55 protein-coding genes (2 of these 55 only partly in view) are annotated in these 56251 nt (G+C 59.6%); 22 read left to right on the top strand and 33 right to left on the bottom strand.

Features of this window, described 5'->3' with window-relative positions:
• On the top strand, nt 1-495 hold the final stretch of the coding sequence (gene polA, locus N6G83_RS46025) for a DNA polymerase I (protein WP_141971878.1). The gene continues 2304 nt to the left of window position 1, outside the view; the window shows 495 of its 2799 coding nt (coding positions 2305-2799); the start codon falls outside the window, past its left edge; its stop codon occupies nt 493-495.
• Nucleotides 496-1013: 518 nt separating this feature from the next.
• On the opposite strand, the gene yihA is transcribed toward polA, so the two are convergent.
• Complete coding sequence (gene yihA, locus N6G83_RS46020; protein WP_141971880.1) at nt 1014-1658, bottom strand: ribosome biogenesis GTP-binding protein YihA/YsxC; 645 nt, start codon at nt 1656-1658, stop codon at nt 1014-1016.
• A 734-nt stretch (nt 1659-2392) separates the two neighbouring features.
• On the opposite strand from yihA, the gene yihI reads away from it, so the two are divergent.
• Both yihI and hemN read left to right on the top strand, forming a co-directional pair.
• Nucleotides 2393-2932: a Der GTPase-activating protein YihI gene (gene yihI / locus N6G83_RS46015; protein WP_071890410.1), complete on the top strand. Its 540-nt coding sequence runs from the start codon at nt 2393-2395 to the stop codon at nt 2930-2932.
• 182 nt (nt 2933-3114) lie between these two features.
• Nucleotides 3115-4488 (top strand): oxygen-independent coproporphyrinogen III oxidase, encoded by a 1374-nt coding sequence (gene hemN, locus N6G83_RS46010; protein WP_049209085.1) that lies wholly within the window; start codon nt 3115-3117, stop codon nt 4486-4488.
• A gap of 34 nt (nt 4489-4522) precedes the next feature.
• On the opposite strand, the gene N6G83_RS46005 is transcribed toward hemN, so the two are convergent.
• From N6G83_RS46005 to glnA, 4 genes are all read right to left on the bottom strand, one after another.
• Nucleotides 4523-4645, bottom strand: a complete 123-nt coding sequence (locus N6G83_RS46005; RefSeq protein ID WP_015379453.1) for a YshB family small membrane protein — start codon at nt 4643-4645, stop codon at nt 4523-4525.
• A 113-nt stretch (nt 4646-4758) separates the two neighbouring features.
• The gene (gene glnG, locus N6G83_RS46000; RefSeq protein ID WP_025304716.1) at nt 4759-6171 is read right to left on the bottom strand and encodes a nitrogen regulation protein NR(I); all 1413 of its coding nucleotides are present in this window, start codon (nt 6169-6171) and stop codon (nt 4759-4761) included.
• A gap of 8 nt (nt 6172-6179) precedes the next feature.
• A complete protein-coding gene (glnL, locus tag N6G83_RS45995) occupies nt 6180-7229 on the bottom strand; it encodes a nitrogen regulation protein NR(II) (RefSeq protein ID WP_004931246.1) in 1050 nt (349 codons plus the stop codon).
• A 193-nt stretch (nt 7230-7422) separates the two neighbouring features.
• Nucleotides 7423-8832, bottom strand: coding sequence for a glutamate--ammonia ligase (glnA, locus tag N6G83_RS45990; RefSeq protein WP_025304715.1), 1410 nt, complete (start codon nt 8830-8832; stop codon nt 7423-7425).
• Nucleotides 8833-9202: 370 nt separating this feature from the next.
• Here glnA and typA point away from each other — a divergent pair, with 370 nt between their 5' ends.
• The 5 genes from typA (at nt 9203) to fabY (ending at nt 14130) form a co-directional block, all read left to right on the top strand.
• On the top strand, nt 9203-11026 hold the full coding sequence (gene typA / locus N6G83_RS45985) for a ribosome-dependent GTPase TypA (RefSeq protein ID WP_004931243.1): 1824 nt from the start codon (nt 9203-9205) through the stop codon (nt 11024-11026).
• A gap of 165 nt (nt 11027-11191) precedes the next feature.
• Nucleotides 11192-11782 (top strand): glucose-1-phosphatase, encoded by a 591-nt coding sequence (gene yihX / locus N6G83_RS45980; protein WP_025304714.1) that lies wholly within the window; start codon nt 11192-11194, stop codon nt 11780-11782.
• Nucleotides 11783-11833: 51 nt separating this feature from the next.
• Nucleotides 11834-12727 carry a virulence factor BrkB family protein gene (locus tag N6G83_RS45975; protein WP_025304713.1) on the top strand — a complete coding sequence of 298 codons (894 nt, stop codon included), beginning with the start codon at nt 11834-11836 and terminating at the stop codon, nt 12725-12727.
• Entirely contained in the window at nt 12724-13161 is a 438-nt protein-coding gene (gene dtd, locus N6G83_RS45970; protein WP_025304712.1) for a D-aminoacyl-tRNA deacylase, read from the top strand. Before N6G83_RS45975 ends, dtd begins: the two co-directional genes overlap by 4 nt.
• A 21-nt stretch (nt 13162-13182) precedes the next feature.
• The gene (gene fabY, locus N6G83_RS45965) at nt 13183-14130 is read left to right on the top strand and encodes a fatty acid biosynthesis protein FabY (RefSeq protein ID WP_025304711.1); all 948 of its coding nucleotides are present in this window, start codon (nt 13183-13185) and stop codon (nt 14128-14130) included.
• Nucleotides 14131-14168: 38 nt separating this feature from the next.
• Here fabY and N6G83_RS45960 read toward each other — a convergent pair whose 3' ends face one another.
• Together N6G83_RS45960 and N6G83_RS45955 are read right to left on the bottom strand one after the other, a co-directional pair.
• Nucleotides 14169-15830 carry an AsmA family protein gene (locus N6G83_RS45960; RefSeq protein WP_260516226.1) on the bottom strand — a complete coding sequence of 554 codons (1662 nt, stop codon included), beginning with the start codon at nt 15828-15830 and terminating at the stop codon, nt 14169-14171.
• A 128-nt stretch (nt 15831-15958) separates the two neighbouring features.
• Nucleotides 15959-17359 (bottom strand): nucleobase:cation symporter-2 family protein, encoded by a 1401-nt coding sequence (locus tag N6G83_RS45955; protein WP_060448517.1) that lies wholly within the window; start codon nt 17357-17359, stop codon nt 15959-15961.
• 240 nt (nt 17360-17599) lie between these two features.
• Here N6G83_RS45955 and gltS point away from each other — a divergent pair, with 240 nt between their 5' ends.
• Nucleotides 17600-18811, top strand: coding sequence for a sodium/glutamate symporter (gene gltS, locus N6G83_RS45950; RefSeq protein ID WP_025304708.1), 1212 nt, complete (start codon nt 17600-17602; stop codon nt 18809-18811).
• Between the two features lie 42 nt (nt 18812-18853).
• Here the strand turns inward: gltS and recG are convergent, their stop codons facing one another.
• The 6 genes from recG to N6G83_RS45920 all read right to left on the bottom strand — a co-directional run bounded on the left by recG (nt 18854) and on the right by N6G83_RS45920 (nt 25545).
• Complete coding sequence (gene recG / locus N6G83_RS45945) at nt 18854-20935, bottom strand: ATP-dependent DNA helicase RecG (RefSeq protein WP_043141057.1); 2082 nt, start codon at nt 20933-20935, stop codon at nt 18854-18856.
• On the bottom strand, nt 20932-21627 hold the full coding sequence (gene trmH / locus N6G83_RS45940; RefSeq protein ID WP_033639122.1) for a tRNA (guanosine(18)-2'-O)-methyltransferase TrmH: 696 nt from the start codon (nt 21625-21627) through the stop codon (nt 20932-20934). Before trmH ends, recG begins: the two co-directional genes overlap by 4 nt.
• A 5-nt stretch (nt 21628-21632) precedes the next feature.
• The gene (gene spoT / locus N6G83_RS45935; protein ID WP_015379445.1) at nt 21633-23744 is read right to left on the bottom strand and encodes a bifunctional GTP diphosphokinase/guanosine-3',5'-bis pyrophosphate 3'-pyrophosphohydrolase; all 2112 of its coding nucleotides are present in this window, start codon (nt 23742-23744) and stop codon (nt 21633-21635) included.
• An 18-nt stretch (nt 23745-23762) separates the two neighbouring features.
• On the bottom strand, nt 23763-24038 hold the full coding sequence (rpoZ, locus tag N6G83_RS45930) for a DNA-directed RNA polymerase subunit omega (protein WP_004931221.1): 276 nt from the start codon (nt 24036-24038) through the stop codon (nt 23763-23765).
• Nucleotides 24039-24092: 54 nt separating this feature from the next.
• Nucleotides 24093-24716 carry a guanylate kinase gene (gene gmk / locus N6G83_RS45925; RefSeq protein ID WP_033636481.1) on the bottom strand — a complete coding sequence of 208 codons (624 nt, stop codon included), beginning with the start codon at nt 24714-24716 and terminating at the stop codon, nt 24093-24095.
• 211 nt (nt 24717-24927) lie between these two features.
• Nucleotides 24928-25545 carry a trimeric intracellular cation channel family protein gene (locus N6G83_RS45920; protein WP_025304704.1) on the bottom strand — a complete coding sequence of 206 codons (618 nt, stop codon included), beginning with the start codon at nt 25543-25545 and terminating at the stop codon, nt 24928-24930.
• 253 nt (nt 25546-25798) lie between these two features.
• Between N6G83_RS45920 and N6G83_RS45915 the strand changes: the two genes are divergently transcribed.
• Complete coding sequence (locus N6G83_RS45915; RefSeq protein WP_049205349.1) at nt 25799-26233, top strand: DUF3574 domain-containing protein; 435 nt, start codon at nt 25799-25801, stop codon at nt 26231-26233.
• Between the two features lie 34 nt (nt 26234-26267).
• Here N6G83_RS45915 and N6G83_RS45910 read toward each other — a convergent pair whose 3' ends face one another.
• Nucleotides 26268-27452, bottom strand: a complete 1185-nt coding sequence (locus N6G83_RS45910) for a NupC/NupG family nucleoside CNT transporter (protein WP_004931212.1) — start codon at nt 27450-27452, stop codon at nt 26268-26270.
• A 361-nt stretch (nt 27453-27813) separates the two neighbouring features.
• Between N6G83_RS45910 and N6G83_RS45905 the strand changes: the two genes are divergently transcribed.
• Nucleotides 27814-28203 carry a hypothetical protein gene (locus tag N6G83_RS45905; protein ID WP_260516225.1) on the top strand — a complete coding sequence of 130 codons (390 nt, stop codon included), beginning with the start codon at nt 27814-27816 and terminating at the stop codon, nt 28201-28203.
• Between the two features lie 55 nt (nt 28204-28258).
• Here N6G83_RS45905 and N6G83_RS45900 read toward each other — a convergent pair whose 3' ends face one another.
• Nucleotides 28259-29122, bottom strand: coding sequence for a YicC/YloC family endoribonuclease (locus N6G83_RS45900; protein WP_015379441.1), 864 nt, complete (start codon nt 29120-29122; stop codon nt 28259-28261).
• Nucleotides 29123-29248: 126 nt separating this feature from the next.
• Here N6G83_RS45900 and rph point away from each other — a divergent pair, with 126 nt between their 5' ends.
• Both rph and pyrE read left to right on the top strand, forming a co-directional pair.
• Nucleotides 29249-29965, top strand: a complete 717-nt coding sequence (gene rph / locus N6G83_RS45895) for a ribonuclease PH (protein ID WP_025160305.1) — start codon at nt 29249-29251, stop codon at nt 29963-29965.
• Nucleotides 29966-30061: 96 nt separating this feature from the next.
• On the top strand, nt 30062-30703 hold the full coding sequence (gene pyrE, locus N6G83_RS45890) for an orotate phosphoribosyltransferase (protein ID WP_004931204.1): 642 nt from the start codon (nt 30062-30064) through the stop codon (nt 30701-30703).
• A 31-nt stretch (nt 30704-30734) separates the two neighbouring features.
• Here the strand turns inward: pyrE and slmA are convergent, their stop codons facing one another.
• The 3 genes from slmA to coaBC form a co-directional block, all read right to left on the bottom strand.
• A complete protein-coding gene (gene slmA, locus N6G83_RS45885; protein ID WP_025304700.1) occupies nt 30735-31331 on the bottom strand; it encodes a nucleoid occlusion factor SlmA in 597 nt (198 codons plus the stop codon).
• Nucleotides 31332-31582: 251 nt separating this feature from the next.
• On the bottom strand, nt 31583-32041 hold the full coding sequence (gene dut / locus N6G83_RS45880) for a dUTP diphosphatase (protein ID WP_016929680.1): 459 nt from the start codon (nt 32039-32041) through the stop codon (nt 31583-31585).
• Nucleotides 32019-33236, bottom strand: coding sequence for a bifunctional phosphopantothenoylcysteine decarboxylase/phosphopantothenate--cysteine ligase CoaBC (coaBC, locus tag N6G83_RS45875; protein ID WP_038630299.1), 1218 nt, complete (start codon nt 33234-33236; stop codon nt 32019-32021). Before coaBC ends, dut begins: the two co-directional genes overlap by 23 nt.
• 183 nt (nt 33237-33419) lie before the next feature.
• Between coaBC and radC the strand changes: the two genes are divergently transcribed.
• From radC to mutM, 4 genes are all read left to right on the top strand, one after another.
• Entirely contained in the window at nt 33420-34103 is a 684-nt protein-coding gene (radC, locus tag N6G83_RS45870; RefSeq protein WP_025304698.1) for a RadC family protein, read from the top strand.
• A gap of 262 nt (nt 34104-34365) precedes the next feature.
• A complete protein-coding gene (rpmB, locus tag N6G83_RS45865) occupies nt 34366-34602 on the top strand; it encodes a 50S ribosomal protein L28 (protein WP_004931195.1) in 237 nt (78 codons plus the stop codon).
• Between the two features lie 11 nt (nt 34603-34613).
• Nucleotides 34614-34781 (top strand): 50S ribosomal protein L33, encoded by a 168-nt coding sequence (gene rpmG, locus N6G83_RS45860; protein ID WP_002442576.1) that lies wholly within the window; start codon nt 34614-34616, stop codon nt 34779-34781.
• A gap of 81 nt (nt 34782-34862) precedes the next feature.
• Entirely contained in the window at nt 34863-35678 is an 816-nt protein-coding gene (gene mutM, locus N6G83_RS45855) for a bifunctional DNA-formamidopyrimidine glycosylase/DNA-(apurinic or apyrimidinic site) lyase (RefSeq protein WP_025304697.1), read from the top strand.
• Between the two features lie 3 nt (nt 35679-35681).
• On the opposite strand, the gene coaD is transcribed toward mutM, so the two are convergent.
• The 3 genes from coaD to waaA are packed head-to-tail and all read right to left on the bottom strand — an operon-like array spanning nt 35682 to nt 38222.
• The gene (gene coaD, locus N6G83_RS45850; RefSeq protein WP_033631353.1) at nt 35682-36167 is read right to left on the bottom strand and encodes a pantetheine-phosphate adenylyltransferase; all 486 of its coding nucleotides are present in this window, start codon (nt 36165-36167) and stop codon (nt 35682-35684) included.
• Nucleotides 36168-36170: 3 nt separating this feature from the next.
• The gene (locus tag N6G83_RS45845) at nt 36171-36944 is read right to left on the bottom strand and encodes a glycosyltransferase family 2 protein (protein ID WP_025304696.1); all 774 of its coding nucleotides are present in this window, start codon (nt 36942-36944) and stop codon (nt 36171-36173) included.
• Nucleotides 36945-38222: a lipid IV(A) 3-deoxy-D-manno-octulosonic acid transferase gene (gene waaA, locus N6G83_RS45840; protein WP_164100107.1), complete on the bottom strand. Its 1278-nt coding sequence runs from the start codon at nt 38220-38222 to the stop codon at nt 36945-36947. It lies immediately after the preceding gene.
• 125 nt (nt 38223-38347) lie between these two features.
• On the opposite strand from waaA, the gene N6G83_RS45835 reads away from it, so the two are divergent.
• On the top strand, nt 38348-39361 hold the full coding sequence (locus tag N6G83_RS45835) for a glycosyltransferase family 9 protein (protein ID WP_043141040.1): 1014 nt from the start codon (nt 38348-38350) through the stop codon (nt 39359-39361).
• Between the two features lie 40 nt (nt 39362-39401).
• On the opposite strand, the gene N6G83_RS45830 is transcribed toward N6G83_RS45835, so the two are convergent.
• From N6G83_RS45830 to rfaQ, 3 genes are read right to left on the bottom strand one after another with little or no spacing between them, the layout of a single operon-like run.
• Nucleotides 39402-40502, bottom strand: coding sequence for a glycosyltransferase (locus N6G83_RS45830; protein ID WP_197771136.1), 1101 nt, complete (start codon nt 40500-40502; stop codon nt 39402-39404).
• Between the two features lie 2 nt (nt 40503-40504).
• On the bottom strand, nt 40505-41632 hold the full coding sequence (locus N6G83_RS45825; protein ID WP_197771137.1) for a glycosyltransferase family 4 protein: 1128 nt from the start codon (nt 41630-41632) through the stop codon (nt 40505-40507).
• The gene (gene rfaQ / locus N6G83_RS45820) at nt 41629-42711 is read right to left on the bottom strand and encodes a putative lipopolysaccharide heptosyltransferase III (RefSeq protein WP_043141032.1); all 1083 of its coding nucleotides are present in this window, start codon (nt 42709-42711) and stop codon (nt 41629-41631) included. The genes N6G83_RS45825 and rfaQ overlap by 4 nt, the downstream gene beginning before the upstream one ends.
• 210 nt (nt 42712-42921) lie before the next feature.
• Here rfaQ and N6G83_RS45815 point away from each other — a divergent pair, with 210 nt between their 5' ends.
• Both N6G83_RS45815 and N6G83_RS45810 read left to right on the top strand, forming a co-directional pair.
• The gene (locus N6G83_RS45815; protein ID WP_197765295.1) at nt 42922-43878 is read left to right on the top strand and encodes a polysaccharide deacetylase family protein; all 957 of its coding nucleotides are present in this window, start codon (nt 42922-42924) and stop codon (nt 43876-43878) included.
• Between the two features lie 8 nt (nt 43879-43886).
• A complete protein-coding gene (locus N6G83_RS45810; RefSeq protein ID WP_025304689.1) occupies nt 43887-44981 on the top strand; it encodes a glycosyltransferase family 9 protein in 1095 nt (364 codons plus the stop codon).
• 36 nt (nt 44982-45017) lie between these two features.
• Here the strand turns inward: N6G83_RS45810 and N6G83_RS45805 are convergent, their stop codons facing one another.
• The 6 genes from N6G83_RS45805 to rfaD are packed head-to-tail and all read right to left on the bottom strand — an operon-like array spanning nt 45018 to nt 51391.
• Nucleotides 45018-45995: a glycosyltransferase family 2 protein gene (locus N6G83_RS45805; protein WP_025304688.1), complete on the bottom strand. Its 978-nt coding sequence runs from the start codon at nt 45993-45995 to the stop codon at nt 45018-45020.
• Nucleotides 45992-47233: an O-antigen ligase family protein gene (locus N6G83_RS45800; RefSeq protein WP_043141024.1), complete on the bottom strand. Its 1242-nt coding sequence runs from the start codon at nt 47231-47233 to the stop codon at nt 45992-45994. The genes N6G83_RS45805 and N6G83_RS45800 overlap by 4 nt, the downstream gene beginning before the upstream one ends.
• 28 nt (nt 47234-47261) lie before the next feature.
• Nucleotides 47262-48428 (bottom strand): glycosyltransferase, encoded by a 1167-nt coding sequence (locus tag N6G83_RS45795; RefSeq protein ID WP_049209106.1) that lies wholly within the window; start codon nt 48426-48428, stop codon nt 47262-47264.
• Complete coding sequence (gene rfaC / locus N6G83_RS45790) at nt 48425-49390, bottom strand: lipopolysaccharide heptosyltransferase RfaC (protein ID WP_197771130.1); 966 nt, start codon at nt 49388-49390, stop codon at nt 48425-48427. The genes N6G83_RS45795 and rfaC overlap by 4 nt, the downstream gene beginning before the upstream one ends.
• A gap of 2 nt (nt 49391-49392) precedes the next feature.
• Nucleotides 49393-50439 carry an ADP-heptose--LPS heptosyltransferase RfaF gene (gene rfaF / locus N6G83_RS45785; RefSeq protein ID WP_025304684.1) on the bottom strand — a complete coding sequence of 349 codons (1047 nt, stop codon included), beginning with the start codon at nt 50437-50439 and terminating at the stop codon, nt 49393-49395.
• Between the two features lie 22 nt (nt 50440-50461).
• Nucleotides 50462-51391, bottom strand: a complete 930-nt coding sequence (gene rfaD, locus N6G83_RS45780) for an ADP-glyceromanno-heptose 6-epimerase (RefSeq protein ID WP_025304683.1) — start codon at nt 51389-51391, stop codon at nt 50462-50464.
• 239 nt (nt 51392-51630) lie between these two features.
• Between rfaD and kbl the strand changes: the two genes are divergently transcribed.
• Together kbl and tdh are read left to right on the top strand one after the other, a co-directional pair.
• A complete protein-coding gene (kbl, locus tag N6G83_RS45775) occupies nt 51631-52827 on the top strand; it encodes a glycine C-acetyltransferase (protein ID WP_004931154.1) in 1197 nt (398 codons plus the stop codon).
• Nucleotides 52828-52836: 9 nt separating this feature from the next.
• Nucleotides 52837-53862, top strand: a complete 1026-nt coding sequence (gene tdh / locus N6G83_RS45770) for an L-threonine 3-dehydrogenase (protein ID WP_025304682.1) — start codon at nt 52837-52839, stop codon at nt 53860-53862.
• Nucleotides 53863-53902: 40 nt separating this feature from the next.
• On the opposite strand, the gene N6G83_RS45765 is transcribed toward tdh, so the two are convergent.
• The 3 genes in view from N6G83_RS45765 to gpmM are tightly spaced (at most 9 nt apart) and all read right to left on the bottom strand, a layout consistent with a single transcriptional unit that may run on beyond the window.
• Nucleotides 53903-54856 carry a divergent polysaccharide deacetylase family protein gene (locus N6G83_RS45765; RefSeq protein WP_049299570.1) on the bottom strand — a complete coding sequence of 318 codons (954 nt, stop codon included), beginning with the start codon at nt 54854-54856 and terminating at the stop codon, nt 53903-53905.
• 2 nt (nt 54857-54858) lie between these two features.
• Nucleotides 54859-56193, bottom strand: coding sequence for a murein hydrolase activator EnvC (gene envC, locus N6G83_RS45760; protein ID WP_025304680.1), 1335 nt, complete (start codon nt 56191-56193; stop codon nt 54859-54861).
• Between the two features lie 9 nt (nt 56194-56202).
• A protein-coding gene (gene gpmM, locus N6G83_RS45755) for a 2,3-bisphosphoglycerate-independent phosphoglycerate mutase (protein ID WP_197771131.1) crosses the window boundary here: on the bottom strand, nt 56203-56251 show its 3' portion. The gene runs 1496 nt beyond the window's last position; the window shows 49 of its 1545 coding nt (coding positions 1497-1545); its start codon lies off the right edge, out of view — the gene reads right to left on this strand; its stop codon occupies nt 56203-56205.

Below are 56251 nucleotides of genomic sequence, written 5' to 3'. Positions count from 1 at the left end.
TACGGCATGAGCGCCTTTGGCCTGGCCCGTCAGCTGGGGATCCCGCGTGGGGAAGCCCAGCGCTATATGGATCTGTACTTCGAGCGTTACCCGGGCGTGCTGGACTACATGGAGCGTACCCGCCAGCAGGCTTCCGAACAGGGCTATGTCAGCACGCTGGATGGGCGCCGCCTGTACCTGCCGGACGTCCGCTCCAGCAACGCCATGCGCCGTAAGGCGGCCGAGCGTGCCGCCATCAACGCCCCGATGCAGGGCACGGCGGCCGATATTATCAAGCGTGCGATGATCGAGGTCGACGCCTGGTTGCAAGGGCAGGAGACGCCGTTGGTGCGCGCGATCATGCAGGTGCACGATGAATTGGTGTTTGAGGTGCATGAGTCGGTGATCGAAGAAGCCAGCCAACGTATCCGCCAATTGATGGAGGGCAGCATGACGCTGGCGGTGCCGCTGAAGGTCGATGTGGGCGTCGGCATGAACTGGGATGAGGCGCACTGATCGCCGGTTTATCGCCGGATGTGCTAACTGGCGAGAACCTAAGCACTTTTCGTAATTAAGCTACAAGATGCGGCGATAGTTTCCCCAACTTCGCCGTTCTTGCGCCGCAAATTGTGTAAGTAAACTACAAAAAATTCTTTTGCCCTGCGAAAAAATGATGTAGAGTTACAGGCGTAGGGTACAGAGGTAAGATGTTCTATCTTTCAGACCTTTTACTTCACGTAATCGGATTTGGCTGAATATTTAGCCGCCCCAGTCAGTATTGACTGGGGCGTTTTTTATTGTAAAAACAGCAGCAAACCATACGTTTTTCCTATCGCTCCGCACCGCTTTTCGTTCCTGCTTCCATCCTTTCGACTCGCGTAATCCGGCGAGATAAGCCCCGCCTTGGCGATAAGTTTTTATGATGGCTTTATTTCAAAACTGTAATTAGATAACAAAAAATCCCGCCTTTGGCTGAACTGCGGGCATAAAAAAGCCGATGCGGTGAGGCATCGGCTCCGGCGTTCAGCCTGGGCTTATTCGCCGGTTTCGTCTTCCGGCAGCACTTCCGGTGGGATCTCGTTAAACCAGGTATCCAGCTTCTGGCGCAGCTTGTCGACGCCGATCTTCTTCAGCGACGAGAAGGCTTCAACTTGGATATCCCCCATAAACGGCAGCACCGCTTCACGCACCATATTGAGCTGCGCCTTGCGTGCGCCGGAGGCCAGCTTGTCGGCCTTGGTCAGCAATAACAGGACCGGCGTGCCGACGTCGACTGCCCACTGGATCATCTGCTGGTCGAGATCTTTCAGCGGATGGCGGATATCCATCAGCACCACCAGGCCTTTCAGGCTGTTGCGCATCTGCAGGTATTCGCCCAGCGCGCGCTGCCATTTGCGCTTCATCTCTTCCGGCACTTCGGCGTAGCCGTAACCCGGCAGGTCGACCAGGCGGATGCCGTCTTCCACTTCGAACAGGTTGATCAGCTGGGTGCGCCCCGGTGTCTTACTGGTGCGCGCCAGGCTTTTTTGGTTGGTCAGGGTGTTCAGCGCGCTGGATTTCCCGGCGTTGGAACGGCCGGCAAAGGCGACTTCAATTCCTGCATCCCCCGGCAGATGGCGAATATCGGGTGCGCTGGTGACGAAATGGGTCACATGATAGTTGTAATTCTTGCTGGTCAAAATTTTTCGTCTCCGTGAGGATGGCTAACTGGTTGGCGATTATAACTGCATCAGCGGTAAAAATGGCGTGTTTCTCGGTTTTTAACCGGCGGGACGCGATAAAACGGCAGTTATGCCGCGCGTGCATTGTGAGACATTTGCCATTCGAATCGCGGGTAATGTCGCTTTATTCGAAAGTAATATTTCTTTTTTTATTTTAAAAACAACATGTTGTTTTTTCGTTGTAGGGAAATGTTGTCCAAATCGGCGTCAGGTGCCTTGAGCCTTCGCAACAATAACGTAAAGTAGTCGTTAACGCAGGGTTGCGCAGGATTAGGGAACATCCGGGAAGGATGACAAATCTCAGGGAACGCACAGGGCGTGCAATGAGTGCCAGGATGAACGCAAAAGGAAGTGACCCTTTCGCACCGGAATAGGCGGCAGGCACATCGGATGGTGAAGTATCGGCAATTTGGATGCCCGCAGGAAGCGCGCTCGGGAAGAGCGGATGCGAATGGATTGCGCCATGGACGATTTTTCTTTCAGGATGAAGGACGTAGTGGCAGGGAATGCGGTTATAGCAGAGGGAAAAACCGGGATGTTGCATGTACGCAAGGAGCGCGTAACAGGAATACCCTTCGCGAGAAGGTGCGAAATAGGCGGCAGGTTTAACCTGCCGCCTTTTTTCTTTGTCCGCTTTCTGCTAGATTCCGCCGCAATTCTATACTGAATCTACATACCTAAGAGCACACGCTATGAACCAGCCATCAAAAGCACCTCGCGGCAGCGCGGCGAAGTCAAAAACGAAAAAGAAAAGCCGTATGGAGCTCGATCAGGAAGCGCGCGAGCGCAAACGCCTGAAAAAGCGCCGCGGCCTCGCTTCCGGTTCGCGCACCCAGGTCGAGTCCGGCAGCCAGAAAAACAAATCGGCGGCGGCAGCCAAAGATCCGCGTATCGGCAGTAAAGTGCCGGTTGCGCTGGTGGTCGACGAGACCAAAGTGAAGGCTAAACCGCAGCCGAAGCCGAAGGCCGAAGCGAAACCGCGCCTGTCGCCGGAAGAAGAGCTGGCGAAGCTGGAAAATGACGAACGCCTGAACGCGCTGCTGGATCGCATCGACGACGGCGAAACGCTGAACGCGGAAGAGCAAGCGTATGTCGACAAGACGCTGGATCGCATCGATGTGCTGATGGACGTGTTGGGTATCGAACTGGGTGAAGACGACGACGAAGAAGAAGAGAAGCAGGAAGATATTCTGAAGCTGCTGAAAGGCGGCAATCCGAAAGACGCCTTTTAACGCGCCATGTGGCTAATCCCGACAATAGCCCTACTCTTGATGTGTTATCTGCTGTGGTTATTCGGTAAACTATGGCGGCTGTCTAAGCGCAAAGCGCGTTTTCGCAGTGCTTCCGTGGCCAGACAGCGCAGACAACCGCCTCTCTCCCGGCCCGGTAGAAAAAGATATCGGAAGGAGTGAGCATGTCAGAGCAGACGATTGTCTGGGATTTGGCCCTGATCCAAAAATATAACTACTCAGGGCCGCGTTATACCTCATACCCCACGGCGCTGGAGTTTAACCAGTGCTACGACGAAGCGGCGTTTCAACGCGCCGCTGCGCGCTATCCTGAGCGACCGCTGTCGCTGTACGTGCATATCCCCTTCTGCCATAAGCTGTGCTACTTCTGCGGCTGCAACAAGCTGGTGACGCGCCAGACGCACAAGGCCGACGAATATCTGAACGTTTTGGCGCAAGAGATCGCCAGCCGTGCGCCGCTGTTCGCCGGCCGTAAAGTCGGCCAGATGCACTGGGGCGGCGGTACGCCAACCTACCTGGACAAAGCGCAAATCAGCCGGCTGGTGGCGTTGCTGCGCGAACACTTTGATTTCCTGCCCGATGCGGAGATGTCGATCGAGGTCGATCCGCGCGAGATAGAGCTGGATGTGCTCGATCATTTACGCGCTGAAGGCTTTAACCGTCTGAGCATGGGGGTACAGGATTTCAACAAGCAGGTGCAGCAGCTGGTCAACCGCGAGCAGGACGAAGCCTTTATTTTCGCCCTGATCGAGCGGGCCAAAGCGCTGGGCTTCCGCTCAACCAATATCGATCTGATCTACGGCCTGCCGAAACAGACGCCGGAAAGCTTCGCTTTCACGCTGCAGCGGGTGGCTGAGCTGAATCCCGATCGCCTCAGCGTGTTCAACTACGCGCATATGCCCAACTTGTTCGCCGCCCAGCGCAAAATCAAAGACGCCGATCTGCCGGGCGCGCAGCAGAAGTTGGATATCCTCCAGCAGAGCATCGCGTTCCTGACCGACGCCGGCTATCAGTTCATCGGCATGGATCACTTTGCCCGCCCGGACGACGAGCTGGCGATCGCCCAACGCGAAGGCAAGCTGCACCGCAATTTCCAGGGCTACACCACTCAGGGCGACAGCGATCTGCTGGGGCTGGGCGTGTCGGCCATCAGCATGCTCGGCGACAGCTATGCGCAGAACCAGAAAGAGCTGAAGCGTTACTATGACAGCGTGCAGGCGCAGGGCAACGCGCTGTGGCGCGGGCTGGCGCTGACGGACGACGATTGCCTGCGGCGCGATCTGATCAAAACGCTGATCTGTAACTTCCGATTGGCGTATCAGCCGCTTGAACGGCAATACGGCATCGATTTCACCGCTTACTTCGCCGAAGACCTGCAGCTGCTGGCGCCGTTTGAACGCGATGGGCTGGTGGAGCGCGACGAGCAAGGCATTCGCGTCACGCCGCGCGGGCGCTTGCTGATCCGCAATATCTGCATGTGCTTCGACCGCTATCTGCGTCAACAGGCGCGCAGCCAGCAGTTCTCTCGGGTGATCTGAGGATGAAAAAACAGCCGCTGATGCGGCTGTTTTTTTAACTGAAGAAGTTAATCAGCGCGGCGCACAACACCGCGGCGACCGCCGCCTGCGGGGTGTGGCTGGCAGCAGAGCCCAGCTCCGCGCCCTGAGAAATGAACACGATGAATGAGTCCAGCATCGTCAACCTCCAGAGTGTGCGACACGATCATACTGCGCCCGCTCCGGCTGTAAAGCCTGAGGTTGGCGTTTTTTTGTGCGCCGGACTGCGTTTTTCATCATCCACCCACGCTCCTATTCCATGCCCAGCTCTTTGAGCTTGCGGGTCAGAGTATTACGCCCCCAGCCCAGCAGGCGTGCGGCTTCCTGTTTGTGCCCCTGGGTGTGGCGTAGGGCGGTGGTGAGCAGCGTACGCTCCATCTCCGGCTGCGCTTCCGACAGCAGGTTTTGATGACCGGAACGCAGCGCGCGATCGGCCCACTGAGCCAGCAGCGTGGCCCAGCTGTCCGGCAGGCTGTGGCTGGGGCTCTCCGGCGCGGCGGTTTCGAACAGTTCGCTCGGCAGATCCTGAATCAGCACCTCTTGCCCGGCGGCCATCACCGTCAGCCAGCGGCAGGTATTCTCCAGCTGGCGCACGTTGCCCGGCCAGGGCAGGCGGGTCAGCGCGGTTTCGGTTTCCGGATGCAGGTTCTTGGCCTCGACGCCTAACTCTTTGGCGGCGATCTGCAGGAAGTGGCGCGCCAGCCGCGGGATGTCTTCCCGGCGCTCGCGCAGCGGCGGCAGGTGTACGCGGATCACGTTCAGGCGATGGAACAGGTCTTCGCGGAACTTGCCTTCCTGTACCCGCAGCTCCAGGTTTTGGTGCGTGGCGGCGATAATGCGCACGTCGACCTTCACCGGCGCATAGCCGCCGACCCGGTAGAACTGGCCGTCCGCCAGCACCCGCAGCAGGCGCGTTTGCACGTCGAGCGGCATATCGCCGATCTCGTCGAGGAACAGCGTGCCGCCGTCGGCCTGTTCAAAGCGTCCCTGACGGATTTGGTTCGCACCGGTGAAGGCGCCTTTCTCGTGGCCAAACAGCTCCGACTCGATCAGGTCTTTGGGGATGGCAGCCATGTTCAGGGCGATGAACGGCGACTTGGCGCGCGGGCTGTGGCGGTGCAGCGCATGCGCCACCAGCTCTTTGCCGGTGCCGGATTCGCCGTTGATCAGCACGCTGATCGACGAACGCGAGAGCCGGCCGATGATGCGAAATACGTCCTGCATCGCCGGCGCTTCGCCGATGATGTCCGCCGCCGGATCGCTGGCCGGCTGGCTGCGCACCGGCTGCTGCTGCTCCTGATAATGGCTGATGGCGCGCTCGACCAGCGCCACTGCTTCGTCGATGTCGAACGGCTTCGGCAGGTAGTCGAAGGCCCCTTGCTGATAGGCGCTGACGGCGGCGTCCAAATCCGAATGCGCGGTCATGATGATCACCGGCAGCATTGGATGGCGCTGTTTGATCTGTTTGAGCAGCGCCAGACCGTCTATACCCGGCATGCGGATGTCGGATAGCAGCACGTCGGGGGTTTGCGTGGCCAAGGCTTCCAGCACGTCATTGCCGCCTTCGAAGGTGGCGCAGCTCAGGCCCGCGCCGGTGAGCGCGCGCTCAAGCACCCAGCGGATGGAGCTATCGTCATCGACGATCCAGACTATCCCTCGTTGCATAGCAAACCTCACTGACGAATGGGCAGGTAGACCGAGAATTCGGTATGACCTGGCCAACTGTTGAATTCAATTTTTCCGCAATGCTGATCGATCAGATTGCGGGCGATGGATAATCCCAGGCCGGTACCGCCTTCACGGCCGCTGACCATCGGGTAGAACAGCGTGTCCTGCAGCTGCGCCGGCACGCCGGGGCCGTCGTCTTCGACGTCGATACGTGCCGCCAGGCGGTAGCGGGTACCGTGCAACGTAATCTGAAACGCGGTGCGGGTGCGCAGCGTGATGGTGCCGCCCGCCTCGCCCAGCGCCTGCAGCGCATTGCGGGTGATGTTCAGCAGCACCTGTTCTATCTGATCCGGGTCATGAGCCATTTCCGGCAGACTCGGATCGTAGTCGCGCACCAGCGTGACGTTATCCGGCATTTCCAGGGACACCAGTTGGCAGACGCGCTCCGCGACCTGATGAATGCTCTGGGTAATATGCTGGCCGGGCCGCTGCGGCCCGAGCAGACGATCCACCAGATTACGCAGCCGATCGGCCTGCTCAATGATCACCTTGGTGTATTCGGTCAGCGCCGGATCGGGCAGCGCTTTGGCCAGCAGCTGCGCTGCGCCGCGCAGGCCGCCCAGCGGGTTTTTAATTTCGTGCGCCAAACCGCGCACCAGATCGCGGGCTGCCACCTGTTGGGCATGTTGCAGCTGTTCCTGGCTCAGGCGGCGCTGATTGTCCATCGGCGCCAGCTCGACCAGGATATAGCCTTCCGGCAGCGCCTGAGCGGTCAGGGAAAGGATATGCGCGCGGCCGTCGACCACCAGGGTCACTTCGTTGTCCGTGAAGCCCTGCCCGGCGCGCAGGCTTTCACGCATCAGAGAGACGTTCAGCGAAAAATAACCGAGCAAATCGGGCAGCGGCGTGCCGAACAGCTTGCGGGAGCTTTGCGCCAGCAGCTGCTGTGCCGCCGGGTTGGCGTAGTGAACCGCCAGAGAGTCATCCAACAGCAGGATGCTGTTGATGAGTGAATTGAGGATCTGCCCAGCATCGGGCAGCTTGCCAGTTGCCATACAGCAGACTCCTGCACCTTTTTAGTGCATCTATCCTACTCCATCCGGGATCGGCGCGGTATGGAATAGTTTTGCAGAAAATACGGTGGAGAAAAAAACCCATCCGAAGATGGGCTGAAAGTTTCCACGGCAACAAAAAAGCGATAACAAAAATATGGGCGCCGTCCGCCTGCGCAGACGGCGCGGGTAGGGCTTAGACGCTGTAGTACAGTTCGAACTCAACCGGGTGTGGCGTCATACGAACGCGGTCCATCTCTTCTTTGCGCAGTTCGATGTAGGCATCGATCGCATCGTCGGTGAACACGCCGCCGCGGGTCAGGAACTCGCGGTCTTCGTTCAGTGCGGCCATCGCCTCGTCCAGCGAGCCGGCCACTTTTGGGATCTCGGCTTCTTCTTCCGGCGGCAGGTCGTACAGGTTTTTGTCCATGGCGTCGCCAGGGTGGATCTTGTTGATGATGCCGTCCAGGCCGGCCATCAGCAGTGCGGCGAAGCACAGGTATGGGTTAGCCGCCGGATCCGGGAAGCGGGCTTCGATGCGGCGCGCTTTCGGGCTGGCGACCACCGGGATACGGATGGACGCGGAGCGGTTACGGGCGGAGTAGGCCAGCATCACCGGCGCTTCGTAGCCCGGTACCAGACGCTTGTACGAGTTGGTGGTCGGGTTGGCCAGCGCGTTGATCGCCTTGGCGTGCTTGATGATGCCGCCGATGTAGAACAGCGCGGTTTCAGACAGGCCGCCGTATTTGTCGCCGGCGAACAGGTTGGTGCCGTTCTTGGACAGCGACATGTGGCAGTGCATGCCGGAACCGTTGTCGCCGAACATAGGCTTCGGCATGAAGGTCGCGGTTTTACCGAAGGCGTGTGCCACGTTATGCACCACGTATTTGTAGATCTGAATTTCGTCGGCTTTTTTGGTCATGGTGTTGAAGCGGGTTGCCACTTCGTTCTGACCGGCGGTCGCCACTTCGTGGTGGTGCGCTTCAACCACCAGGCCCATCTCTTCCATGGTCAAACACATGGTGGAACGCAGATCCTGCGAAGAGTCGACCGGTGGAACCGGGAAGTAACCGCCTTTCACCGCCGGACGGTGGCCTTTGTTGCCGCCGTCGTATTTTGTGCCGGAGTTCCAGGCGCCTTCGATGTCGTCGATGGCCACGTGGGAACCGCGGATGCTGCTGCCGAAGCGAATGTCGTCGAACAGGAAGAATTCAGGCTCTGGCCCGAACAGGACGGTGTCCGCGATGCCGGAGGAGCGCAGGAAATCTTCGGCGCGTTTGGAGATGGAACGCGGGTCGCGATCGTAGCCTTGCATGGTGCCCGGCTCGAGAATGTCGCAGCGAATGATCAGCGTTGGTTCTTCGAAGAACGGATCCAGAACCGCCGTGCTGGCATCCGGCATCAGTACCATGTCAGATTCGTTGATGCCCTTCCAACCACCGATAGAGGAGCCGTCAAACATTTTGCCTTCTTCGAAGAAGTCGGCGTTTACCTGATGAGCCGGGATAGTCACGTGCTGTTCCTTACCCTTGGTGTCAGTGAAACGCAGGTCTACGAATTTCACTTCATGCTCATTCAGCATCGTCAAAACGTGTTCAGCGGACATACTTAACTCTCCCGGTTTATCATTGTCGTCGTCGTGGAACGAATCTGTGGAACTGGCTTTTTTTCGCCTTGAAAAGACTAAAGCGAAAAGCGTGCCAACTTTTTAAAAAGGCGTTCATCGCCTTTCTGCGCGGGTTTTACCCAGCCACAGTATGCACCATCAGCGATAAATTGCACCGCCATGGTGCAATTGGGGTGAGCGTGGGCACCGAAATGGTGCAAAAGTGCAACGATTGCGGCTTTTTGCACCGTGAAAGGGATCACAAACTGACCGGTACGCGGTTGTTTATAAGAGATGGTTGTGATCTTGTTTAGTCCCTCGCTTAATACGTGTACAATAGCGCGCTATTTCTAATGCCCGAGGCAAAGCTGTGATCGAAAATTTGCGTAACATCGCCATTATTGCCCACGTTGACCATGGTAAAACCACCCTGGTTGACAAGCTGCTGCAACAATCCGGTACTTTCGGAGAGCGTGCGGAAGCCACCGAACGCGTAATGGACTCCAACGATTTGGAGAAAGAGCGTGGGATTACCATCCTCGCAAAAAACACCGCCATTAATTGGAATGGTTACCGTATCAACATCGTGGATACCCCAGGACACGCCGACTTCGGCGGTGAGGTAGAGCGCGTGATGTCGATGGTTGACTCGGTGCTGCTGGTTGTGGATGCAATGGATGGCCCTATGCCGCAAACCCGCTTCGTGACCAAGAAGGCCTTCGCCAACGGTCTGAAGCCGATCGTGGTCATCAACAAGGTTGACCGCCCTGGCGCGCGCCCTGACTGGGTTGTGGATCAGGTGTTCGACCTGTTCGTGAACCTCGACGCGACCGACGAGCAGCTCGACTTCCCGATCATCTACGCTTCTGCGCTGAACGGCATCGCCGGCGTCGATCACACCGACATGGCGGAAGACATGACCCCGCTGTATCAGGCGATCGTCGACCATGTGTCTGCGCCGCAGGTTGAGCTGGAAGCGCCATTCCAGATGCAGATCTCCCAGTTGGACTACAACAACTACCTGGGCGTTATCGGCATCGGCCGCATCAAGCGCGGTAAAGTGAAGCCGAACCAGCAGGTCACCATCATCGACAGCGAAGGTAAAACTCGCAACGGTAAAGTGGGTAAAGTGCTGGGTCACCTGGGTCTGGAGCGTATCGACAGCACCCTGGCGGAAGCGGGCGATATCATCGCCATCACCGGCCTGGGCGAGCTGAACATCTCTGACACCATCTGCGACACCAATGCCGTAGAAGCGCTGCCGGCGCTGTCCGTCGACGAACCGACCGTCACCATGTTCTTCAACGTCAACACCTCGCCGTTCTGCGGTAAAGAAGGTAAGTACGTGACGTCGCGTCAGATCCTTGACCGTCTGAACAAAGAGCTGGTGCACAACGTAGCGCTGCGCGTTGAAGAAACCGACGATGCGGACGCCTTCCGCGTCTCCGGCCGTGGTGAACTGCACCTGTCGGTGCTGATCGAAAACATGCGCCGTGAAGGTTTCGAGCTGGCGGTTTCCCGTCCGAAAGTTATCTTCCGCGAAATCGATGGCCGCAAGCAGGAGCCATTCGAGAACGTAACGCTGGATATCGAAGAGCAGCATCAGGGTTCCGTGATGCAGGCGATGGGCGAGCGTAAAGCTGACCTGAAAAACATGGATCCGGACGGTAAGGGCCGCGTACGTCTCGACTACGTGATCCCAAGCCGCGGTCTGATCGGCTTCCGTAACGAATTCATGACCATGACTTCGGGTACCGGTCTGCTGTACTCCACCTTCAGCCACTACGACGACGTGCGTCCGGGCGAAGTGGGCCAGCGTCAGAACGGCGTGCTGATTTCCAACGGCCAGGGCAAAGCGGTCGCGTTCGCGCTGTTCGGCCTGCAGGATCGCGGCAAGCTGTTCCTGGGCCACGGTGCGGAAGTGTATGAAGGCCAGATCATCGGTATTCACTCACGTTCCAACGACCTGACCGTAAACTGCCTGACCGGTAAGAAGCTGACCAACATGCGTGCTTCCGGTACTGACGAAGCGACTACCCTGGTTCCGGCCATCAAAATGACCCTGGAGCAAGCTCTGGAGTTCATCGATGACGACGAACTGGTAGAAGTGACGCCAACCTCGATCCGTATCCGTAAGCGTCACCTGACGGAAAACGATCGTAAGCGTGCCAGCCGCGGTCCTAAAGACGCTTAATCGCTGATTGAGTGTCTCATGCTTAGGGCGCGGTTCTCGCGCCCTGAGTTTTTTCCTCTGTTGTTCCCCGTTTGTGCGGCGCGCTATGCGCTTTTCCGTTCGCTCCCTGTTCAGCTGTTCCTTTTCCCGCTACAGTGAAATCTCACCGGCCCATAGGAGAGGACTATGCTGTATATCTTTGATTTAGGTAATGTGATCGTCGATATCGATTTCAAGCGTGTGCTGGGCGTGTGGAGCAATTTGAGCGGCACGCCGTTGGCGGTGCTGTCCGATCGTTTCACCATGGGTGAGGTGTTCCAGCAGCATGAACGCGGTGAAATCAGCGATGAAGACTTCGCCGGCAAACTGTGCGATGAAATGGGCATCGCGCTCAGCTTTGAGCAGTTCGCCACCGGTTGGCAGGCGGTATTCGTCGCGCTGCGCCCGGAGGTGATCGACATCATGCAGCGCCTGCGCAACGAAGGTCACCGGGTGGTGGTGCTGTCGAACACCAACCGTTTGCACTGCAATTACTGGCCGCAGCATTACCCTGAAGTGGCTGCCGCCGCCGATCATCTCTATTTGTCGCAAGATCTCGGCATGCGCAAACCGGAAGCCAACATCTACCAGCATGTGCTGGCCGCGGAAAACACCGCTGCCGCCGACGCGGTGTTCTTTGACGATCACCCGGCGAACGTCCTCGCCGCGCAGGCGCTGGGGATCAAGACGGTGCACGTCACCGATCGCGACGTGGTGCCGGCCTATTTTGCTCAATGAGCACAGGGCGCGTTAAGCTTAAGGCGTATCAACGGACATCAAGGAGTGACCATGTCGTTTTTCCGCCGCAAGAAGCTACCCTCTGCGATTAAGCCAAGCGTCACCTTCGGACGGCTGCTGTACCAACGCATCGACCACGATGGCCTGACGATGTTGGCGGGCCATCTCGCCTACGTTTCCCTGCTGTCGCTGGTGCCGCTGGTCACCGTGGTGTTCGCCCTGTTCGCCGCTTTCCCGATGTTTTCCGACATCAGCGAACAGCTGAAGAGCTTTATCTTTTCCAATTTCGTGCCGGCCGCCGGCAATGTGATCCAGAACTACCTGGAACAGTTCGTCGCCAATTCCAACAAGATGACCGCCGTCGGCACCTGCGGGCTGATCGTTACCGCGCTGCTGTTGATTTCCTCGGTGGACAGCGTGCTGAACACTATCTGGCGCAGCAAGAACAAGCGGCCGATCGTCTTCTCCTTTGCCGTGTACTGGATGGTGCTGACGCTGGGGCCGCTGCTGGTGGGCGCCAGCATGGCCATCAGTTCTTACCTGCTGTCGCTCAACTGGTTGGCGCAGACCGGCGTCAATGGCCTGGTGGATCAGGTGCTGCGCATCTTCCCGCTGATTTTGTCCTGCATCTCCTTCTGGCTGCTGTATTGCATCGTGCCGACGGTGCGCGTGCCGCCCAAAGATGCACTGATTGGCGCGGTGGTGGCCGGATTGCTGTTCGAACTGGGCAAGAAGGGATTCGCGCTGTACGTCACCATGTTCCCCTCCTATCAGCTGATTTACGGCGTGCTGGCGGTGATCCCGATTTTATTCCTGTGGGTCTATTGGAGCTGGTGTATCGTGTTACTCGGTGCGGAAATCACCGTGACCATCGGCGAATACCGCGACTACCGTCGGCAGAAGGCGGAGCAACAGGAACAAAAACCAGAAGGGCAGCAGGAATGATTGCGTTGATTCAACGGGTGTTAAACGCCAGCGTCACGGTGGGTGGCGAGACAGTAGGCAAGATTGGCCCCGGTTTGTTAGTGTTATTGGGCGTGGAGCAGGGCGATAACGAGCAAAAAGCGCAGCGCCTGTGCGAACGCGTGTTGGGATACCGCATTTTCGGCGACGAAAACGACAAGATGAATCTCAACGTCCAGCAGGCCGGGGGCAGCGTGCTGGTCGTTTCGCAGTTCACCCTGGCGGCGGACACCCAGAAGGGCATGCGGCCCAGCTTTTCGCGCGGCGCCGCGCCGCAGGAAGCCGATCGGTTGTATCAATATTTTGTAGGCCAATGCCGTGAACGCGGCGTAGAGACCCAGACCGGCGAGTTCGCCGCCGACATGCAGGTGGCGCTAGTCAACGATGGTCCGGTGACATTCTGGCTACAGGTCTAAGCATTCGGAGAACAGGCGTCTATGTATCACCTACGAGTACCCGTAACAGAGCAAGAACTGAAGGAGTATTACCAGTTTCGCTGGGAAATGCTGCGTAAGCCGCTGCACCAGCCGGTGGGTTCGGAAAAGGATGCCTATGACGCCATGGCCCATCACCAAATGGTGGTGGACGAGGCCGGTAAAATTGTCGCCATCGGGCGGCTGTATATCAATGCTGACAACGAGGCGGCGATCCGTTTTCTAGCGGTAGACCCGACGTTGCAGGATAAAGGGTTGGGAACGCTGGTGGCGATAACGCTGGAGTCCGTCGCGCGGCAGGAAGGCGTGAAGCGGGTGGTGTGCAGCGCCCGTGAAGACGCGGTGGATTTCTTCGCCAAGCTGGGCTTCGTCAATCAGGGCGAGATCACCGCGCCGCAGACCACCCCGATCCGTCACTTTTTAATGATCAAACCGGTGGCGACGCTGGACGATATCCTGCATCGCCCTGATTGGTGCGGCCAATTGCAGCAGGCCTGGTATGAACACATTCCGCTGAGCGAAAAGATGGGCGTGCGCATCAGCCAATACACCGGCCAGCGCTTCGTCACCACCATGCCGGAGATCGGCAACCAGAATCCGCACCACACGCTGTTCGCCGGCAGCCTGTTCTCGCTGGCGACGCTGACCGCCTGGGGGCTGATTTGGCTGCTGCTGCGCGAGCGCCATCTCGGCGGCACCATCATTCTGGCGGACGCGCACATTCGCTACAGCAAACCGATTACCGGCAGGCCGCGTGCGGTGGCGGATCTGGGCTCGCTGAGCGGCGATTTGGCGCGTCTGGCGCGCGGCCGCCGCGCGCGCGTGCACGCCGAAGTGCATCTGTTCGGCGACGAGGATAAGGGCGCGGTATTCGAAGGCACCTACATGGTGTTGCCGGCTGAGCCGGATGTGCCGCTGGATCAGGGTGGCTCTGAAGCGCTGGAAGAGTAGGGTGGCGGCCCTGCCCTGAGGGCGGGCCGCGCAGTGCATTACGGCAGTTGTTGGTTCACCGCTTGGCCGTCGCCGGCGGTGGCCTGCAGATTGCCTTTCAATGAGGCCTTGAACGGCCCGTCGCTGTTCAGCAGCCCTTTCAACTGCAGCTCAAGGTTGCCGTCGCCCGTCAGCGGCACCGGCTGCCATCCCCATTGCTGCAAGGTATTGATCGGTACCGAACGGCCGTGCAGCGTCAGCTGGAACGGCTTGCCCGGCAGCTGATCGACGGTCGCTTTGGCCTCCAGCAACCCATTGGGCATAAAGGCGCTGAGCTCGGTGACGGTGATCTGGTTGGCGTCGGCGTTCAGCGCCAGCGAAGGGCGCCGCACGTCGATTTTGTTGAAGGTGGCCTCGCTGCCGTTCAGGTTTAGCGAACCGGACCAAATGCCCAACTGGTGGTCGCGCGCCAGCAGCAGGTTGCTGCCGTAACCGTCCAGCGCGGTGATCTGGAATGGGAATGCCGGGTTGATATCGATGATCAGATTGCGGTTGGTGGTCAGCTTGGTGACGTACACCTCCGCCAGCCAGCCCGGCAGCGGTTTCAGCCACAGCTCGCGCCAGTCTATCGGCAGGGTGTACTCTAGCGCCGCCATGGCCACTTCATCCAGCTGCAGGCGTTTGCCGGCGCGCAGCCAGTTGCCGGAGGTGCGCAGCAGCCCGCCTTCCCAGCGGGTGGTGAATTGCTGAATGGCGATGCCGGCGGAAGAGAGCCGCAGGGTGGCGATCGGATCGATCAGGTGGAAACCGCCGTTGATCACGTCGCTGGCGTTGAAGTTGAGCGAGCCGTCTTCGCTGCGCCAGTCGCCTTTTTCGACGCTGACGTTTTGCAGCGACAAATCGAGATCGTTAACCGCCCATGCCTTGCCTTCCAGGCGCGCGTCGATAAGATCGAAACGCTTGAGGGTGACCGGCGGCAGAGCGGTGAAGCGCCGCATGAATTCCGCCAACGTCAACGGGGTCTGCAGGCGCACGCCGCTCAGCCGCAGGCGCTCCACCCGCCAGCTGCCGTCGGCGGCGCGGCTGGCCACGCCGGTCAGGTCGCCCTGCGCCAGATCGGCGCCGAAGTTGTTCAACAGCAGTTGGCCCTGCTTTTGCTCCCCCTGCACCAACACCTTCGAGGCGGGGATGCCGTTCAGCGTCATCGAACCGGCGCTGAACTGAAACTGGTTGTTGTCCCCCAGCAGATGGCCGGCCAGCGGGCGCCACGGCGTGATGCCGGCAGTGACCTGCTGCGCGTTGAGCTGCCACTCGTTATCGTTGGACTGCAGCGCCATGTTGCTCAACTGCAGCACGTCGGCCTGTACAGGCAACGCCGCCGCCTGTGGCTGCACGTTCAGCGTGCCGTCGCGCAGCGTGACGCTGTGAAAATAGCGCGGCTCGGTGATTTGGCGCAGGCTGAGGCCGAGATCGACGCGTTTGGCAACCAGCGCCTGCGGCTGGCCGCTGCGCGCCAGCTGCACGTCTTCCAGACCGATCTGGTCCGGTTGGCTCCACGAATGGGTGATTTTTCCTATCGACAGGCGGTATTCGCTGTTGTCGCTGATCCAGGCACTCAGGCGGCCTGCCGCCCAGCGGGTTTGCCCGACCAGGTACAGCACCACCACCGCCAGCACGATCAGCAGCAGCAACGTCAGCAACAGCTTTCCGATAAATTTCATCGTCTACATCCGCATCGGTCAAAAAAGATACCCTGTTTATGCCGCAATTGGCCGGGCATCTCAAGGGCAATGGTCTGATAGACAATAAAAAACGGCCGCAAGCGGCCGTTTGAACGCCAATGGGCGGGTTACTTTTTCTCGTGTTCCTGCGGGAACACCAGGTTCAGCACGATGGCGGTAATGCCGCCGGCGGCGATGCCGGAAGAGAGCAGGGTTTTCAGCCAGTCCGGCGCGAACTGCAGGATCAGCGGCTGCTGGGAGACGCCCATGCCGACGGCCAGCGACAGCGCCATGATCATGATGGCGCGGCGGTTCAGGCGCTCGCGCGACACGATGCGCACGCCGGAGGCGGCGATGGTGCCGAACATCACGATGGTCGCGCCGCCCAGTACCGGCTCGGGGATGTGCTGCACGAAGCCGGCCACCGCCGGGAACAGCCCCAGCGCGATCAGCATCAGCGCCACCACAAAGCCGACATAGCGGCTGGCGACGCCGGTCAGCTGGATCACGCCGTTGTTCTGGCCGAAGCAGGAGTTGGGGAAGGTGTTGAACACCGCCGACAGCATCGAGTTCAGGCCGTTGGCCAGTACGCCCCCTTTTAGACGCTTCATGTACAGCGGCCCGCTGACCGGCTGTTCGGAGACGTCAGAGGTGGCGGTGATGTCGCCGATGGTTTCCAGCGAGGTGACCATAAAGATCAGCATCAGCGGCAGCAGCAGGTTCCAGTCGAAGCCCAGGCCGTAATAGAGCGGCGTGGGAATAGTGATCGCCGCCGTGGGTGCCGCCGGAGCGTCGGCGGGCAGCATGTCCATCGCCCAGGCCAACAGATAGCCGACCGCCATGGCGATCACCAATGAAGCGACGCGCAGGTAAGGGTTGCGCTGGCGGTTCAGCAGGATGATGATCGCCAGCACCGCGCCGGCCAGCAGCAGGTTTTTCGGTGAGCCGAAGCTGTGATCGTTCATCGCGGCATAACCGCCGCCGATCGAGGTCAAACCGACCTGAATCAGCGACAGGCCAATGATCATCACCACGATGCCGGAAACCAGCGGGGTGATGATGCGGCGTGCCAGATGCAGCACGCGCGACAGCAAAATTTCGGTGCAAGAAGCGACCATCAGGGTGCCGAACAGCGCGGCCATCATGGTCGGCACGTCGGCGCCGCCGTTTTTCAGCGCCAGACCGCCCATGATCAGCGGCGAAACGAAGTTGAAGCTGGTGCCCTGAATCGACAGTAGACCGGAACCCACCGGCCCCCAGGTTTTGATTTGCAGAATGGAAGCCAGGCCGGAGGCGAACAGCGACATGCTGATGATGTGCTGGGTATCCTGCGCCGGCAGGCCCAGCGCCTGGCAGATCAGCAGCGCCGGAGTGATCACCGCAACGAACATCGCCAGAAGATGCTGGCCGGCGGCAAACAGCGTTTGCGGCAGCGGCGGGCGGTCTTCGAGGCGATAAATCAGTTCGCTGGCGCGGGATTCTGAGGCGGCTTGGCGTGTGGCATCAAGCTCGGAGGATGACATGCTCATGGTGTGGCGTTTCCAGATACGGCAAAGCAGGCATTTTAATGCGCCGCCCCGCAAAAGCAAACGGTTGCGCCTAAATATTATATTGTCAACTTTCCTGTTTATGTCGCATTTTCATTCATTTTTTCTTGTCATCTTAGCGTTTTTTACTTCTAATCCTGGACTCATCAAGTTTAAAAACTCAGTGGTTTTCTATAACTTATTATTTTTATTTGGATCTTTTCCCTTACATGGAGTACCTGGATGTTTCATCTTGATACTTATGGCACGTTAGTCGCCGCGACGCTGGTTTTGCTCCTCGGGGGCAAGTGCGTCAGAAGCATTCCTCTGCTGCGAAAATATACCATTCCTGCCCCCGTCGCCGGCGGTTTGCTGGTGGCCCTTCTGTTGTTAGCCCTGAAAAAGTTCGCCAACTGGGAAATCAGCTTTGACATGTCGCTGAAGGATCCGCTGATGCTGGCCTTTTTCGCCACTATCGGGCTGAACGCCAACCTGGCGCGGTTGCGCGCCGGCGGCAAGGCGCTGATGGTATTCCTGTTCGTGGTGCTGGGGCTGCTGTTGGTGCAGAACGCCATCGGCATCGGCATGGCGAAAATGCTGGGGTTGGATCCGTTGATGGGCCTGATCGCCGGGTCGATCACCCTGTCGGGCGGCCACGGCACCGGGGCGGCCTGGAGCAAGCTGTTCATCGAGCGCTACGGCTTTGAAAACGCGACGGAAGTCGCCATGGCCTGTGCCACCTTCGGCCTGGTGCTGGGCGGCCTGATCGGCGGCCCGGTGGCGCGCTATCTGGTCAAACACTCCTCTACGCCGGAAGGCACGCCGGAAGACAGCGTGCAGCCGAGCGGTTTCGAGAAGCCGGAAAGCGGCCGCCTGATCACCTCGCTGGTGATGATCGAAACCATCGCCATGATCGCCATCTGTCTGAGCCTGGGGCAGCTGATTGCCGGCCTGCTGAACGGCACGGTGTTTGAGCTGCCTAACTTCGTTTGCGTGCTGTTCGTCGGGGTGATCCTCAGCAACACGCTGGCCTTCACCGGTTTCTATACCGTGTTCGAGCGGGCGGTATCGGTGCTGGGTAACGTCAGCCTGTCGCTGTTCCTGGCGATGGCGTTGATGAGCCTGCGCCTGTGGGAGCTGGCTTCGCTGGCGTTACCGATGCTGGCGATCCTGGCGGTGCAGACGCTGGTGATGGCGCTGTACGCGATCTTTGTTACCTACCGGGTGATGGGCAAGAACTACGACGCGGCGGTGCTGGCCGCCGGCCACTGCGGTTTCGGCATGGGCGCCACGCCGACGGCGATCGCCAACATGCAGGCGATCACCGATCGCTTCGGCCCGTCGCACCTGGCATTTCTGGTGGTGCCGATGGTGGGAGCGTTCTTTATCGATATCGCCAACGCCATCGTTATCAAGCTGTATCTGCTGCTGCCGGTGTTCCCGGCGGTGGGGTGATATCGCGAGTCATCATGAGAAGGGCGCCTGCGGCGCCCTTTTTTATGCGTTGGAGTAGCGCGCCTTCTCCGGCAGCCAGCGTTCGATCAGCGCCTGGGCGTGTTCCGGGTAGTGCTGATGGAGATGGCGGGCGACGCGTTGCACTTCGGGGATCATCGCCTGGTCGCGCAACAGGTCTGCCACCTTGAATTCGGCGCTGCCGGTCTGGCGGGTGCCGAGCAGCTCGCCCGGGCCGCGGATCTCCAGATCGCGCTGGGCGATGACAAAACCGTCGTTGCTGTCGCGCAGCACCTGCAGGCGCGTCTGCGCGGTTTTGCTCAGCGGCGTTTTGTACAGCAGCACGCAGTGTGAGGCCACGGCGCCGCGCCCTACGCGGCCGCGCAACTGGTGCAGCTGCGCCAGGCCCAGCCGTTCCGGGTTTTCGATGATCATCAGGCTGGCGTTGGGCACGTCGACGCCGACCTCGATCACCGTGGTGGCGACCAACAGCTGCAGCTCGCCCTGTTTAAACGCCTGCATCACCGCCTGCTTTTCCTGCGCTTTCATGCGGCCGTGCACCAGCGCCACCTTCAGCTCCGGCAGCGCGGCTTTCAATTCTTCCCAGGTGGCTTCCGCCGCCTGCGCTTCCAGCAGCTCGGACTCTTCGATCAGCGTACATACCCAGTAAGCCTGCCGTCCTTCTTCCAGACAGGCGCTTTTCACCCGTTGAATGATGTCGGCGCGGCGGGTATCGGGAATGGCGACGGTGGTCACCGGCGTGCGGCCCGGCGGCAGCTCGTCGATGACCGAGGTATCGAGATCGGCATAGGCGGTCATCGCCAGCGTGCGCGGGATCGGCGTGGCGGTCATGATCAGCTGATGGGCGTGGAAGCCTTGCTCTTCGCCTTTCTCCCACAGCGCCAGCCGCTGATGCACCCCGAAGCGGTGCTGCTCATCGATAATCACCAGCGCCAGGCCGTTGAACTGCACCTGCTCCTGGAAGATGGCGTGGGTACCGACCACCATCGATACCTGGCCGCTGGCGATGGCTTCCTGCTGCGCGATGCGCGCCTTGCCTTTCTGTTTGCCCGCCAGCCAGCCGACCTGCAGCCCCAGCGGTTCGAACCACTGGCGGAAGTTGTTGGCATGCTGTTCGGCCAGCAGCTCGGTCGGCGCCATCAGCGCCACCTGCTTGCCGTGCGCGATGGCGCGCAGCGCCGCCAGCGCCGCCACCAGCGTTTTGCCGGAACCGACGTCGCCCTGTACCAGCCGCATCATCGGGAAGTCTTTTTGCATGTCGGCTTCGATGTCGGCCACCACGCGCGTTTGCGCGCCGGTCGGCGAGAACGGCAGCTGTGCGAGAAAACGGTTTTTCAGCCGATCGTCCGGCAGCAGCGGTTGCGCCTGATAACTCTGCGCGCCGGCGCGCACCGCCAGCATGCTGAGGTTATGCGCCAGCAGCTCTTCGAGGATCAGGCGTTTTTGCGCCGGGTGTTTGCCCAGTTCCAGATCCGCCAGCTGAATGTCCGGCGGCGGGCGATGCAGGGTGTGTAGCGCCTGCGGCAGGCTCATCAGGCCGCCGCTCAGCTCCGGCGGCAGCAGTTCGGCGATGGCGCAGGTATCCAGCAGCGCCAGCGCCTGGTCGGTCAGCTTGCGCAGCGTGGCCTGCCGCACCCCCTCGGTGGTGGGGTAGACCGGCGTCAGCGACTCCTGCAGCTCGACCTCGCTGGCTTCGCCCTGAATACGGTATTCCGGATGAATGATCTCCGCGCCGTGGTTGCCGCGTTTGATCTCGCCGTAGGCGGTCACGCGGCGGCCGGTGGCCAGGCTGTTCTTCATTGCGGCGTTGAAGTTGAAGAAGCGCATGGTGAGGATGCCGGTGCCGTCGCTGATCTGGCAGGTCAGCATGCGGCGGCGGCCGAAGCTGATGTCGCTGCGCAGCACTTCCCCTTCTACCGTGGCGTAGATGCCCGGCAGCAGATCGTTGATCGGATAGAGGCGGGTGCGGTCTTCGTAGCGCAGCGGCAGGTGCAGCAGCAGATCCTGAATGGTCTCGAGGCCAAGCTTGGCCAGTTTGCCCGCCTGGCTGGCGCCAACCCCGGAAAGCGTGGTGAGTGGGACAGCATCCAGCAGGCGGCCTTTCATTTGCGCACCGTCGCCTGCATGGCCGCCCACCATTCGGCGCTGGCGACCACCTGACCCTGTTCGTCGATCTGCGGACGCGGCAGCCCCTTGCGTTTGGCCACGTTGGCCAGCACCGGATAGCCGCCTTCGAACAGCAGACGCTGCTGCTCTTCTTCGTCCAGCATGCTGTTGTCGCGGCGGTACAGGCCGGCGTTTTGCCGCTGGCGCTGCGCCTCATACAGGATCAGCGCCGAAGCCACGGAGACGTTGAGCGATTGCACCATGCCGATCATCGGAATGACGATGTCTTGATCGGCGAGCGCCAGCGCTTCTTCGGTGATGCCGGTTTTTTCCTGGCCGAGCAGCACGCAGGTTGGCCGGGTGTAGTCCACCTCGCGGAAATCGACCGCGCGCGCAGACAGGTTGGTGGCCAGAATTTGCATGCCCTGCGCTTTCAGGTGACCGACCGCGTCGCCGATGGTGGGATGGGTTTTAACGCTGACCCAGCTGTTGCTGCCGGCGGCGGAGGAAACCAGGGTGCGCATGCGGGTGGTGGGCCACACGGCGTGGACCTGATGCACGCCGACGGCGTCGGCGGTGCGGATAATGGCGGAGACGTTATGCGGCTTGTGCACTTGCTCCAGGCAGACCGTCAAATCCGGCTGCCGGGTCGCGAGCATTTCACAAATCCGCGCATAGCGTTCAGGACTCATAAGCGCTAGTTTCGGTTGCGGTTAACTTTGATCACATCCGGCATGATACGGATTTTACGCATAATGTTTGCCAAATGGATGCGATCGCGGGTGGTCAAGCGGATAAAGGCGCTATAAACCCGACCGTCTTTCTCTTCGGTGTTCAGGCTCTGAATATTGGACTCGGCCGCGTTGATCGCTGCCGTCAGGTTGGCCAGCGCGCCCTGGTGGTTAAACATATCCACCTTGATCTCGGCGATGAACTCCTGCTCGGTCTCTTTATCCCACTCGACCGCCATGAACTTCTCAGGCTCTTTCTGATAGCCGCGAATATTGCGGCAGGATTCATGGTGGATCACCAGCCCTTTGCCCGGGCTGACGTGAGCGATAATCGGGTCGCCCGGAATCGGACGGCAGCACTTGGCGAAGGTGATCAACACGCCGTCGGCGCCCTTGATGGCCAGGTTACGCACGCCGGAGGTGGTGCCCAGGCTGGACTGATCGCCCTGCAGATTCTTCGCCACCACCACGCTCATGGCGTTGCCGAGGCCGATTTCCGCCAGCAGATCGTCCAGCGTCGCCAGCTTCATGCGGTCCAGCTCGTGCTGAATGTTTTCCTGCGGGATTTCGGCCAGCTTGCGGCTGCCGCCCAACGCATGGTTGAGCAGTCGGCGGCCGAGGCCGACGGAGTCGTCGCGCTTGAGGTTCTTCAACATCTGGCGAATTTTGGCGCGCGCTTTCGAGCTGACCACGAAGTTCAGCCAGGCGGCGTTGGGCCGCGCGCCCGGTGCGGTGATGATCTCGACGGTCTGGCCGCTGGTCAGCGACTGTGACAGCGGGTACGGCTGACGATCGACGCGCGCGCCGACGCAGGCATGGCCGATATCGGTATGCACCGCATAGGCGAAGTCGACCGGCGTGGCGCCGGCGGGCAGCTCGACGATGCGGCCTTCCGGGGTGAAAACGTAAATCTCATCCGGGAACAGATCGGATTTGACGCTCTCGATAAATTCAAACGAACTGCCAGCGCTTTGCTGCAGCTCCAGCAGGCTTTGCATCCAGCGTTGGGCGCGGATCTGCGCCGTGGTGCCGGTTTCGCCCTGTTCTCTTTCCTTGTAAGCCCAGTGCGCGGCCACCCCCATCTCAGCCATCTGGTCCATGTCTTCGGTGCGGATCTGCACTTCGACCGGTACGCCGTGCGGGCCGATCAGCGAGGTATGCAGCGATTGATAGCCGTTGGCCTTGGGAATGGCGATGTAATCTTTCACCCGCCCTGGGCGCGGTTTATACAGGCTGTGCACCTGGCCGAGTACGCGGTAGCAGGTATCGACCTCTTTCACGATCACCCGGAACGCGTAGATATCCATGATGGAATGGAAACGCTGTTCTTTCAGGTGCATCTTGAGGTAGATGGAGTAGAGGTGTTTTTCCCTTCCGCTGACGCGGCAGGCGATGCCGGCCTCGGTCAGCCGCCCTTCGATCTCGGAGAGGATTTTTTGAATCATCTCTTTGCGGTTGCCGCGCGCGGCTTTCACCACTTCCTTGATCACGCGATAACGGTTTGGGTACAGCGCCTCGAAGCCCAGCTCTTCCAGCTCGGTTTTCAGGTGATGAATACCCAGACGGTGGGCGAGAGGGCTGTAGATTTCCAGGGTTTCACGCGCGATGCGCCGGCGTTTGTCGGGGCGCAGCGAACCGAGGGTGCGCATGTTGTGCGTACGGTCGGCCAGCTTGATCAGCACGACGCGGATATCTTGCACCATCGCCATGATCATCTTGCGGAAGTTTTCCGCCTGCGCTTCTTTCTTGTCCTGGAACTTCAGCTTGTCGAGCTTGGAGACGCCCTCAACCAGTTCGGCGACGCTCTTGCCGAACAGCTGTTCCATATCTTGATAGGTGGCTGGGGTATCTTCGATGACGTCGTGCAGCAACGCCGCCATCAGCGTCTCGTGATCGAGACGCATTTCCGCCAGGATGCAGGCCACGGCGACCGGGTGAGTAATGTAGGGCTCACCGCTGGAGCGTGTCTGGCCCTCGTGCGCGTCGCGCGCGACGAGGTATGCCTGTTTGAGGCGCTTAATCTGCTCCTCGGGCAGGTAACGTTGAATCAGCAGATTCAGGCTTTCAAACAGGTACAAGGCGGACTCGCAGTCTAATTAACGACGACCTTCAGCAATCGCGGTAACCGCTTGAATCTCTGCGGCTTCCTGCTCTTGCTGTTCCTGGCGCTCACGCACGTCGAGGATCTGGCTGGTGATCAGGCCTTCTTCGATTTCGCGCAGGGCGATAACGGTGTACTTGTCGTTCTCTTCCGGAACCAGTGCATCTTTGCCGCCGGTCTGGATCTGACGCGCCCGACGAGCAGCGACCAACACCAGGTCAAAACGGTTACCAATTTTCTCTACAGCGTCTTGAACAGTTACGCGTGCCATATTTGTGCTACTCCACAGGTGACGAAAAGACTGGGCATGATACTGAAACTGCCTTCAGTCTGCCAATAGTTTGCTGATTAAAGCGTCATGCCGCAGCAACTGGCGGCCCAAACGCAGGCGTTCGGCGCGAATGATGGTCTTCAGATCGGACAGCGCCAGATCGAAATCATCGTTCACGATCAGGTAATCGTACTCCGCGTAATGCGTCATTTCCGCCACGGCCTGAGCCATGCGTTTGGCGATCACCTCTTCGGAATCCTGCCCGCGCCCGCGCAGGCGGCGGCCCAGTTCTTCCTTCGACGGCGGCAGAATGAAGATGCTGCGCGCCTGCGGCATTTTGGCGCGGATTTGCTGCGCGCCCTGCCAGTCGATATCCAGAAACACATCCACGCCGGTCGACAAGACTTGTTCGATGGCGGCGCGCGAAGTGCCGTAATAGTTGCCGAACACTTCGGCGTGCTCAAGAAACGCGTCCTGCTCGATCATCCGGCGGAATTCGTCTTTCGAGACGAAGAAATAATGCTCGCCGTGATTTTCACCCGGGCGACTGTCGCGCGTGGTGTGCGAAACCGAAACCTGCGTGTCGTACAGCGGTTGCGTCTTTAACAAAGCCTGAATCAGACTTGATTTACCTGCGCCACTGGGAGCAGAGACAATATAAAGCGTGCCTTGAGCCATGATGATGTTCGTTGATAACGGTTGATATGCCAAAAACAGCGGATGTGTATTTTCTCCGCACAGTATACACGGCTAACGCGCCGGGTGCAGCGTTAGCTCGCATTTTGCCCGCGGCTTTGCGTGGAAAAAGCGTCGAAAGGGTGAATTTGCGCGTCGAAGGGCGACATTTTTGCAGTTTTGGCCTCGGCGGCGGCGCGTTGCCGCCCCGAGATCAGTGATCCGGATGCTGGTAGTTGAACACCGGCAGGCCGAGGCGGAAGCGCAGGGCGATAAGACGCGCGCTCAGGCCGGCGACCAAGGTGAGGATCACCACCAGATTGTGCGGCAGGCTGAGGTGCTGCAGGCCGATATACAGCCAGGCGGCGCTGAAGGAGATGCCGGCGTAGATCTCCTTCTGGAAAACCAGCGGGATGCGGTTGCAGAACATATCGCGCAGCACCCCGCCGAAGACGCCGGTGATCACCGCGGCGATGGCGGCGATAATGGCGCTGTGCCCCATATCCAGGGCCACCTGCGCGCCGATGATGGAGAAGACGATCAGGCCGACGGCGTCGAGCACCAGGAACAGGCGGCGCAGATGGCGCATCAGAGGAGCCACCCAGGTGGTGACGATCGCCGCTATCGCGACGATGACGATGTATTCCGGGTGTTTGACCCAGCCCAACGGAAAATGCCCGAGCAACATATCGCGCACCGACCCGCCGCCGATTGCGGTGACAGAGGCGATGATGATCACGCCGAACATGTCCATTTGACGGCGGCCGGCGGCCAGCGCGCCGGTCATGGCTTCGGCGGTGATGCCGATGATATAAAGGATGCTCAGTAACATAAGGGGTTCACAGCGTACTTGCCTCAGAATGATGGCCGGCAGGGTAATCGCCGCCGAGGACGCGCGCCACTGAGTTTTTTTCACTGATGGCGTTTCGGATTAATTTAGCTAATCCAAACTCCGTTTTTATTGCCGATAACCAGCCTTTTTTAACATCTTGCTGTTAATAAAAGCATTAGAAATTTCGCGCTGGTTTCCATCGCTGACTATGCTTTTTGCAGCTAATCCTTCAACCGAGAAACCGAGACTGCAGATGAAAAACCCCCCGAAACTGGCCGCCGGCGCCGTGGTGGCCGCCCTGTTGCTGAGCGGCTGCGTGGCGCCAGGCCACCAGGCTGTGTCACCCATCCCGGCTTGCCGTACCGGCGATCCGATGATGCAAACAACGCTCTACTTCGGCCTGAACCGCCCTGCGGGGCCGGCGATCACTGCCGCCGAGTGGCAAACCTTCGTTGATAGCCAGGTGACGCCGCGTTTTAAAGACGGGCTGACGGTCTTTGATGCCAAAGGACAGTGGCTGGGTCACGACGGCAAGCTGGCGCGCGAGAACAGCAAGGCGCTGCTGCTGATTCATGCGCCGGACAAAGAGAGCGAGGCGAATATCGAGGCGCTGCGCAGCGGCTATAAGCAGCAGTTCGCGCAGGATTCGGTAATGCGGGTGGATGCGCCGGTGTGCGTGGCGTTTTAAAACGAACTCCCGGCCCTGCGGCCGGGAGTGGGGATTACAGCACCAGGCCGGCGATGGCCGCCGACAACAGGCTCACCAGCGTCGAGCCGTAAACCAGCTTCAGGCCAAAACGGGAAACCACGTTGCCTTGCTGCTCGTTCAGCCCTTTGATGGCGCCGGCGACGATGCCGATGGAGGCGAAGTTGGCGAACGACACCAGGAACACCGACAGAATGCCCAGCCCGCGCGGCGACAGCTCCGCCGCGATCTTCTTCAGTTCAATCATCGCCACGAATTCGTTGGCTACCAGTTTGGTCGCCATGATGCTGCCCGCCTTCAGGGCCTCTTCCGCCGGGATGCCGATCAGCCAGGCCAGCGGATAGAACACGTAGCCGAGGATCTGCTGGAAGCTGATGCCGAGCACCGCAGAGAACAGCGCATTGACGGCGGAGATCAGCGCGATAAAGCCGATCAGCATCGCCGCGATGATCATCGCAATCTTGAAGCCGGCCAGAATGTACTCGCCCAACATTTCGAAGAAGCTCTGATCTTCATGCAGTTTGTTCAGCTTCAGCTCCGGCTCGTCTTCAACCTGATATGGGTTGATGATCGACAGGATGATGAAGGTGCTGAACATATTAAGGATCAACGCCGCCACCACGTACTGCGCGTCGATCATCGACATGTAGGCGCCGACGATGGAGAGCGAAACCGTCGACATGGCGGTCGCGGCCATGGTGTACATGCGGCGCGGCGAGATATCGCCGATGATGCCTTTATAGGCGATAAAGTTCTCCGACTGCCCCAGCACCAGCGTGCTGACGGCGTTGAACGATTCCAGCTTGCCCATGCCGTTGACCTTGGACAGCAGGGTGCCGACCAGGCGGATGATCAGCGGCAGGATGCGGAAATGCTGCAAAATGCCGATCAGGGCGGAAATAAAGATGATAGGGCACAAAACGCCGAGGAAGATGAACGCCAGACCATCCTTGCTCATGCCGCCGAACACGAACTCCGATCCTTGGGCTGCGTAGGCGAGCAGGGTGTCGAAGAAGCCGGCGACGTGTTTGATCACGCTGAGCCCGCTGGCGGAGTGCAGGAAGAAATAGGCCAGCGCGCCTTCGATCACCAACAGCTGGATGATATAGCGCAGGCGGATTTTCTTGCGATTATTGCTGACCAGCAGCGCCAGGGCGATGATCACCACCAGGGCCATAATAAATTGCAGAATTTGTGGCATAAACGGTCCGTACGGTTCACGGGCAGGAAAAAAACACATTTAGCCACAGCATCGCCATCCTTTCATTACCTTGCGTGATAATTAGAACAAAATACTTATGGCATGCGGGATATCTTGCCGATTGTCATCCGCACGCGCTGCTCGGCAGTTTTTCATAAGCCCCCGGTGAGCCGGTTCCCCAGGGGTCTGCCGGCTCGCAACTTGATGCAATCACCGTCACTTATGTGCAAACGCCTGGAATCTGGCTCGCAACTGGCGCTTTTTCATGGCCTAAAGCATGGTTTTCTCGAGGGAGGCAGAGAAAAATGCCTGAACAAGGCGCCGTGACCGGCGCGCATTTTCTCGGGCAAGGAGGCGAACGATGAATACCGGCACGTTACTCAGGGCGCTGGCCAACGGCGTTAATCCCGACACCGGCGAGCTGTTGAAACCGGCTTCAGCGGCCTGCACACCGGAGGCTATCCGCCTGCTGTTCGCGTTGGCCAACGAGTTCGACGGTGAAGCCGAACTGCAGAAAAAAGCCCGGTTGACGCCGGAGGAGAAACGGCAGAAGAATCTGGTCGAGGGCCGACCTGCCAATGCCTACTTCCCCTGGCCGGAAGAGGAAAAACTGCGGCTGCGCGAGAGCCATGCGGCCGGGGCGACGCTGGAAGCGCTGAGCGATGAGTTCGAGCGCTCAACCTGGAGCATTGCGGTGCAGCTGCAGAAAATGGGGTTGATCGGTGAGGAGCTGGTGGCCGCCTATCGCTGATTTGCAGCCATAAAAAAGCCCGCGTGGCGCGGGCTTGATGACATAAGGGGCAGGATCACTCGATATTCTGGATCTGCTCGCGCATTTGCTCGATCAGCACTTTCAGCTCGATGGCGGAAGCAGTGACGTCGGCATTGATCGACTTGGAGGCCAGGGTGTTCGATTCGCGGTTGAACTCCTGCATCATAAAGTCGAGGCGGCGGCCGACGGCTTCTTTCTTTTTCAGGATGTTGTGCGTCTCTTTCACGTGCGCTTCCAGACGGTCCAGCTCTTCGGCGACGTCGATACGCTGCGCCATCAGCACCAGCTCTTGCTCCAGGCGGGTGTTTTCCAGCTGTACCTGCGCCTCTTCCAGCTTGCTGACCAGGCGCTCGCGCTGCCATTGCAGGATGTTCGGCATCTGGGCGCGCACTTTGACCACTTCGGCGCTGACGCCGTCGAGGCGTTGTTCGATCAGCGTCTTCAGCGCGGCGCCTTCGCTCTCGCGTGCGACGATAAAGTCATCCAGCGCGCCGTCCAGCGCTTGCATCAGCTCGGCGCTGATGGCGTCCAGATCCTGCTCCTGCGCGGACATCACGCCCGGCCAGCGCAGCACGTCGATCGGGTTGATTTCTCCTTCGTCGCTCTGCATTTTCACCCAGTTGGCGGCTTCGACCAGCTGTTTGGCCAGTTTTTCGTTCAGGATCAGCGAGCTTTGCGCGCTTGGATCCAGTTCGAAACGCAGGTTGCATTCGACTTTGCCGCGGGTCAGGCGGCCACGGATACGTTCACGGATCACCGGCTCCAGGCTGCGGAATTGCTCCGGCAGACGGATGTAGGTTTCTAAGTAGCGCTGGTTAACGGAACGCAGCTCCCAGGCTGCGCTGCCCCATTCACCCTTGATTTCACGCCGGGCGTAGGCGGTCATGCTGCGGATCATTGATGCGTACCCGTAATAGGAAAAGATGGGGCGATTATAGCGTCGCGACTGCGGGCAGGATAGGCATTACGTCACGAAGCCCGTATAATGCGCAGCCAATAGTTGATTTGAAGCCGGAGAGAGCCCATGCGTCCTGCAGGCAGAGCACCACAGCAAGTTCGCCCCCTGACACTGACCCGTCACTATACCAAACACGCTGAAGGCTCAGTGCTGGTTGAGTTTGGCGATACCAAAGTCTTGTGCACCGCCACGGTAGAAGAGGGCGTTCCGCGCTTCCTGAAAGGCCAGGGGCAAGGTTGGATCACCGCCGAGTACGGCATGCTGCCGCGCTCCACCCACAGCCGCAACGCACGTGAAGCCGCCAAAGGCAAACAAGGTGGCCGCACGCTGGAGATCCAGCGCCTGATCGCGCGCTCGCTGCGCGCCGCGGTGGATCTGAAAAAGCTCGGTGAATTCACCATCACCCTCGACTGCGACGTACTGCAGGCCGACGGCGGTACCCGCACCGCCTCCATCTCCGGCGCCTGCGTGGCGCTGGCCGATGCGCTGAACACCCTGGTGGCCAACGGCAAGCTGAAAGCCAACCCGATGAAGGGCATGGTAGCGGCGGTTTCCGTCGGCATCGTCAACGGCGAAGCGCTGTGCGATCTGGAGTATGTGGAAGATTCCGCGGCGGAAACCGACATGAACGTGGTGATGATGGAAGACGGCCGCATGATTGAAGTGCAGGGCACCGCCGAAGGCGAGCCGTTCAGCCACGATGAGCTGTTGGCGCTATTGGCGCTGGCCCGAGGGGGCATCGAAACCATCTTCCAGGCGCAGAAAGCGGCGCTGGCGGACTGATTTTTTAAGGCGACTGAGAAGTCGCCTTTTTTATGCCCGACGATCGGGCGGCAGTAATGACAAGACCCAAGCAGATTCAGACGAGGAGAAGCAGTAATGAAAGCCTATCAGCGCCAGTTTATCGAGTTCGCGCTTAACAAGCAGGTATTGAAATTCGGCGAGTTCACCCTGAAATCCGGCCGCACCAGCCCGTATTTCTTCAACGCCGGCCTGTTTAATACCGGGCGCGATCTTGCGCTGTTGGGGCGCTTCTACGCCGAAGCCCTGATGGACTCCGGCATCGATTTCGATCTGCTGTTTGGCCCGGCCTATAAAGGCATTCCTATCGCCACCACCACGGCGGTTGCGCTGGCGGAACACCATGAGCGCGACGTGCCTTACTGCTTTAACCGCAAGGAAGCCAAGACCCACGGCGAGGGTGGTTCGCTGGTCGGCAGCCCGCTGCAGGGGCGTGTGATGCTGGTGGATGATGTGATCACCGCCGGCACCGCGATCCGCGAATCGATGGAAATCATCGGCGCCAGCGGCGCTTCGCTGGCGGGGGTGCTGATCTCCCTCGACCGTCAGGAACGCGGCCGCGCGGATATCTCCGCCATTCAGGAAGTGGAACGCGACTATCACTGCAAGGTGATTTCGATCGTGACGCTGAAGGACCTGATCGCTTATCTGGAAGAGAAACCGGAAATGGCGGACCACCTGGCGGCGGTGCGCGCTTACCGCGAGCAGTACGGGGTATAAATAAAAACGCCGGGCATGCCCGGCGTTTTCGTTATTGCAGCTGTGCCGCCAATAGCGGCCAGCGGGCGTCGAATTCCTGCGTTGGACGATAGCGGAATTCCGAACGCACATAGCGCGACAACATGCCTTCGCAGAAGGCCAGCAGCTGGCTGGCCAACAGCGTTTCATCGACGATGAAGCCTTTGCCTTCGCGCAATTTGCGCTCTTTCAGCACCTGACGCAGCTGCGCCTCGATGCGTTCGAACAGCTGGTTGATGCGGCCCTGCAGGCGATCCTGTTCAAACATCAGCGCGTGGCCGGTCATGATGCGCGTCAGCCCCGGGTTGCGTTCCGCAAAGCCCAGAATCAGCAGTAAAATCAGGCGCAGACGATTAAACGTCTCTTTCTCGTCCTGCAAGATCAGGTTGATGCGGGTGATTAGGCTGTCTTCGATAAACTCGATCAGACTGTCGAACATCCGTGTCTTGCTGGGGAAATGCCGGTACAGCGCAGCTTCAGAAACACCCACGTTCGCGGCGAGCTTGGCGGTGGTAATGCGCTGGCTGCCGTCGCTGGATTCCAGCATCTGGGCTAACGCCTGCAATATTTCCTCGCGCCGATTCCTTTTCGTATTTTCTTTTTCTGCCATGTCTGATTAGACCCTTGCTAAAACTTAACTGACGGAAACCCGGGCACCGGCCGCTGCAGAGCAGGCTCTGTGCGGCTTATGTGATAGCTTTTTTACGATGCTGGGGTCAGCGGCCTTAACGGCCTTTTTCCGCGCTGCCTGGTGTGCGCTGCAATTGTCGCGGTAAAACCTTGCCGCAGAGACATCCTTCTCCCCGGAAAGGCAAGGTTCAGGCGACGTTTCCCTGCCGGCCATCGTGCATTGGGTGGCGCTTAGTGGCGCCCCGAGTGGCCGAAGCCGCCTTCGCCGCGCTCGCTACTGTCGAACTCTTCCACCAGGTTGAATTCGGCCTGCACCACCGGCACGAAGACCATCTGCGCGATGCGTTCGCCCGGCTCGATGGTGAAGTGCTTCTGGCCGCGGTTCCAAACGGACACCATCAGCTGGCCCTGGTAATCGGAGTCGATCAGGCCGACCAGGTTGCCCAGCACGACGCCGTGCTTATGGCCCAGGCCGGAGCGCGGCAGGATCACTGCCGCCAGGCCGGCGTCGGCGATGTGGATCGCGAGGCCGGTGGGCAGCAGCGTGGTTTCACCCGGCGCCAGCTCTACCGCGCTGTCCAGGCAGGCGCGCAGGTCGAGACCGGCGGAGCCCGGCGTGGCGTAGGTCGGTAGCGGGAAATCCTGACCGATACGCGGGTCGAGGATCTTAACGTCGATTTTTTTCATCATAACGGCTGACTATCTCGTCTATTAAACGTTGGCCAAGGAGTGCCTTGTCGCTCAGCGCCAGGCGCTTTTCTCCATCCTGCCAAAAAAGGTGCAGGGCATTGGTGTCGCTGTTGAACCCGTGCTCTGCAAGCGATACATCGTTAGCGCAAATCAAATCCAGCTTCTTACGCGCCAGTTTTTGCCGCGCGTATTCTTCCACATTCTGGGTTTCGGCGGCAAACCCCACGACAAACGGTCGATTTTTGGTCATCGCGGCCACGCCGGCGACGATATCGGGGTTTTTTACCATCTTGAGGACGATTTCATCACCCTGTTTTTTTATTTTTTCATCGGCGATCTGCTCGGGGCGGTAGTCGGCCACGGCGGCGCAGGAGATGAAAATCTGCTGCTGCGCCGCGCGCTGTTGCACCGCCTGCTCCATCTCCAGCGCGCTGGTGACGTCCACTCGGGTGACCGATGGCGGCGTCGGCAGGCTGACCGGCCCGGCGATCAGCGTCACCTGCGCGCCGCGGGCGGCGGCGGCGCGGGCGATGGCGAAGCCCATTTTGCCGGAGCTGTGATTGCTGATGAAACGTACCGGATCCAGCGCTTCACGCGTTGGGCCGGCGGTGATCATAACCTGCAAATGTTGCAGATCCTGCGGGGCGGAGAAATGCGCGTTCGCCAGGTCGACGATGTCCAGCGGATCCAGCATGCGGCCCGGGCCGACGTCGCCGCAGGCCTGGCTGCCGCTGTCCGGCCCCCAGAGCAGCATGCCGCGCGTCTGCAGCGTTTGCAGGTTGGCCTGCGTGGCGGCGGCGCGATACATCTGCTGGTTCATGGCGGGGGCGGCGGCGATAGGGGCGTCGGTCGCCAGGCAGACGGTAGTCAGCAGATCGTTGGCCATGCCGGCGGCGACGCGCGCCAGCAGATCGGCGGTCGCCGGCGCCAGAATCACCAGATCCGCCCACTTGCCCAGTTCGATGTGGCCCATGGCGGCTTCGGCGGCGGGATCCAACAGATCGTCGGACACCGGGTAGCCGGAAACGGCCTGCAGCGTCAGTGGCGTAATGAACGCCTTGGCGGCGTGGGTCATCACCACGCGCACTTCTGCACCCCTGTCGCGCAGGCGGCGCACCAGCTCTGGGCATTTGTAGGCGGCGATGCCGCCGCTGATGCCAAGCACAATATGTTTGCCGGAAAGTCCCGTCATCATCATTGTCCGATTGAAAGCCGAAAGATGCGCCATTTTAGCATATCCGCCGTTCAGGTGAGTGATTCCGCAATGGCTGCAGGGCGTTACATTGTGCTTTGCGAAACACTTCGCAATGTTATCAAACACCTGTCGAACGCGCCGGGCAGCACATGGCATGCTGTAGCCCTTTCAGGGAGGAACACGATGAGCAACCCGATTGTGGCGTGCTGGCCGGGCGCGCTGGCGCCGCGTGAAAAGCTGTTGATGCAGGGGGCGGCGGCGCTGTCCGACGCAGAGCTGTTGGCCATTTTCTTGCGCACCGGATTGCCCGGCGTGCACGTGATGCAGCTGGCGGAGCAGCTGCTGCGCCGGTTCGGCTCGCTTTATCACCTGATGTCGGCCGATCATCAGGCTTTTTGTAGCCAAAAAGGCCTGGGGGATGCCAGCTATACGCAGCTGCAGGCGATTGCCGAGCTGGCGCTGCGCTTCTTTTCCAGCCATTTGTCGCAGGAAAACGCCATGCTCAATCCGCGCGTCACCCAGCATTATCTGCAAAGCCTGCTGGCCCATCGCGAGCGAGAGGTCTTTTTGGTATTGTTTTTAGACAATCAGCACCGGGTTATTCGCCATCAGGAGATGTTTGCTGGTACCATCAGCAGCGTCGTCGTCTACCCGAGAGAAATTGTGCGTGAAGCGTTGAAGGCTAATGCCGCCGCGCTGATTCTCGCGCATAATCACCCCTCGGGTAAGGCTGAACCCAGTCATGCCGACCGTTTGATAACGGAACAGGTGGTGAAAGCCTGTCAGTTATTGGAGATCCGAGTGCTCGATCATTTGGTGATCGGTCGGGGTGAATGCGTCTCTTTTGCCGAGCGCGGATGGCTTTAAGCGATTTTTTCGCGATCCTTGTGGGATCTTTAGCTGTTCGGGACTTGAGCACTTACGCTTCAGAGCGTATACTACGCCACCTTTGAGAATCTTGGGTTTGGCGCAAGAGCCTATCTCAGCAGGTTTCTGACCTGATGTGTGGTTTCTACCTGATGACGAGAGTCTCCTCAGTATGAAGTTTGCTGAGATGGGCTCTAAAAGCCTGACGAGGCGGCCATACCCTATACGAAGCTCGAGCTGATTTGATTTTTGGAGAATAGACATGTCCCGAGTCTGCCAAGTTACTGGCAAGCGCCCGGTGAGCGGTAACAACCGTTCCCACGCAATGAACGCGACCAAACGCCGTTTTCTGCCTAACCTGCACTCACACCGTTTTTGGGTTGAGGCTGAGAAGCGCTTTGTAACTCTGCGTGTATCTGCTAAAGGTATGCGTGTTATCGATAAGAAGGGTATTGAGACGGTCTTGGCCGATCTGCGTGCCCGTGGTGAGAAGTATTAAGGAACTGCATCATGGCTAAAGGTGTTCGCGAGAAGATCAAGCTGGTTTCTTCTGCTGGTACTGGTCACTTCTATACCACCACGAAGAACAAGCGTACTAAGCCGGAAAAATTGGAACTGAAGAAATTCGATCCAGTTGTCCGTCAGCACGTAGTATACAAAGAAGCTAAAATTAAATAATTTTAGTGGATTAATGAAAAACCCGGCCTTGGCCGGGTTTTTTGTTTTATAAAGGGTAGAAAACGTCGGAGGGGAAGCCAGATGCCTGAATTACCGGAAGTTGAGACGAGCAGACGCGGTATAGAGCCTTATCTTGTTGGCCACAGCATTCAGTATGCGGTGGTGCGCAACGCGCGCCTGCGCTGGCCGGTTTCCGAGCAGATCCTGACGCTGAGCGATAGGCCGGTGCTCAGCGTGCAGCGCCGAGCCAAATACCTGCTGATCGAGCTGGAGAACGGTTGGATTATCGTGCACCTGGGCATGTCGGGCAGCCTGCGCATGCTGCGCGAGGAGAACGAAGATGAAGCGGGCAAACACGACCACGTCGATTTGGTGATCAGCAACGGCATGATCCTGCGCTATACCGATCCGCGCCGTTTCGGCGCCTGGCTGTGGTGCGAAGACCTGGCGACCAGCAGCGTGTTGGCGCATCTGGGGCCGGAACCGCTGAGTGAAGCGTTCAACGGCGACTACCTGTATGAAAAATCACGCAATAAGCGCACGCTGATCAAACCGTGGCTGATGGATAACAAGCTGGTGGTCGGCGTCGGTAACATTTACGCCAGTGAATCGCTGTTCAGCGCCGGGATCCTGCCCGATCGTCCGGCGGGATCGTTGAGCAAAGCCGAAGCGGAACGGCTGGTGAAGACCATCAAGGCGGTGTTGCAGCGCTCCATCGAGCAGGGCGGTACGACATTGCGCGACTTTTTGCAGTCGGACGGCAAACCGGGGTATTTCGCGCAGGAGTTGCAGGTTTACGGGCGGGCGGGAGAACCTTGCCGCGCGTGCGGCACGCCGATCGAATCCGCCAAGCACGGGCAGCGCAGCACCTTCTTTTGCCGGCGCTGCCAGCGCTGAGCATCACTCGGCGGCGAGCTTCGCCATCAGCGCCTGCGTAACCACGTCAGGCAGGAAAGGCGCGATATCGCCGCCGTGACGCGCGACCTCTTTCACCAGTGAAGAGGAGATGAACGACCACTCTTCGGAAGGCATCAGGAACACGCTTTCCAGCGTCGGCATCAAATGGCGGTTCATGTTCGCCAGCTGCAATTCGTACTCAAAGTCAGACACCGCCCGCAGGCCGCGCACCAGGATATTGGCATTCTGGTGAGCGGCAAAGTGCGCCATCAGCTCGCTGAAACCCAGCACTTCCACATTGCCCAGATGCGAGGTGACCTGCGTCGCCAGCGCCACGCGCTCATCCAGGCTGAACAGCGGCTTTTTGCTCGGGCTGGCGGCGATGGCCAGAATCACGTGATCGAACATCAGCGACGCGCGCGTCACTAAATCCAGGTGGCCGTTGGTCATGGGATCGAAGGTCCCGGGATAGATGGCTTTGCTGGTCATGATTCACTTCTCTGAGTAGTTGCGGCCCAATGCCCATAATGCGGCATATTTATTGAAGGTATATTGCGCGTTGACCACCGCTAACAGCAACCCCTGTTTACCGTCAAGGAAACCGGCCCGCAGCAGCCAGGTTTTGACGAAGGCACCGAGCGTGTGGGTCAGGATGGACAGATAGCCGCAACGCTTGCCGGCCCGGTGGCGTTGCGTGGCCCACTCTTCGGCATAGCGCAGCTGTTTGCGCTGGAAGGCGAAGAAGTCGCGGCAGGTCAGGTGCAGCATATCGCCGCTGAGGGGGATCACTTTGGCGTCGCCGATGTTCAGCGATTCGTGCACCAGATCGTCGTTATAGCGATAGCGTTGGTTGGCGTACAGGCGGTTGACGCGGTCGGGATACCAGCCGCTGTGGCGCATGAAACGGCCAAGGAACAGGTTGCGCCGCGCACAGCTGTAGACGGCGCCGTCGTCCGGTGCGTTCAACACCCGCTCGATGGATTGCCGCAGCTCGGGGGTGACGCGTTCGTCGGCGTCGATCATCAAAACGTAGTCATGACTGGCGTAGCTTTGCGCCAGCTGACGCTGCTTGCCGAATCCTTGCCAGTCGGTGTGCGTGAAGACTTTGGCGCCCAGACTTTCGGCGACGGCGACGCTGTCGTCCTCGCTGCCGGAGTCCAGCACGATGATTTCATCGGCCCAGGCGACAGAGCGCAGGCAGTCCGGCAACAGCCCGGCTTCGTTTTTGGCGATCATCACCACCGACAGGCTTTTGCGGCTGCTCATTCAGTGGCTCCGGGGCGGCAGATGCGGTTCAAGCAGCTGCAGCAGGCGCTGCAACGCTCCCTGATTCTGATACAGCACTTCCACCGCATGGCGGCCGTAGTAGCGACGGTAGTCTTCGTCGGTCAACAGGGTTTCCACTTCCTTCACCAGCGAATCCACGTCGGTCACGGTGATCAGGCCTTCGGCCTGCGAGAGCTTGGCGCAGATGTCTTTAAAGTTGAAGGTATGTGGGCCCATCAGCACCGGGATGGCGTGCGCGGCGGCTTCCAGCGGGTTGTGCCCGCCGCGTTCCACCAGGCTGCCGCCGACAAAGGCCAGATCGGCGATGCCGTACAGCAGCATCAGTTCGCCCATGGTATCGCCGATCACCACCTGGGTGCTGCCGGACGGGATTTCGCCGCTGCTGCGCAGGGTGTAGCTGAAGCCGGCCTTCTGCACCAGCTCTTTGGCGGTCGGGAAGCGCTCCGGGTGACGCGGCACCAGGATCAGCAGCAGGTCGGGGTGTTTTTCCAGCAGTTTGCGGTGCGCTTCAAGCAGGATGGTTTCTTCACCGTCATGGGTGCTGGTGGCGATCCACACCGGGCGGCGCGGCGCCCATTGGCGGCGCAATGTAACGGCGCGGGCGGCCAGCTCCGGGGTGACGGAGATATCGAATTTCAGGCTGCCGGTTACGGCCAGCTGCGAGCGTTTCAGGCCCAGTTCGATAAACCGATCGCCGTCTTCCTGGTTCTGTGCGGCGATTAGCGTAATGCGGCGCAGCATATCGCGCATGAATCCGGCAATTTTCTTGTAGCCGGCGGCGGAACGAGCCGACAGGCGCGCATTGGCGATCACCAGGGGGATTTGCCGCTGATGCAGTGCGTTGATCAGGTTAGGCCATAGCTCGGTTTCCATGATGATCACCAGCTTGGGATTCACCTGGTCGAGGAAGCGGTTCATGGAACCGGGCAGATCGTAGGGCAGATAGACATGATGCACGTCTTTGCCGAAAGCGGACTGGACGCGTTCTGAACCTGTCGGGGTCATTGTGGTCACAGTTATCGGCAAAGCGGGGTAACGATGGCGCAGCGCCCGCACCAGCGGGATGGCCGCCAGCGTTTCGCCGACGGAGACGGAATGCAGCATAATGCCGCCCGGCACGACTTTCCCGGCGCAGAAGCCATAGCGTTCCGCCCAGCGTTTACGGTAGGCTGGAGCTTTGCGGCTGCGCAGCAGTAAGCGGAGCCAGATCAGGGGTTGGATGAGGTAGAGTAGTACCTGATATAAACGCAGCAACATTCTATCAATTTCATTTATATGGGTTATTCGGAATAGTACCATAACTGGAAGGGAAAGGCGCTAATTTGGTAACCTTGGGTGTCAGTTTCAGACAACCGGCGAGCGATTTCGCCGATAGGCTCGGAATGAAGAATATTTTAATTATTCGCCGCGACAACATCGGCGATCTTGTTTGCACTACGCCCTTGATTGAAGGGGTGAAAATTGCCTATCCAGACGCAAAAGTTTATCTGCTGATCAATAAAGTCAGCCAGGACGTTGTTAAAAACAACCCTCATCTCGAGAAAGTCTTTGTCTATAAAAAGGCCAAGCACAAGGCGAAAAATGAAACGACGTTGGGCGTTTATTTCGAACGTCTGATGATCTTCCTGAAGCTGCGCAAAATAAAGTTCGATGCGGTCATTCTGGCCAACCCGGTGCCTTGCAAATACAGCCTGCGTTTAGCAAAAATGGCCGGCGCCACCCATATCATCGGTGCCGATCTGGGCACGAAAGAGATTCAGCGCCCGTTCCGCAAGGACGATTTCCGCGGCCTCCATCAGGTTGAACACACCTACAGCTATTTATCGGCGATCACCGATCAAGCCATTCCGATCCCGCCGGTGCGGGTATTCCTGACGCCGGAAGAGCGGCAATTGGCGGTGCAGCGGCTGCAGGAACGTCTGCCGTCGGTCGAACGGGTATGCGCCGTGCATATCAGCAGCCGCAGCCCGAAAAGACGCTGGCCGGTTGAACGCTATGCCGAAATCATCAACCGTCTGACCGCCGATCCCCACACCGGCGTGCTGATCTTCTGGTCGCCGCAGGGCACGCTGGCGCCGGACGACATCGGCGATCGGCAGCGCGCCGAACAGCTGCTGGCGCTGTGCCAAAACGAACGCGTCGCGCTTTATCCGACGGCGTCGGTGCGCGAGCTGTTGGGCGGGTTTGATTTATGCGACCGGGTGCTGTGCAGCGACGGCGGGCAGATGCATCTTGCCGCCGCGTTGAATAAGGACATGGTGGTGTTCTTTGGCGATACCGATAAAACGTCCTGGCATCCATGGACTGGCCGCCATCATATTTTGCAGAGTGAGTCGGGGCACTGTGAAGATGTTTCTGTCGATGAGGTTTGGCAGAAAATGCAGGCACTCAGCTAACGAAGAAAATAAGGCAGGTATCACCTGCCTTATTTTTTTATTATTTTTCTTTCAGCTCAATATATTGACGGCAAATAGGGTCCAGCCCATAGCTCAGCAATTGCTGTTGATTTATCTGTGGCGGATTGGCGTAAATTTCCGCCATTTTTTCTGCCAGCGACGCTTCGTTTAATTCCGCCAACGCGTTAGCCATGCCGGCTTTTTCCAGAATTTCCGCAGGGCCGCCCGGACAGCGGGTGCTGACCACCGGCGTGCCGCACAACAGCGATTCTACCAGCACATTGCCAAACCCTTCACTGTCGGAGCTGAGCACCAGCAGCGAGGCATGGCGAATAAATGGGTAGGGATTGGCCTGGAAACCGAGGAATAGCACGCGCTCTGCGATGCCCAAGTCTGCCGCCAGACGTTTGACCTCGGCGACGCGGGCGTCATCCCCGGTGCCGATCAAAGCCAGCGGCGCCTGAATGCCGGAGAGCGCATAGGCTTTCAGCAGGCGGTCATGCCGCTTGGTGGCGTGAAAGCGGCCGACGTGCACCAGGTAGTCCTGACCGGCCAGTTCGCAAGGCGCCGCCGCCTGTTGATGAATGGCGTCGATATCGAACGGATTGTTGATGACCGCCAGGCGGCGCGGGCGGATCGGCAACTTCTGCTGCAGATCGTCGCCGACCGCCTGTGAAACGGCGACGATATTTCTCCCCTGGTAAACGTTGGCGATTTTACGTTGCTTGAGCCAGCGATCCAGGCCTTTGCGGTGGCCGAGGTAGGAAGTGGAGAGAATGCCGTGAATGCAGAACCACAGGCGATCCGCGGCCAACCGCTTGCTGCGGCTGACGATGCGATCGGTTTTATGCAGATTCGAGAACACCAGATCGAACGCGCCGTGTTGGCGCTCGTGTTCGGCTATTGCTCGATCCAGCGCGGCGGCGCGGCGTGAGAGCTCGGTCAGCTTGCGCCAGGGGGCCCGGCTGCGATCGGCCACCACCTGATAATCAATGCCCGGCGGGATAGGGTAATTGCAGACGTCGCGCAGCGAGATCAGACTAACTTTATGCCCCTGTTGCTGCATGCCCTGGCACAGGGTCAACACCACTTTTTCCGCGCCGCCTCCCGGCAGGCCATCGATGATCATCAGAATACGCATAGCTAATCCAGTAACCGGTTATAGAGGGAAATGAGCTGTTCGGACAGATGCGCCGGCGTAGCCGTCATAATGCGCAATCTTGCCGCTTCGCCCATGGAAGATCCCAGCGCCTGGCGCGGCAGCGCCCGAATGGCCTCCGTGATGGCCGGCACGTCGAGCGCGTCGGTCACGAAGCCGTTCTGGCCCGGGGTGATAAACTCGGCGCCGCCGCAGGTGGTGCTGGTGATAACCGGCAGGCCGCAGGACATCGCTTCCAGAATCACATTCGGGAATGGATCGTACAGCGTCGGCAGCAGCAGCGCATCCGCGGCCTGATATAACGGCAAGGTCTGTTTCTGCACGCCCATAAAGTGAATGCGATCGCCGCAGCCCAGCGACTGCGCCAGCGCCCGGTAGCGTTTTTCGGCCTTGTCTTTGCCGACCACCAGGAGGTGGCTGTCGGTCACCGCCACGGCGCGGATGGCGGCGGCCAGCCCTTTGCGCTCGAAACCGGAGCCGACGAAGACCAGGCAGTGCGCCTGTTGCGGGATCTGATATTGCTCGCGCAGACGCCGGCGCTGGGCCTCGTCGGCGGGCGGGAACTTTTGGTTGTCGATGGCGTTATAGATCACCGTGATTTTGTCGGCGGGCACGCCAAAGTCGGCGATGATTTCCTGCTTGATCATCTCGGCGTTGCAGATGACGGCTTTCAGCTCCGGCGCGGCGTACATGGCGCGTTCGGCGCACATCACATAGCGGTGATAGCGGTTGGAGAACAGCCACTTGCGGCGCCACTCCGGCAGCAGACGCGCGCGTTGCAGCAGCCAGCGGCGGTGTACGCCGTCGCCGGCGCGGTAGATGTCGCAGCCGGGAATGCGTTCGTGGCTTTGCACCAGATCGAAGCGCTCTTTCTGCCACAGCGCCCTGGCCGCCACGGCGAAGCCCCGTTCGCGGCTGATGCGGCCGAGCTTTAACGGATTGCACAGGTGAATGTGCCAGTTGGGATTGGCGTCACCTTGCCATTCGCGGGTGATGACGTTCAGATCGAGATCCTGTTGTTCCAGCGCTTCCAGGGCGCGGGAAACGAAACGTTCGGCTCCGCCGTCCGGGCGGTATTTTTGGCGAACGATCGCCAAACGAAATGCTTTCATGCCAGCGTGCTCCGCGCGGCTGCAATCACCGCGTCTGTAGGAATAAGGTCGAGATACCGTTCGTCGGTGCCGGTATCAATGGCGTCCGGATCGGGCAGTTCGCCGAAGTCGCCGGCCCAGATCACGGCGCCGGTAGCCTGCCACGGCCGCCAGAAAGTCAGCTTGGAAGGGCCGAACAGCGCCACGCACGGCGTTTGCAGCGCGGCGGCCATGTGCATCGGCACTGAATCCACGCCGATAAACAGCTTGGCGTGATCAATCAGGGCGGCCAGTTGGCGCAGCGTCAGCTGGCCGGCCAACGAGATTACGCCCTGCGGCGGGCAGAGCGCCAAAATGCGCTCTACCATGGCTTGTTCTCTGGCGTCGGGGCCGGAGGTGATCACCAACTGGTGTCCGTCGGCCTGCAAGGCGGTGAGGGTGGCGGCCATTTTCTCTTCGCTCCAGCATTTGAAGAACCAGCGCGAGGTGGGCTGCACCACAATATAACTGCCGGCGACGCCCTGTTTCTGCAACCGTTGCTCACAGGTCTGCCAATCCTGCGGATCGTAACTCATGGTGACATGCTCATTGAGCGTGGGCAGGTTCAGCGGCGCCAGCAACGAGAGATTTTGTTCGACGGTATGCAGGTGGGCGTGATTGTCCACCGGCACCAGCTGCGTGTGACAGTGGCGCCACAGGAAGCCGCGGCGTTTGGGGAAATCGAAGCCCAAACGGATGCGCGCGCCGGTCAGGCGCGTGATGATGGCGCTGCGCCACTGATCGGCCAGATTGACCACCAGATCGTAGCGCTGCGCCTTCAGGCGGCGCAGCAGCGCCAGCTCGTGCCCCAGATGCGCGCGGACGCCCTGTTTCTTCCATTGGCGGTCGATGGCGAACAGCGTCGACAATTCCGGATTACTGGCCAGCATCTCCTGCGTTTCCTGATACAGCAGCACATCGATCTGCGCCTGCGGGTAGTTTTGCCGCAGGCTGCTGATGACCGGCGTGACCAGCAGCATATCGCCGTGATGGCGCAGTTTTATGATCAAAATACGCTGTACGGATGGGGCGGAAGTTAGTGCTGGCGCGTCGTTCATCATGAGTCGCTTTCTGGGAAACCAATCTTTGATTCTAAATGACCCGATCGCATGTGGCTACTGTTGCACGGTTTTCTTGCCGGGCCGCAAAAAAATCGCCGAGCCGGGGACGAATGCGCTTCAACGTTGTCCAAACCAGGCAGCAAAGTCGTTTGCCCTGGCGAAACGGCCTGCGTAACATAGTGCATTCTGTTGATATCAGGCTCGATATTCATGACTAAACCGGCGTTTCTCATCACCATTGATACCGAAGGCGATAATCTGTGGCAAAACCACGATCGCATCGCGACCGAAAACACACGTTTCTTGCCGCGCTTTCAGGCGCTGTGCGAGAAATACGCCTTCAAGCCGGTTTATCTCACCAACTATGAAATGGCGATGGACCCGGCCTACGTCGAGTTCGCGCGCGACGTGATCGCCCGCGACGCCGGCGAGGTCGGCATGCACCTGCACGCCTGGAACAGCCCGCCGTTGACGCCGCTGACCGACGATGACTGGCGCCACAAGCCTTATTTGATCGAGTATCCCGCCGATCAGATCCGCGCCAAGGTCGATTACATGACCAAGCTGCTGGAAGATGCCTTCCAGACCAAAATGCTTAGCCATCGCGCCGGCCGTTGGGCGTTCAACGAATACTATGCCTCACTGCTGCTGGAATACGGCTATCAGGTGGACTGTTCTGTGACGCCGCGGGTCAACTGGCAGTTTTCGCCGGGTAACCCGCAGGGCAACGGCGGTACCGATTACAGCCGGTTCCCGTCGCAGGCCTATTTCATCGATCCGCAGAACATCGCCAAGCCGGGCGCTTCGGCGCTGCTGGAAGTGCCGATGAGCATCCAGTACAAGCATTCGGCGCTGATGAATGCGTTCAAGCAGGGCTATGATCGGCTGCGCGGAAAGCGCCGTTCGCCGTCCGTCAACTGGCTGCGGCCGAGTGGCGGCAACGTGGCCAAGATGATCAGCGTGGCCGAGACGTCGCTGGCGCAGGGGCATGACTACGTCGAGTTTATGCTGCACTCCTCCGAGTTTATGCCGGGCGGCAGCCCGACGTTCAAAACTGAACAGGATATCGAAGTGCTGTACCGCGATCTGGAGCAGCTGTTTGACTGGCTGCAGCAGCGCACGGTGGGCATGACGCTGGCCGAGTATTATCAACTTAAAGCGAACTAAGCACGCACATGTCGAAGAAATGGAAAATCAAGGTTGCCGACTGGTTCTTGCGGCGCTATACGGCGAAGTACGGCCGTTTTCAGGACAAGGCGACGTTCGACGGCGCCCAGCAGTTTGACAATATCGTCATCTATTCCACCACGGCGTTGGGCGACTTCATGTTCAACACGCCGGCATTGAGGGCGATGCGGGAACGCTACCCCAACGCGCACATCACGCTGGTGGTGCACAAGAAAAACCGCGAGCTGGTGGAAAACGGCCGCTATTACGATCGCGTGGTGTATTGGGACAGCAAGATCAAGACGATACGCCCGTTGCTGAAATCGCTGCGCGAACATCAGCCGGATTTGGCGCTGATCCTGCACTCCCATCTGCCTTATGACATCATCAGCGCCGTACTGGCCGGGGCGAAGTACATTATCCGCGATAACTACAGCTCGGGCATTTGCGGGCTGGAGCCTTGGCTGACCAACTATGTCTTCCATTATTACGGCCACTTCGTGCGCCGCAAGCTGGAGCTGATTTCCATTTTAGGTTGCCGCAGCGACGATCCGACGATGGAAATTCCCGTGGATTATCAGCGCGGCGTCAAAAGCAGCGACCACCCCACCATCGGGTTTCAATTGGGGGCATCGACGGAGTCGCGTTGCTGGCCGGTTTCACACTATGCGCGGCTGGCCGATGAGCTGGTGGCGAAGCACCCCAATGTACGCATCGTGCTGATTGGTGCGCCGTTTGACGACGGCAAGGCCAAACAGTTTATGAGCTTGATCGGCCCGCAAACGCAGGCCTGCGTGGATAACCAGATCGGCAAAACGGGGCTGCAAGGCTTGCTGACGTTGCTCGACAGTTTCCATGTTCTTGTCACCGGCGACACCGGGCCGCTGCATCTGGCGGTGGCGTTGAAGGTGAAAACCATCAGCCTGTTCGTGACCGCCGATTCACGCTCCACCGGGCCGATTCAGGATCCTGAACTGCACCGCATCATTCAGGTGTCGCGTACCGGCTATACGATGCCGCTGGAGGCGGAAAGCCCGATGGGGGTTATTCAACCGCAGCGGATTTATGACGAGTTGGTCGCGCACGTGCCTTTAGCGCGCTAAAGGCGAGACGACGCATCGGCCGCCCGGCCGATGCGGTTAGTGCGGCCTGCGCCCGCGTAGCTTCGAAAGAAAGGTATCCACTCGCGCATAGCGCATCTGACGGACTTTTTTGCCCGGCACGTCGCTGTTGCGGCAGACCGCGGCGGCGCGGCGCAGAATGTGCAGCGTTGCCGGCGCGTAATGATAATACCCGTACACCGCTTTCGACATGCTTTTCACCTCGGAAAAGCAGTTAGCCAGCATCAGGGCGGCTAACCGGCGCAGCGGCTCATCCCCGGGATGCTGCGCCACAAAACGCAGCATCTTCTCCATGGCGAACAGCAGATCTTCAATATCTTTGGATTTGATATTGCGGGTGATGCCCTGGCTGTTGTCCCGATAGAAGTAGAGCTCGCAGTCAAGATGGGCGATGCGGCGAGTTTTGAAATACTGAAAAGGCGTGAAAATCACGTCTTCGTAGCGCCTGCCGTCTTCGAACGCTTCCCCTGCCAGCAGCGTGCGTTTATATACCCGGCTCCAGAGATGCCACATTGAGCGCGCGAACAGCGGTTGCAGGCAGCTCAGCCCCAACGATGAAAAGTCGTAGGCTACGGGCTGCGTCGCGCGGTTCTCGGATTTCGGCGGTTGTTCGGTGAACTTCTGATAATTAAAATCGATCAGGTCATACTCACCGGCGATCAGCAGGGGATGCAGGATCGCCAGATAGTCGTCGCTCAGCAGATCGTCGCCGTCGAGAAAGGTGACGTAGCGCCCGGTGGCTTGCTGCAGGCCGACATTGCGGGCGTGCGCAATACCGCCGTTGGCCTGAGAAATAAAAGCCACCTGCGGATGCTGCCGCTGCGCCAGATACCGGCTGACCAGCGCCCCCGACGCATCGGTAGAGCCATCGTCGATGATCACCACCTCAATATCATCAGAAATCTGCGTAAATAACGAATCCAGCGCAGCGATGATGAACGCTTCGTTATTATAAAACGGCACGATAACGCTGAGCAGCGGTGGCTGAATGTTCACGCGGCCTGCTCCTGTGTGGAAGTCTGTCTCGCCACGGAGAGCACTCCAGCGATCAGCGCCAGACAGAACATGGCGGTGCCTTCCGTGCTGAAGAAGATGACGTCGCTCAGCCCGTAAACGAACAGGCTGGCGCTGACGCTCAGCAACAGCGCGTTGCGCTGCGGCCGGAACGAAGAGAAGAACAGGCAGACATAGAGTGCCAGCAGCAGCAGTACGCCCCAGACGCCCTTGAGCGAATAGGTTTCCAGCAGCTCGTTGTGCAGGTGGACGTTGATATAGGGCATAACGCCAGACAGGCGAGGTTGCTGTGCGACCATCGCACGGATCTCTTCGCCGCGCTGTTCGGCGGATTGGCCCCAGGGGGCTTGTGAGCCGGTACGCCATGCCAGCGTTTGCATCGACAGCCGTGAAATGATCGAGTTTTCAGTCTGTGGCTGATCCATCAGACGCATATCGGTCTCAAAGGCCTGAATGCGTTCTTCTATCTGCGGTTTAAACACCAGGCCGCAGGCTACGAGCAGCAGCGGTACCGAGGCCATCAACGCGAGCTTGTGTTTTCTGGAAACCAGTTGCTTGGTGGCCAGCAGCGACAGACAAATCGCCACCGGGTAGACCAGCATCGCCGCGCGGGTGCCGGTGAGCACCAGCGCAGAGAAGGACAGCAGGAATGCCGCAATGTACAACACCAGACGGTAGCGGGTGCGCAGCATCAGGATGGCTTGCATCATGACCAGATCGATGGCGGTCATCAGGTAGGCGGCGACCGTGGCGCGATCGAAGTTGAGCTCTACGCGCGGGATATCCAGACGCAGCCCCTGATAGAGGGAATAACCGTTGATCGCCAGACCGGTGACGAGAGCCACAACGATCAACAGGCGCTGCACGCACAACCGCTCATTGAGCGCAATCAGCAAGATGAAAGCGGTCGCGAGCTGCAGTTTGCCGGTCGACATATAAGAGCGATAGATATTGATGTAGTCACCCGGCTGTTTGAAGTGATGCATCCAGAGGATGGTTCCCATACCGACGCTGAACATCAACGCGGGCAGCAGCAGATTTCTAACGTTGCTGAAGTAGTAGCGCGGATACAGGCAAACGGCGATAAAGGCGATGTAGCTGGAAACGTAAAACAGATTGCGTCCGGTCGCGGAACCGAAAGGGATGGTGCAAAAAGCGATGGCGCACCCCAGATAGATCAGATAGCTGAAGGCAGGGTGCGGCGTTCTGTATTTTAGCATCGGGCGTGTTTTCCGGCTCACGTGTTGATTAAACGATAAAGGATCGCAGCGTGTCGTCGAATTCAACTTTGAACTGAGCATAGTTGAAATGTTCCGCAGGATAGCGCTGCGCATTTCGGCTCAGAGTCTGGTAGGTTTCTCGCTCCAGCAATTTCTCAACGGCATCCGCACAGTCGATATGCGACAGCAGCTTGGGCGCTACCAGGCTGTCGGTCAACGGATCGTAGACCTCATGCGGGAAGTCGACCTCGATATCGGTGAGCTGCCGGTGCTGTTCGATGGTGACCGACGGCGTCAGGCCAATGCCGCAGACCCCGTCTTTCACCGCTTCCGGCTGGCCGTCGACCTGCGGGAAGATGACCGGCACGCCGAAATAGAGCGATTCCATGCAGGACAAGCCGAACGGCTCGGTGATCGGCGTGCTCATGTAGATGTGCGTGCGATTGAAGAAACCGGCGACGTCATCCTGATAACCGCTGAAAGTGATGCGGTCGCCGAGCTGAAGCCGATCCGCCAGCGCCTCGAACGCCGCGCGATCCGGCCCTTTGCCGGCCACTTCCAGCGTGACGTCATGCCCGCGCCGCAGCAGCTCCTGCATCATCAATAAGGAAACGCTGATGCCTTTCAGGCTGACCAGGCGTGAGGCCGTGCCGATCCGGACCGGCTGCGACAGCGTTTTCGGTGTGTTGTCGATCCCTGCCGGCGTCTTGATGCGGTTGATCACCACGTGATTGGGGCAAGGCAGATTAAAGCGCAGCTCCATCACTCGCTTCGACGCGTGTGAGGCGGAAATGACGCCGTCCAGCATGGCGAAGAAACGCAGCGTCTTTTTATTCTTGGGGTAACGCCAGGAGCAGCCGTGATCGTAGTAAACCAGCTTGCCGCGCTTGGGTTTGGCCGCCAGCCCCGGCACCAGGTCCCAGACGATCACCACGTCGGCGTTGGCCCGCTCGATTTTCCACTTCAGCAAAAATTTGCGCAGGAACTGCGGGCAGCGCAGCGGCAGCGCATTGATCAGGCGGTTGGCGAAGGTGACGGGCTGATGCGCAGGCAACTGGCGGCGGATCTCTTCGCCAATGTCGCCGCTGATGCACAGGACCTGGTTGCTGCCGTCGGTGGTATCGTTGATGTACTGCAGGAACAGGCGCTCGACGCCGCCCATTTTACCCAGGTTGATAATGTGCAGTTTTTTCATGCTATAACCTTTTGCAACGCCTGCCATGCCGTATCGGCGTCAATTGTCGCCATGCTTTTTTCCGGCGAAATCAGCGAGTGCTGATTTTGCCCGTAGCCGCCGATCAGGCCGGGATCGGTTGGCCCGAACAGCGTGATGTTCGGTTTGTCGAGCGCGGCGGTCAGATGACTGAGTCCGGTGTCGACCGAGACCACGCCCTTGGCGCCGGCCAGCACGTCGGCCACCTGCTGCAGGCTGAGCTTCGGCAGCACTTCGACATGTGGAAAACCTTCCGCCAAGCGTAGCGCGCGCTGATGTTCATGCTCTGCGCCCCACGGCAGTTTGATCTTCAGCCCGTTGTCGGCCGTCAGCGCGATCAGCTCGCGCCAGTTCTGCTCCGGCCAATGCTTATCGTCACGGGTTGTCGCGTGCAGAAACACCAGATATTGACCGGCATCGACCGGCGGCTGGCTGAGAAAACGCGCGGCGATGGCGTAATCGCCGTAGCTGCCCGGTTTATCGTAGCCGAGGCTTTTGGCGAACAGCTCGCGCGTGCGTTCCACCGCGTGCTGCTGTTTGTCTATCTCATGACGCACGTTGTAGAACCAGCTGGCGAACGGCTCGCGCGCGCTCTTGCAGTCCGGGCCATGTTTGTTGCCTTTGGCGACGCGGGTGATCAGCGCGGCGCTTTTGATCAGGCCCTGCGCGTCGATCACCACGTCGTAATGGCGTTCTTGCAGCGCGCGCTTGAAGTCGCAGCGCTGCTGTCGGGTGTCGCTGCCGAACCAATTTTTACGCCAGCGGCGAATGGCCACCGGGATCACGCGATCCACTGCCGGATGCCAGGTGGGGATTTGGCTGAAACCTTCTTCCACCACCCAGTCGAAGCGGATATCGGGAATGGCCTGCAGCGCGTCGGTCAGGGCGGGCAGCGTATGCAGCACATCGCCCATCGAGGACGTTTTTACGATTAACACCTGCATGACTATTCCTCGCTGGCGACAAGTAACGGCGTCAGCGCATCCAACACTTGCTGCGGCTGAATATCGATCAAACTTTGGTGGTATCCCTGCTCGGCATCGCCTTTACGCACCTTGTGATAACCGCTGATCAAGCGGATAACCCGCGCCTTGTCGGAGAGCGGCGGCGTGAAGTCGGGGCTGCTTGGGCCGTACAAGGCTATCAGCGGTTTGTTCAACGCTGCGGCAACGTGCATTAAACCGGAGTCGTTGCTGACCACCGCCCGGCAGGCCGCGATCAGGATCACCGCCTGCTCCAGCTGGGTTTTTCCGGCCAGGTTAAGGCAGAAATCGCGCGCGTCTTCCTGCAACGCGGCGCGGATCTGTTCGCCGGCCTCGTGGTCTTTTGCCGAACCGAACAGCGCGATTTGATAGCCGCTCTCGATCAGCCGTTGAGCCAGCGCTGCGTAGTGATAGTGCGGCCAGCGCTTGGCGGGGCCGAACTCCGCGCCTGGGCAGAAGCCGACGATCGGGCGGCTGTCGGTCAGGTTGAAGGCCGAAGTAGTTTCGGCGATCTCTTCGTCGCTCACCCGCAGCTGCGGCCACAGCAGCGGCTGCGGCAGATCGTCGGCGCGCTGAACGCGGCCTTTGTCATAGGCCAGCGCCACATAGCGCTGCACCATCAGCGGGAAAGCGGCCTTGTCGAGCACGCGGACGTCGTTCAGCAGGCCGTAGCGCATTTCGCCCCGCCAGCCGGTGCGCTGCGGGATATCGGCGAAGAAAGGCACCAGCGCGGATTTGAACGAGTTGGGCAGAACGTAAGCGCGATCGTAACGGTTGGCGCGCAGGGCGCGCCCCAGGCGGCGGCGTTCGCCGAGCCCCAGCGCGCCGTGGCCCAGCGGCATCGCCAGCGCCTGATTGACTTCCGGCATGCGCGCCAGCAGCGGGCGGCACCAGGCCGGCGCCATCACATCGATCTCCGCCGACGGGTATTCGGCCTTCAGGGTGCGATAGAGACTTTGCGACATCATCATGTCGCCAACCCAAGAAGGGCCGATAACCAGTATTTTCATACCCAGCGTTAATTCCTTCAGCTTATGCGGTGCGGTTCAACCAGGCCATATACTCTTTCACGCCTTCGGCGACCGTTTTGAACGGTGCGTCGTAGCCGGCGGCGCGCAGCTTGGTCAGATCGGCCTGGGTGTACGCCTGATAGCGGCCCTTCAGCTTTTCCGGGAACTCGATGTATTCCACCGCGCCTTTCTGATGGAAGTCCACCACCGCGTCGGCCACCGCCTGGAAGGTTTCCGCCCGGCCGGTGCCGCAGTTGAAGATGCCGGATTTGCCTGTTTCCCAGAACCACAGGTTAACCGCCGCCACGTCGCCGACGTAGATGAAGTCACGCTTGAAGTTTTCGCTGCCGGCGAACAGTTTCGGGTTTTCGCCGCGGTTGATCTGGGTGTTCAGGTGGAAGGCGACGCTGGCCATACTGCCTTTGTGGCCTTCGCGCGGGCCGTAAACGTTGAAGTAGCGGAAGCCGCAGATCTGCGAGTCCGCTTCCGGCAGGATCTCACGCACGTACTGATCGAACAGGAATTTGGAGTAGCCGTACACGTTGAGCGGCGCTTCATACTGACGCTCTTCGATAAACTCTTCGCGGCCGCCGTAAGTGGCGGCTGAGGAGGCGTAGAGGAACGGGATTTCGCGATCCAGGCAGTAGTGCAGCAGATCTTTGGAGTACTGATAGTTGTTGTCCATCATGTACTTGCCGTCCCACTCGGTGGTCGCGGAGCAGGCGCCTTCGTGGAACACCGCTTCGATTTCGCCCAGATCGTCGCCGGCCACGATGCTGGCGATAAAGTCTTCTTTATCGATATAGTCGGCGATGTCCAGATCGACCAGGTTGACGAATTTGGTGCCGTCTTTCAGGTTATCCACCACCAGGATATCGCGATATCCCTTGTCGTTCAGTGCCTTAATGATGTTGCTGCCGATCATGCCGGCGCCGCCTGTGACGATAATCATTGGGTTACCCCTGCTAAGCTGCTGGCGGGGCACAATGCCCCACGCTCAATGGCGGTTATCATAGCATTTCATGCCGCGGCAAACAGCGGAAGGGCTCCGAATATCCCGCATTGCCATTGAAGTCCGCTTTTTGCCGTGATATCTGCTGCAATTTTAATATTCTCTCCCGCGCATTCTCGTCAGTTTGGTTACAAATCAGTAAAATATGCCGTAAATAGCCCAATCCTGGAGATAACCGAATGTCAGCGTCTTTTTATCAGCAGTTGGAACAACAGCTTGCCGCCACTCGCAGTGAAGGGCTGTTCAAGGAAGAACGCATCATCACCTCCGCGCAGCAGGCGGATATCGCCGTTGCCGACGGCAGCCATGTGATCAACTTCTGCGCCAATAACTACCTGGGCCTGGCCAACCATCCGGCGCTGATCGCCGCCGCCAAGTCGGGGATGGACAGCCACGGTTTCGGCATGGCGTCGGTGCGCTTCATCTGCGGCACCCAGGACAGCCACAAGCAGCTGGAACAGAAACTGGCGGCCTTTTTGGGCATGGAAGACGCGATCCTGTACTCCTCTTGCTTCGACGCCAACGGCGGGCTGTTCGAAACCCTGCTCGGCCCGGAAGACGCGATTATCTCCGATGCGCTGAACCACGCGTCGATCATCGACGGCGTGCGCCTGTGTAAGGCCAAGCGCTATCGCTACGCCAATAACGACATGACCGAGCTGGCCGCGCAGCTGAAACAGGCCAAAGCCGACGGCGCGCGGCACATTCTGATCGCCACCGACGGCGTATTCTCGATGGACGGCGTAATCGCCAACCTGAAAGGGGTTTGCGATCTGGCGGACGAGTATCAGGCGCTGGTGATGGTGGATGACTCCCATGCGGTGGGCTTTGTCGGCGCCAACGGGCGCGGCACCCATGAATACTGCGAAGTGATGGGCCGCGTCGATATCATTACCGGTACGTTAGGCAAAGCGCTGGGCGGCGCGTCCGGCGGCTACACCGCCGCCAAGAAAGAAGTGGTGGAGTGGCTGCGCCAGCGCTCGCGTCCGTACCTGTTCTCCAACTCGCTGGCGCCGGCGATCGTCGCCGCGTCGATCAAAGTGCTGGAACTGCTGGAAGAGGGCGACGCCCTGCGCGATCGCCTGTGGGCCAACGCGCGTCTGTTCCGCGAAAAAATGACCGCCGCCGGCTTCACCCTGGCCGGCGCCGATCACGCCATCATCCCGGTCATGTTGGGTGAGGCGAAGCTGGCGCAGGAATTCGCCAATGCGTTGCTCAAGGAAGGCATCTATGTGACCGGTTTCTTCTATCCGGTGGTGCCGAAAGGCCAGGCGCGCATCCGTACCCAGATGTCCGCCGACCACACCCCGGAGCAAATCGAACGCGCAGTGGCGGCGTTTACACGTATCGGTAAGGATCTTGGCGTTATTGCATAAGGTAAAACCATGAAAGCACTGTCAAAACTGAAAGCGGAAGAAGGGATTTGGATGACCGACGTGCCTCAGCCGGAGCTGGGCCACAACGACATCATGATCAAAATCCGCAAAACCGCGATCTGCGGCACCGATGTGCATATCTACAACTGGGACGAATGGTCGCAAAAAACCATTCCAGTTCCGATGGTGGTCGGCCATGAATACGTGGGCGAAGTGGTGGCGATCGGTCAGGAAGTCAAAGGCTTCAGCATCGGCGATCGCGTGTCCGGTGAAGGTCACATCACCTGCGGCCACTGCCGCAACTGCCGCGGCGGCCGCACGCACCTGTGCCGCAACACCGTCGGCGTGGGCGTGAACCGTCCGGGCAGCTTCGCGGAATACCTGGTGATCCCGGCGTTCAACGCCTTCAAGATCCCGGATAACATCTCCGACGAACTGGCTTCGATCTTCGATCCGTTCGGTAACGCGGTACACACTGCGCTGTCGTTCGATCTGGTCGGGGAAGACGTGCTGGTGTCCGGCGCCGGCCCGATCGGCATCATGGCGGCGGCGGTGTGCAAACACGTCGGCGCCCGCCATGTGGTGATCACCGACGTTAACGAATACCGTCTGGAACTGGCGCGCAAGATGGGCGTGACCCGCGCGGTGAACGTCAGTAAGGAAAACCTCAACGACGTGATGGCCGAGCTGGGTATGACCGAAGGATTCGACGTCGGTCTGGAAATGTCCGGCGCGCCGCCGGCGTTCCGCACGCTGCTCAATGCCATGAACCACGGCGGACGCATCGCCATGCTGGGTATTCCGCCTTCGGATATGTCGATCGACTGGAACCAGGTCATCTTCAAAGGGCTGTTTATCAAAGGGATTTACGGCCGCGAAATGTTCGAAACCTGGTACAAGATGGCGGCGCTGATCCAGTCCGGCCTGGATTTGACCCCAATCATCACCCACCGTTTCTCGATCGACGAGTTCCAGCAGGGCTTCGACGCCATGCGCTCCGGCAAGTCGGGCAAAGTGGTGCTGAGCTGGGATTAATCTCGGCAAATGTGAAAAGGGCCGGAATTCCGGCCCTTTTTTATGCTTGCGGTTTGGCTTGCGTCCAGTGTTGCCAATGACGCTTGATGAAGTTCACCGGCGGCGAGGTGGCAATGCCGTCGGCGATAACGCCCAGCGCGGTGCCGGCGTTGGTTTTTTCCTTCGGCGGTTTGACCTTGCACTGCTTGATGCCGCCGCTGAACGGATTCTTCGGCTGCGGTTTTTGCGGTTTGACCGGCGGCGGGACGTAGCTGCCACCGCCGTTGCCCTGCGGTTCGTTCAGCAGCGCGCTCGGTTTGACCAGCACGATATCGGCGGGCAGCGACGGCAGCATCTGCTGCAGCACCTTCACCGTCGCCGGGCGCGGGTGGCCGATGGCGATGGCGGATCCGTTGCGCCGCGCCAATTCGACCGCGCGGTTGAACTGGCGGCGGATGTCGGCTTCGTTCGCGGTATCGTCGAGGAACACCCTGCGTTTGATCACCTTCACGCCGGTGCCGGCCGCGGCGCGGGTCGCCTGGCTGCTGCCGATGGTCATGCTGTCGAGGAAGTACAGGCGGTAGCTTTCGAGCGCCTGCATCACTTTCTGCATGCCCGGCAGGCTGGAGGTCATGGCGCTGCCCATGTGGTTGTTCATGCCGACCGCGTAGGGCACGTTGTTCACTGCGTTGCGGATGATGCGCTGGATCTCGTCGCTGCTCATGGCAGGCTGCAGGGTATCGCGCTCCAGCGGCTGCTTGCTGAGCGGCGCCATCGGCATGTGGATCAAGACTTCGCGGCCCTGGCTGTGGGCGCGGGTGGCCATCAGGCGGGCATGCGGCGCGTTGGGCAAGACTGCGACCGAGATCGCCGTCGGCATTTGCAGCACCGCATTTTCTTCGTGAGGGCGGTAGCCCACGTCATCGATGACGATGGAGAGTTTTCCTGCCTGCGCAGCGTAAACCTGCAGCAGACAGCCGATTAACAAAGCTGTACGGGTTTTGACATAACGCAAATCTATCTTCCCAACCACGGCAGTGGGTTAACCGCCTGTCCCTGACGACGGATTTCGAAATAGAGCGACGGCGTTCCCTGGCCGCCGCTGGTGCCGACCAGCGCGATCGGCTGGCCGGCGCGCACCTGCGCCCCGACGTTGACCAACGCGCTTTGGTTGTAGCCGTACACGCTCATGTCGCCTTTACCGTGTTCGACCACCACCATCAGGCCATAGCCTTGCAGCCAGTCGGCCAGCAGCACGCGGCCATCGGCGACGGCTTTCACTTCGCTGCCTTCGCGGGCTTCGATCACCATGCCTTTCCAGCGTAGCTCGCCCTGCTGCTGCTCGCCAAAGCCGTGCAGCGTGCGGCCGCGCACCGGCCACATCAGCTGGCCGGCCGGACGGCCGAGGCCGCCGGTTCGCGCCATCAGCGAGCGATCGGCTTCGCTAGGTTTGTAGGTGGTGCCGGTTTTCTTCGCCTGCTGTTCCTTGATGCGCACCTGTTCGCGCACTTTGGCCGCTTCACGCGCTTCGCGTTCGGCGCGCGCACGGGCTTCGCGCTCCGCCCGAGCGATCTTGTCGCGCATGCGGGCTTCGTTTTGGCGCAGTTCCACCAGGCGTTGTTGGTCTTTTTCCAGCGAAGCTTCCAGCGCGGTCAGCGTTTTCTTGCGGGCGCCGCGCGCCTGCTCCAGCTTCTGCTGCTGTGTCTGTTGTTCGCTCAGTAAGGATTTTTGCTGGCCCTGTTTAGCCACCAGCGTGGTTTTTTGCTTCGCCAGCTCGGCGCGGGTCTGTTTCAACTCTTCGATGGTTTTCTGGCGCGCCTCATTCAGATAGCCGAAATAGGCCAGAATACGTTCGCTGCGCTGGCTTTCTTCACCGCTGAGGATCAGCTGCACGGCGCTGTGCTGCCCTTGCCGGAAGGCGGCGTCGAGCTGTTTGGCGAGGAGGTTTTGTTGGGTCGATTGCTGCTTTTGCAGTTTGGCTATCGAGGCGTTCAGGCCGGAAATATCCTTGCTCAACTGGGTGAGCGTGCCCTGGGTGTCGCGCAACTGGCGGCTGGCCTGGGCGATGGTTTTTTCCTGCTGACGCAGCTGATCCTGCAGCGAGCTGCGCTGCTGCTGCTGCTGCTTCACCGCTTTTTCTTTCTCGGCGATGCTCTGCTGGATGTCTTTCAGCTGGGATTTATTGTCTTCCGCCGCCTGGCCGGCGAGCGGCAACAGCAAGACGCCAGCGCAAAATACGCTGGCGCACATGGCGGTGAACGTCCTTGGCGCGGTGCGTTCAGGCAGCGGCCGGCTGCCTGCGTTTGCGCTTCGGGTTACCCTTGATAGTGCAAAAAACGCCTTCTCCCTCATGGAGAAGGATTATTCCACGATGAACAGCGGCTTACCAGTCATCTCTTGCGGGATTTCC

Source organism: Serratia sp. PL7, assembly GCF_945957435.1.
Note: the sequence above shows the minus strand (reverse complement) of the source record. Positions and strands in the feature narration are given on the sequence as shown.

Coding starts and splice junctions, on each gene's coding strand:
- yihI (WP_071890410.1), top strand. CDS start 2,393: ATGAACCAGCCATCAAAAGCACCTCGCGGCAGCGCGGCGAAGTCAAAA.
- hemN (WP_049209085.1), top strand. CDS start 3,115: ATGTCAGAGCAGACGATTGTCTGGGATTTGGCCCTGATCCAAAAATAT.
- N6G83_RS46005 (WP_015379453.1), bottom strand. CDS start 4,645: ATGCTGGACTCATTCATCGTGTTCATTTCTCAGGGCGCGGAGCTGGGC.
- glnG (WP_025304716.1), bottom strand. CDS start 6,171: ATGCAACGAGGGATAGTCTGGATCGTCGATGACGATAGCTCCATCCGC.
- glnL (WP_004931246.1), bottom strand. CDS start 7,229: ATGGCAACTGGCAAGCTGCCCGATGCTGGGCAGATCCTCAATTCACTC.
- glnA (WP_025304715.1), bottom strand. CDS start 8,832: ATGTCCGCTGAACACGTTTTGACGATGCTGAATGAGCATGAAGTGAAA.
- yihX (WP_025304714.1), top strand. CDS start 11,192: ATGCTGTATATCTTTGATTTAGGTAATGTGATCGTCGATATCGATTTC.
- N6G83_RS45975 (WP_025304713.1), top strand. CDS start 11,834: ATGTCGTTTTTCCGCCGCAAGAAGCTACCCTCTGCGATTAAGCCAAGC.
- dtd (WP_025304712.1), top strand. CDS start 12,724: ATGATTGCGTTGATTCAACGGGTGTTAAACGCCAGCGTCACGGTGGGT.
- fabY (WP_025304711.1), top strand. CDS start 13,183: ATGTATCACCTACGAGTACCCGTAACAGAGCAAGAACTGAAGGAGTAT.
- N6G83_RS45960 (WP_260516226.1), bottom strand. CDS start 15,830: ATGAAATTTATCGGAAAGCTGTTGCTGACGTTGCTGCTGCTGATCGTG.
- N6G83_RS45955 (WP_060448517.1), bottom strand. CDS start 17,359: ATGAGCATGTCATCCTCCGAGCTTGATGCCACACGCCAAGCCGCCTCA.
- gltS (WP_025304708.1), top strand. CDS start 17,600: ATGTTTCATCTTGATACTTATGGCACGTTAGTCGCCGCGACGCTGGTT.
- recG (WP_043141057.1), bottom strand. CDS start 20,935: ATGAAAGGCCGCCTGCTGGATGCTGTCCCACTCACCACGCTTTCCGGG.
- trmH (WP_033639122.1), bottom strand. CDS start 21,627: ATGAGTCCTGAACGCTATGCGCGGATTTGTGAAATGCTCGCGACCCGG.
- rpoZ (WP_004931221.1), bottom strand. CDS start 24,038: ATGGCACGCGTAACTGTTCAAGACGCTGTAGAGAAAATTGGTAACCGT.
- gmk (WP_033636481.1), bottom strand. CDS start 24,716: ATGGCTCAAGGCACGCTTTATATTGTCTCTGCTCCCAGTGGCGCAGGT.
- N6G83_RS45920 (WP_025304704.1), bottom strand. CDS start 25,545: ATGTTACTGAGCATCCTTTATATCATCGGCATCACCGCCGAAGCCATG.
- N6G83_RS45915 (WP_049205349.1), top strand. CDS start 25,799: ATGAAAAACCCCCCGAAACTGGCCGCCGGCGCCGTGGTGGCCGCCCTG.
- N6G83_RS45910 (WP_004931212.1), bottom strand. CDS start 27,452: ATGCCACAAATTCTGCAATTTATTATGGCCCTGGTGGTGATCATCGCC.
- N6G83_RS45905 (WP_260516225.1), top strand. CDS start 27,814: ATGAATACCGGCACGTTACTCAGGGCGCTGGCCAACGGCGTTAATCCC.
- N6G83_RS45900 (WP_015379441.1), bottom strand. CDS start 29,122: ATGATCCGCAGCATGACCGCCTACGCCCGGCGTGAAATCAAGGGTGAA.
- rph (WP_025160305.1), top strand. CDS start 29,249: ATGCGTCCTGCAGGCAGAGCACCACAGCAAGTTCGCCCCCTGACACTG.
- pyrE (WP_004931204.1), top strand. CDS start 30,062: ATGAAAGCCTATCAGCGCCAGTTTATCGAGTTCGCGCTTAACAAGCAG.
- slmA (WP_025304700.1), bottom strand. CDS start 31,331: ATGGCAGAAAAAGAAAATACGAAAAGGAATCGGCGCGAGGAAATATTG.
- dut (WP_016929680.1), bottom strand. CDS start 32,041: ATGATGAAAAAAATCGACGTTAAGATCCTCGACCCGCGTATCGGTCAG.
- coaBC (WP_038630299.1), bottom strand. CDS start 33,236: ATGATGACGGGACTTTCCGGCAAACATATTGTGCTTGGCATCAGCGGC.
- radC (WP_025304698.1), top strand. CDS start 33,420: ATGAGCAACCCGATTGTGGCGTGCTGGCCGGGCGCGCTGGCGCCGCGT.
- rpmB (WP_004931195.1), top strand. CDS start 34,366: ATGTCCCGAGTCTGCCAAGTTACTGGCAAGCGCCCGGTGAGCGGTAAC.
- rpmG (WP_002442576.1), top strand. CDS start 34,614: ATGGCTAAAGGTGTTCGCGAGAAGATCAAGCTGGTTTCTTCTGCTGGT.
- mutM (WP_025304697.1), top strand. CDS start 34,863: ATGCCTGAATTACCGGAAGTTGAGACGAGCAGACGCGGTATAGAGCCT.
- coaD (WP_033631353.1), bottom strand. CDS start 36,167: ATGACCAGCAAAGCCATCTATCCCGGGACCTTCGATCCCATGACCAAC.
- N6G83_RS45845 (WP_025304696.1), bottom strand. CDS start 36,944: ATGAGCAGCCGCAAAAGCCTGTCGGTGGTGATGATCGCCAAAAACGAA.
- waaA (WP_164100107.1), bottom strand. CDS start 38,222: ATGTTGCTGCGTTTATATCAGGTACTACTCTACCTCATCCAACCCCTG.
- N6G83_RS45835 (WP_043141040.1), top strand. CDS start 38,348: ATGAAGAATATTTTAATTATTCGCCGCGACAACATCGGCGATCTTGTT.
- N6G83_RS45830 (WP_197771136.1), bottom strand. CDS start 40,502: ATGCGTATTCTGATGATCATCGATGGCCTGCCGGGAGGCGGCGCGGAA.
- N6G83_RS45825 (WP_197771137.1), bottom strand. CDS start 41,632: ATGAAAGCATTTCGTTTGGCGATCGTTCGCCAAAAATACCGCCCGGAC.
- rfaQ (WP_043141032.1), bottom strand. CDS start 42,711: ATGATGAACGACGCGCCAGCACTAACTTCCGCCCCATCCGTACAGCGT.
- N6G83_RS45815 (WP_197765295.1), top strand. CDS start 42,922: ATGACTAAACCGGCGTTTCTCATCACCATTGATACCGAAGGCGATAAT.
- N6G83_RS45810 (WP_025304689.1), top strand. CDS start 43,887: ATGTCGAAGAAATGGAAAATCAAGGTTGCCGACTGGTTCTTGCGGCGC.
- N6G83_RS45800 (WP_043141024.1), bottom strand. CDS start 47,233: ATGCTAAAATACAGAACGCCGCACCCTGCCTTCAGCTATCTGATCTAT.
- N6G83_RS45795 (WP_049209106.1), bottom strand. CDS start 48,428: ATGAAAAAACTGCACATTATCAACCTGGGTAAAATGGGCGGCGTCGAG.
- rfaC (WP_197771130.1), bottom strand. CDS start 49,390: ATGCAGGTGTTAATCGTAAAAACGTCCTCGATGGGCGATGTGCTGCAT.
- rfaF (WP_025304684.1), bottom strand. CDS start 50,439: ATGAAAATACTGGTTATCGGCCCTTCTTGGGTTGGCGACATGATGATG.
- rfaD (WP_025304683.1), bottom strand. CDS start 51,391: ATGATTATCGTCACAGGCGGCGCCGGCATGATCGGCAGCAACATCATT.
- kbl (WP_004931154.1), top strand. CDS start 51,631: ATGTCAGCGTCTTTTTATCAGCAGTTGGAACAACAGCTTGCCGCCACT.
- tdh (WP_025304682.1), top strand. CDS start 52,837: ATGAAAGCACTGTCAAAACTGAAAGCGGAAGAAGGGATTTGGATGACC.
- envC (WP_025304680.1), bottom strand. CDS start 56,193: ATGAGGGAGAAGGCGTTTTTTGCACTATCAAGGGTAACCCGAAGCGCA.